This is a genomic window from Moritella sp. PE36 (assembly GCF_000170855.1).
Classification (GTDB): Bacteria; Pseudomonadota; Gammaproteobacteria; order Enterobacterales; family Moritellaceae; genus Moritella.
In genome coordinates this window covers 1-57671 of record NZ_ABCQ01000019.1, presented here as the reverse complement: position 1 = coordinate 57671, position 57671 = coordinate 1, and the positions used below count along the sequence as shown (strand labels likewise).

The 57671-nt window shown below is 42.9% G+C and carries 50 protein-coding genes and 1 tRNA gene (1 of these 51 running past the window's edge); 23 read left to right on the top strand and 28 right to left on the bottom strand.

The genetic code is table 11. From position 1 onward, the window contains the following. A protein-coding gene (gene phnE, locus PE36_RS12440; protein ID WP_006032392.1) for a phosphonate ABC transporter, permease protein PhnE crosses the window boundary here: on the top strand, positions 1–257 show its final stretch. Its footprint begins 601 nt before the window's first position; only the last 257 of its 858 coding nucleotides appear in the window; its start codon lies beyond the left edge, outside the window; the stop codon is at positions 255–257. 153 nt (positions 258–410) lie between these two features. Here the strand turns inward: phnE and PE36_RS12435 are convergent, their stop codons facing one another. The 5 genes from PE36_RS12435 to PE36_RS12415 all read right to left on the bottom strand — a co-directional run bounded on the left by PE36_RS12435 (position 411) and on the right by PE36_RS12415 (position 4541). Next, positions 411–1031: a DsbA family protein gene (locus PE36_RS12435; protein WP_006032391.1), complete on the bottom strand. Its 621-nt coding sequence runs from the start codon at positions 1029–1031 to the stop codon at positions 411–413. Between the two features lie 192 nt (positions 1032–1223). Further along, positions 1224–2162: a DMT family transporter gene (locus PE36_RS12430; protein ID WP_006032390.1), complete on the bottom strand. Its 939-nt coding sequence runs from the start codon at positions 2160–2162 to the stop codon at positions 1224–1226. 65 nt (positions 2163–2227) lie between these two features. Continuing rightward, positions 2228–2827: an NAD(P)H:quinone oxidoreductase gene (wrbA, locus tag PE36_RS12425; protein ID WP_006032389.1), complete on the bottom strand. Its 600-nt coding sequence runs from the start codon at positions 2825–2827 to the stop codon at positions 2228–2230. A 161-nt stretch (positions 2828–2988) separates the two neighbouring features. Beyond that, positions 2989–3879 carry a LysR family transcriptional regulator gene (locus PE36_RS12420; protein ID WP_198138610.1) on the bottom strand — a complete coding sequence of 297 codons (891 nt, stop codon included), beginning with the start codon at positions 3877–3879 and terminating at the stop codon, positions 2989–2991. A 95-nt stretch (positions 3880–3974) separates the two neighbouring features. Further along, a complete protein-coding gene (locus PE36_RS12415) occupies positions 3975–4541 on the bottom strand; it encodes a pyridoxamine 5'-phosphate oxidase family protein (RefSeq protein WP_006032387.1) in 567 nt (188 codons plus the stop codon). A gap of 410 nt (positions 4542–4951) precedes the next feature. Between PE36_RS12415 and PE36_RS12410 the strand changes: the two genes are divergently transcribed. Then, the gene (locus tag PE36_RS12410) at positions 4952–5530 is read left to right on the top strand and encodes an RICIN domain-containing protein (protein ID WP_006032386.1); all 579 of its coding nucleotides are present in this window, start codon (positions 4952–4954) and stop codon (positions 5528–5530) included. Positions 5531–5821: 291 nt separating this feature from the next. Here PE36_RS12410 and PE36_RS12405 read toward each other — a convergent pair whose 3' ends face one another. After that, complete coding sequence (locus PE36_RS12405; RefSeq protein WP_006032385.1) at positions 5822–6703, bottom strand: LysR substrate-binding domain-containing protein; 882 nt, start codon at positions 6701–6703, stop codon at positions 5822–5824. A gap of 138 nt (positions 6704–6841) precedes the next feature. Here PE36_RS12405 and PE36_RS12400 point away from each other — a divergent pair, with 138 nt between their 5' ends. Continuing rightward, the gene (locus tag PE36_RS12400) at positions 6842–7795 is read left to right on the top strand and encodes an aspartyl/asparaginyl beta-hydroxylase domain-containing protein (RefSeq protein ID WP_006032384.1); all 954 of its coding nucleotides are present in this window, start codon (positions 6842–6844) and stop codon (positions 7793–7795) included. A gap of 16 nt (positions 7796–7811) precedes the next feature. Continuing rightward, positions 7812–8696 (top strand): DMT family transporter, encoded by an 885-nt coding sequence (locus tag PE36_RS12395; RefSeq protein WP_043994484.1) that lies wholly within the window; start codon positions 7812–7814, stop codon positions 8694–8696. A 749-nt stretch (positions 8697–9445) separates the two neighbouring features. Here PE36_RS12395 and PE36_RS12390 read toward each other — a convergent pair. The 4 genes from PE36_RS12390 to rpsU form a co-directional block, all read right to left on the bottom strand. Then, positions 9446–9522: transfer RNA gene (locus PE36_RS12390), tRNA-Ile, on the bottom strand. 284 nt (positions 9523–9806) lie between these two features. Next, positions 9807–11636 carry an RNA polymerase sigma factor RpoD gene (gene rpoD, locus PE36_RS12385; RefSeq protein WP_006032382.1) on the bottom strand — a complete coding sequence of 610 codons (1830 nt, stop codon included), beginning with the start codon at positions 11634–11636 and terminating at the stop codon, positions 9807–9809. Positions 11637–11885: 249 nt separating this feature from the next. Next, positions 11886–13622 (bottom strand): DNA primase, encoded by a 1737-nt coding sequence (gene dnaG, locus PE36_RS12380; protein WP_006032381.1) that lies wholly within the window; start codon positions 13620–13622, stop codon positions 11886–11888. Positions 13623–13893: 271 nt separating this feature from the next. Next, the gene (gene rpsU, locus PE36_RS12375) at positions 13894–14109 is read right to left on the bottom strand and encodes a 30S ribosomal protein S21 (RefSeq protein ID WP_006032380.1); all 216 of its coding nucleotides are present in this window, start codon (positions 14107–14109) and stop codon (positions 13894–13896) included. A gap of 194 nt (positions 14110–14303) precedes the next feature. Here rpsU and tsaD point away from each other — a divergent pair, with 194 nt between their 5' ends. The 5 genes from tsaD to PE36_RS12350 all read left to right on the top strand — a co-directional run bounded on the left by tsaD (position 14304) and on the right by PE36_RS12350 (position 19321). Beyond that, positions 14304–15347: a tRNA (adenosine(37)-N6)-threonylcarbamoyltransferase complex transferase subunit TsaD gene (gene tsaD / locus PE36_RS12370; RefSeq protein ID WP_006032379.1), complete on the top strand. Its 1044-nt coding sequence runs from the start codon at positions 14304–14306 to the stop codon at positions 15345–15347. A 182-nt stretch (positions 15348–15529) separates the two neighbouring features. Beyond that, positions 15530–16021, top strand: coding sequence for an LPP20 family lipoprotein (locus PE36_RS12365; protein WP_006032378.1), 492 nt, complete (start codon positions 15530–15532; stop codon positions 16019–16021). Positions 16022–16077: 56 nt separating this feature from the next. Next, on the top strand, positions 16078–16680 hold the full coding sequence (locus PE36_RS12360; protein WP_006032377.1) for a penicillin-binding protein activator LpoB: 603 nt from the start codon (positions 16078–16080) through the stop codon (positions 16678–16680). A 9-nt stretch (positions 16681–16689) separates the two neighbouring features. After that, positions 16690–18246: a hypothetical protein gene (locus PE36_RS12355; RefSeq protein WP_006032376.1), complete on the top strand. Its 1557-nt coding sequence runs from the start codon at positions 16690–16692 to the stop codon at positions 18244–18246. 76 nt (positions 18247–18322) lie between these two features. Next, positions 18323–19321 (top strand): LPP20 family lipoprotein, encoded by a 999-nt coding sequence (locus PE36_RS12350; RefSeq protein ID WP_006032375.1) that lies wholly within the window; start codon positions 18323–18325, stop codon positions 19319–19321. A gap of 145 nt (positions 19322–19466) precedes the next feature. On the opposite strand, the gene fis is transcribed toward PE36_RS12350, so the two are convergent. The 3 genes from fis to prmA all read right to left on the bottom strand — a co-directional run bounded on the left by fis (position 19467) and on the right by prmA (position 21954). Beyond that, positions 19467–19766, bottom strand: coding sequence for a DNA-binding transcriptional regulator Fis (gene fis, locus PE36_RS12345; RefSeq protein ID WP_006032374.1), 300 nt, complete (start codon positions 19764–19766; stop codon positions 19467–19469). 15 nt (positions 19767–19781) lie between these two features. Continuing rightward, positions 19782–20747, bottom strand: coding sequence for a tRNA dihydrouridine synthase DusB (gene dusB, locus PE36_RS12340; RefSeq protein ID WP_006032373.1), 966 nt, complete (start codon positions 20745–20747; stop codon positions 19782–19784). A 325-nt stretch (positions 20748–21072) separates the two neighbouring features. After that, positions 21073–21954, bottom strand: coding sequence for a 50S ribosomal protein L11 methyltransferase (gene prmA / locus PE36_RS12335; RefSeq protein WP_006032372.1), 882 nt, complete (start codon positions 21952–21954; stop codon positions 21073–21075). Between the two features lie 381 nt (positions 21955–22335). Here prmA and PE36_RS12330 point away from each other — a divergent pair, with 381 nt between their 5' ends. From PE36_RS12330 to PE36_RS12315, 4 genes are read left to right on the top strand one after another with little or no spacing between them, the layout of a single operon-like run. Continuing rightward, positions 22336–23706 (top strand): TolC family protein, encoded by a 1371-nt coding sequence (locus PE36_RS12330; RefSeq protein ID WP_006032371.1) that lies wholly within the window; start codon positions 22336–22338, stop codon positions 23704–23706. Beyond that, entirely contained in the window at positions 23707–24705 is a 999-nt protein-coding gene (locus PE36_RS12325) for an HlyD family secretion protein (RefSeq protein WP_006032370.1), read from the top strand. A 9-nt stretch (positions 24706–24714) separates the two neighbouring features. Next, the gene (locus PE36_RS12320) at positions 24715–25896 is read left to right on the top strand and encodes an ABC transporter permease (protein ID WP_006032369.1); all 1182 of its coding nucleotides are present in this window, start codon (positions 24715–24717) and stop codon (positions 25894–25896) included. A 2-nt stretch (positions 25897–25898) separates the two neighbouring features. Beyond that, positions 25899–27065, top strand: a complete 1167-nt coding sequence (locus tag PE36_RS12315; RefSeq protein ID WP_043994482.1) for an ABC transporter permease — start codon at positions 25899–25901, stop codon at positions 27063–27065. 105 nt (positions 27066–27170) lie between these two features. Here PE36_RS12315 and PE36_RS12310 read toward each other — a convergent pair whose 3' ends face one another. Beyond that, positions 27171–27584, bottom strand: a complete 414-nt coding sequence (locus tag PE36_RS12310; RefSeq protein ID WP_006032367.1) for a hypothetical protein — start codon at positions 27582–27584, stop codon at positions 27171–27173. A gap of 203 nt (positions 27585–27787) precedes the next feature. Here PE36_RS12310 and PE36_RS12305 point away from each other — a divergent pair, with 203 nt between their 5' ends. Beyond that, positions 27788–28297: an aminoacyl-tRNA deacylase gene (locus PE36_RS12305; RefSeq protein WP_043994481.1), complete on the top strand. Its 510-nt coding sequence runs from the start codon at positions 27788–27790 to the stop codon at positions 28295–28297. A gap of 113 nt (positions 28298–28410) precedes the next feature. Here PE36_RS12305 and PE36_RS12300 read toward each other — a convergent pair whose 3' ends face one another. From PE36_RS12300 to PE36_RS12280, 5 genes are all read right to left on the bottom strand, one after another. Beyond that, positions 28411–29244, bottom strand: coding sequence for a mechanosensitive ion channel family protein (locus tag PE36_RS12300; RefSeq protein ID WP_006032365.1), 834 nt, complete (start codon positions 29242–29244; stop codon positions 28411–28413). A 183-nt stretch (positions 29245–29427) separates the two neighbouring features. Beyond that, a complete protein-coding gene (phnR, locus tag PE36_RS12295; protein WP_006032364.1) occupies positions 29428–30147 on the bottom strand; it encodes a phosphonate utilization transcriptional regulator PhnR in 720 nt (239 codons plus the stop codon). A gap of 90 nt (positions 30148–30237) precedes the next feature. Continuing rightward, a complete protein-coding gene (locus PE36_RS12290) occupies positions 30238–31956 on the bottom strand; it encodes a putative 2-aminoethylphosphonate ABC transporter permease subunit (protein WP_006032363.1) in 1719 nt (572 codons plus the stop codon). A gap of 1 nt (position 31957) precedes the next feature. Beyond that, positions 31958–33061, bottom strand: coding sequence for a putative 2-aminoethylphosphonate ABC transporter ATP-binding protein (locus PE36_RS12285; RefSeq protein WP_083798008.1), 1104 nt, complete (start codon positions 33059–33061; stop codon positions 31958–31960). A gap of 240 nt (positions 33062–33301) precedes the next feature. Continuing rightward, positions 33302–34309, bottom strand: a complete 1008-nt coding sequence (locus PE36_RS12280; protein WP_006032361.1) for a putative 2-aminoethylphosphonate ABC transporter substrate-binding protein — start codon at positions 34307–34309, stop codon at positions 33302–33304. Between the two features lie 270 nt (positions 34310–34579). Between PE36_RS12280 and phnW the strand changes: the two genes are divergently transcribed. From phnW to PE36_RS12260, 4 genes are all read left to right on the top strand, one after another. Beyond that, positions 34580–35686, top strand: a complete 1107-nt coding sequence (phnW, locus tag PE36_RS12275) for a 2-aminoethylphosphonate--pyruvate transaminase (RefSeq protein ID WP_085983547.1) — start codon at positions 34580–34582, stop codon at positions 35684–35686. Beyond that, positions 35683–37095, top strand: coding sequence for an aspartate aminotransferase family protein (locus tag PE36_RS12270; RefSeq protein WP_006032359.1), 1413 nt, complete (start codon positions 35683–35685; stop codon positions 37093–37095). Before phnW ends, PE36_RS12270 begins: the two co-directional genes overlap by 4 nt. Before the next feature lie 99 nt (positions 37096–37194). After that, positions 37195–38037 (top strand): phosphonoacetaldehyde hydrolase, encoded by an 843-nt coding sequence (gene phnX / locus PE36_RS12265; RefSeq protein WP_006032358.1) that lies wholly within the window; start codon positions 37195–37197, stop codon positions 38035–38037. Beyond that, entirely contained in the window at positions 38037–39491 is a 1455-nt protein-coding gene (locus PE36_RS12260) for an FAD-dependent oxidoreductase (protein ID WP_006032357.1), read from the top strand. Before phnX ends, PE36_RS12260 begins: the two co-directional genes overlap by 1 nt. A gap of 101 nt (positions 39492–39592) precedes the next feature. Here PE36_RS12260 and PE36_RS12255 read toward each other — a convergent pair whose 3' ends face one another. From PE36_RS12255 to acs, 5 genes are all read right to left on the bottom strand, one after another. After that, a complete protein-coding gene (locus PE36_RS12255; RefSeq protein WP_006032356.1) occupies positions 39593–41245 on the bottom strand; it encodes a glycosyl hydrolase family 18 protein in 1653 nt (550 codons plus the stop codon). Between the two features lie 466 nt (positions 41246–41711). After that, entirely contained in the window at positions 41712–43070 is a 1359-nt protein-coding gene (gene accC, locus PE36_RS12250; protein ID WP_006032355.1) for an acetyl-CoA carboxylase biotin carboxylase subunit, read from the bottom strand. Between the two features lie 14 nt (positions 43071–43084). Next, the gene (gene accB, locus PE36_RS12245; RefSeq protein ID WP_006032354.1) at positions 43085–43534 is read right to left on the bottom strand and encodes an acetyl-CoA carboxylase biotin carboxyl carrier protein; all 450 of its coding nucleotides are present in this window, start codon (positions 43532–43534) and stop codon (positions 43085–43087) included. A 13-nt stretch (positions 43535–43547) separates the two neighbouring features. Then, positions 43548–44006, bottom strand: a complete 459-nt coding sequence (gene aroQ / locus PE36_RS12240) for a type II 3-dehydroquinate dehydratase (protein WP_043994480.1) — start codon at positions 44004–44006, stop codon at positions 43548–43550. Positions 44007–44417: 411 nt separating this feature from the next. Continuing rightward, positions 44418–46364 (bottom strand): acetate--CoA ligase, encoded by a 1947-nt coding sequence (gene acs, locus PE36_RS12235; RefSeq protein ID WP_006032352.1) that lies wholly within the window; start codon positions 46362–46364, stop codon positions 44418–44420. A gap of 295 nt (positions 46365–46659) precedes the next feature. Here acs and PE36_RS12230 point away from each other — a divergent pair, with 295 nt between their 5' ends. Beyond that, positions 46660–47814: a 3-phenylpropionate MFS transporter gene (locus tag PE36_RS12230; RefSeq protein WP_006032350.1), complete on the top strand. Its 1155-nt coding sequence runs from the start codon at positions 46660–46662 to the stop codon at positions 47812–47814. Positions 47815–47883: 69 nt separating this feature from the next. On the opposite strand, the gene PE36_RS12225 is transcribed toward PE36_RS12230, so the two are convergent. Beyond that, a complete protein-coding gene (locus PE36_RS12225; RefSeq protein WP_006032349.1) occupies positions 47884–48333 on the bottom strand; it encodes a protein-disulfide reductase DsbD domain-containing protein in 450 nt (149 codons plus the stop codon). A 262-nt stretch (positions 48334–48595) separates the two neighbouring features. Between PE36_RS12225 and PE36_RS12220 the strand changes: the two genes are divergently transcribed. Together PE36_RS12220 and cobA are read left to right on the top strand one after the other, a co-directional pair. Continuing rightward, on the top strand, positions 48596–49117 hold the full coding sequence (locus PE36_RS12220) for an FxsA family protein (protein ID WP_006032348.1): 522 nt from the start codon (positions 48596–48598) through the stop codon (positions 49115–49117). A gap of 211 nt (positions 49118–49328) precedes the next feature. Next, entirely contained in the window at positions 49329–50132 is an 804-nt protein-coding gene (gene cobA, locus PE36_RS12215; RefSeq protein WP_006032347.1) for a uroporphyrinogen-III C-methyltransferase, read from the top strand. Positions 50133–50205: 73 nt separating this feature from the next. Here the strand turns inward: cobA and PE36_RS12210 are convergent, their stop codons facing one another. After that, a complete protein-coding gene (locus PE36_RS12210) occupies positions 50206–50820 on the bottom strand; it encodes a TetR/AcrR family transcriptional regulator (RefSeq protein WP_006032346.1) in 615 nt (204 codons plus the stop codon). 190 nt (positions 50821–51010) lie between these two features. Between PE36_RS12210 and PE36_RS12205 the strand changes: the two genes are divergently transcribed. Next, the gene (locus tag PE36_RS12205) at positions 51011–52213 is read left to right on the top strand and encodes an efflux RND transporter periplasmic adaptor subunit (RefSeq protein WP_006032345.1); all 1203 of its coding nucleotides are present in this window, start codon (positions 51011–51013) and stop codon (positions 52211–52213) included. Further along, a complete protein-coding gene (locus PE36_RS12200) occupies positions 52210–55305 on the top strand; it encodes an efflux RND transporter permease subunit (RefSeq protein ID WP_006032344.1) in 3096 nt (1031 codons plus the stop codon). The genes PE36_RS12205 and PE36_RS12200 overlap by 4 nt, the downstream gene beginning before the upstream one ends. A gap of 127 nt (positions 55306–55432) precedes the next feature. Here PE36_RS12200 and aspA read toward each other — a convergent pair whose 3' ends face one another. Next, positions 55433–56884, bottom strand: a complete 1452-nt coding sequence (gene aspA, locus PE36_RS12195) for an aspartate ammonia-lyase (RefSeq protein WP_006032343.1) — start codon at positions 56882–56884, stop codon at positions 55433–55435. A gap of 282 nt (positions 56885–57166) precedes the next feature. Continuing rightward, positions 57167–57671, bottom strand: a 505-nt coding sequence (locus PE36_RS12190) for an MATE family efflux transporter (protein WP_006032342.1), incomplete at its 5' end; no start/stop codon positions are given.

Here is a 57671-nt window from a genome sequence, read left to right as displayed (position 1 = left end):
GGATGAGTATTTTACTTAAAGGTTACTGGCCACAAGTGATGCCTGCGTTCTATTCCATTGTGCTATTTCGTTGGGATATTAATGTACGTGAATCTGCGGTATTAGGTCTGGTGGGTGCTGGTGGCATTGGGGTTATTCTCAATGATGCGCAGAACTTATTTGAATGGCAAAAAGTAGCTATGGTACTGGTGAGTATTTTTACTGTGGTGATCATAGCTGAAGCCGTCGTCATCCATATTCGAAATAAGCTTATTTAATCACGATTAACGACCTTGTTTATTTGACGGGGTAAGTCATTAATTAAGACGATATAAAACGGCTTTTATAAGCCGTTTTTTCACTTCAATTAATTCATCAGAAACCCACATGATAAGTCATGGCTTAAATACAAGAGTTCTGTTCAAGTACTGTTATTGACTAAATAACGTGTCTAATTGTTGATTGCTCAATGCTTGAGAAATAACTTTCTCACCGTTAATGACGATGGTGGGGATTGTTCTAATACCCAATTTTTGCGCCTGACGTATATCTTTTTCTACGGCTTGTTTCACTTTGTCACTAAATAACGTATTGCTAAACTCGATTGGATCTAACCCTATTATTTTGGCTGTTGCTATGATCACCTCGGTATCCGCAATATTCGAATTCAGCTGCAAATGTTGGCGCTGTATTTCATCGAAATAATCCCAATGTGTATTACTGTCACCCATTAGCTCGGCTGTTTTCGCACCTAATGCTGCCAGGTAACCGCTAGGATAAGAAAATGACGTAGCTCGCATACCTTCTATATTGATGCTACTGGGATCATCGGCTTGAGCTTTGCATGATTCCCAATGGTTTAAGATCTCGAATTTAGCAGATGTTAAAGATCCAAAGCGTTGCACCATTTCTTCATCGTTACGTTGCAGTACAAAGCAACGTTGCTGAATTTCTATGTTTTTATTTTTTAGTAGGTTCCTAAGGCGCGGGCTTAATATGTAACACCACCCACATACTGCGTCATGATAAAATTCGATTTTAATTTTAGGCATATTGTTTCTCATTCGTATGGTTGAATTATTTTTTAGTATAAATCCAACAACTGTGTTTGAATATTGCATAAAATCGCTAGTCATTAGTGATTATATTAACAGCACAACTTGTTGGTATAATTGACGAATGTTCAGACTCTGCATTCAGTGCTTAACACCTTGAAAATACCTGAACAAATAGACCAACACCGTTCATTTTGAGTTACTAAAAGAGCGCGGGATTTTAAATTCATTATTAATTAATATTAATGCGATGAACGTAAACATTATGCCCAGAAATACAGATGGAGGCGCAGCATTACCATAGATGAAAATATCAATTAGCAATACCATACTTGGTATTAAGTAACTGTAAGACATGACAATAGTCGCGTCGAGTATCTGTGTGCAATACTGTATTTGCCAAAAAGTAATAATAGTTGTAAAGATTGAAAGGTATAATAGAGTCAAGTAATCTTGATAGTTAAGTATGCCCCATTGTAGTTCTCCTTTCTGTTCAATTAGCGCTATCGCTATCAATGCAATACTACCAATCAGCATTATCCAAAATGTGATCACAGCAGAAGATGCCGTTAACATGCCTTTTTTCTTGGCGAAATTAACAAAAGGTCCATAAAATGCGAAAGTTATACAACCATATATAAAAGTCTGATCGCCAGAATTAAAAGAAAAGGCAGACAGTAACTCGATATCCCCTTTTAAAACGGCCCATATCGCACCAACAGCACCAAGAAGCAGCGCGGTTTTGATATGTTTGGATATTTTAACTTTAAAAATCTGATTTGATATTAACGCCGTAAATAATGGCACCGAGGTGAACAATATTCCGGTATGTAATGGTGTGGTTGTTTCTAATGCTTTAAATAGAGACCAAAAATAAAAAACTAAACAAGCTGATAATGTCGAGTAGCATATGAAATCTTTTATTTTTGGTAATTTAATTTTGAATTTAAAAGATATAGATATAAATATAAAAAACAAACAACTACTAATGATAAACCTTAAAGCCGTTATGCTTGTAGTATCAATTTTACCGACAATCAGTGACGCAGCAGGAAATGAACTTGCAATGAGTATTGACCATATCACCATTAATAGGTGAGCTTTTTTGTTACTGTCAAAAGATAACATGAGTTAGTTTTCCTCAAGGAAATTTACAACATTATTCATGTTCGTTTTTTATAAAATTAATCTTTTTATGCACTTAACTTACGAGCTAGCTTGGCGACATGCTGGCCTTGAAAGAAGGCTAATGCCATTTCTTTGTCGGACGGTTGTCTAGAACCATCAGGCCCAGCAATACATGCAGCTCCTAACGGAGATCCCCCTTTGACTTCAGATATATCACCTAAATCCGGTGCTGAATATGGCAGACCGACGACGACCATGCCGTGATGGAATAAGGTGGTATGAAAAGATTGAATGGTGGTTTCATTACCACCGCCAGTACCCGTTGAGGTAAATACACTGCCAATTTTCCCGATCAGTTTACCTTCGGACCATAGCCCGCCAGTTTGATCCAGGAAGTTTCTCATTTGAGCCGCCATATTGCCGAATCGTGTGGGTGTGCCAAAGATGATCGCATCATAGTTTGCCAAGTCTTCAGGTTTTGCATAAGGAGCCTGTTGCTCTAATTTGATCCCGGCTTGTTTTGCTACATCATCAGGCATTAATTCGGCTACACGCTTTATGTCTACCTCCACCCCCGAAATAGAGATAGCCCCTTCCGCTATCGAATTTGCCATCAGCTCTATATGACCATAACTTGAGTAATAAATAACGAGTACTTTTGTCATAACATTCCCTTATGTTTCATGTGATTAATTATAATTATGTGGAATTAATATTAATTGTTTTCTCATATATATATATTGAAAAAAACAGGTAGTAACTAGTCATAAAATGAAGAGGATATGATTGAGTGAAGGAAGGGGCAGATATGTAGGAACTGAACTAATTATGTAAAGTCGACACTTTTAAGTGCACTGAATAGTTCAAATAAGGTATTTATTTCAGCGGAGTGGGCTAAGTCAGCATTCATGCCCATCTGTAATCTGACGATGCGGCTAGCGCCTTTCGTGAGATCAACCGTCACGAGGGTACCTTGGTCTAGATGAGGTCTGGCTAAATGTTCGGGTAACCAACCAAAACCGAGGTTTTTTAAGATACTGTGTTTTGCCATAAGTGTACTGCTGACAGTCAAACGGTTATGCGAACCTAGCCAGCCACTGTCAAAATCTTGATTACCGGAGTCACGAATGATTAAGTGTCTGTACGCTTTTAAATCTTCTTGTTCGACGTTAATCTGTGTCGCTAACGGTGATTCTGATGAGCATACGCATAGCATTTCGACTTCCATTAACGATTCTAGAATTATATTTTTGGGTAAATTACTCGCGATAGCTAAAGATACCGTGCCTGTTGAAAGTAGGGCGCTAGCACCGGACAATGACGTTTCATAGATCCGCAGGGATACATTGGGAAAGACTAAATTAAAACGGTCGATAACTTCACAAATAAAAGGGTGTGGCAGTAACACGTCCACCGCAATATTTAATTCATTGATAAGATGCCCCTGATATTTGCTCGCGAGCATTTCTATTTGTAAGGCATTATTTTGCAGTCTTTGTGCTTTAGGTAATAAGCTACAACCAAGTTCCGTTAAGACCGAACGTCGACCTTCAATCGTAAATAAAGCGTTACCTAAAATAGACTCCATTTTTTTTATACTATGACAAATGGCGGATTGACTTTTATTCAGCGTTTGAGCGGCTTTGACACTACTACCTTTCTCTGCTACCGAGATAAATGCACGCCACATTTCAAGCGTTATTCGTGTAGACATCATCTTCTTTCCTTGAATATTATTGTCATTATTTCTTGTTCGTTGAGGTTAATGAATTGGTATATATTCTTTGGGTATATTGCGTCTCGCTGGCTGCTTTAAGCATTAATATCAATTCCTGTTCGTTCAACTATTTCAGTTTCAAAGCCATCAATACTTTGCTGATTTTTTTTAACCCAATATTTTTCAATACCGTCTTTGCCTTGGCGAGTAGACCATTTAGCTAAATCATCACGATCATCATTGTAATTGAAGTAAGGTACTGACATACCACAAGATGATTGGACCAACTCGATATCTAAAATAAATATTTGTCGAGCAGCAACACTTGGTGGAAATAGCGCGCTGTATTTGTCCCATTCCGGGTCTTGTTGGTGGAGTACTTGGGCATTACCGTAAGCGCGCAGGATTAAGGGTGACCCTTCAAAAGCGCAAAACATGATTGTCATTCGTGGATTAATGAGCACGTGAGAGGCAGACTCATTGCCACTACCAGTCAGGTTAAGCCAAGCAAGGGTGTTTGTATCTATGATACGAAGGGAGTCTCCACCTTTAGGTGAAAGGTTTACATTGCCGGTATCTGCAGCTGTGCCGACAAAATAAAGGTGTTGCTTGCCAATGAACTCAATATGTTGCTCTGTTAACGCCGAAAACTGCTTTCCCATGTGACTCCCCATCGCGGTTAATATTTATGATTAATAATATTTGTTGTGTACGCTTATGATTTAGCTTTATATATTTGTAACATGCTAAACCGTAACAATTACCAATCGTAAACAGATTAATGACGATATAATCATAAATGTCATATTAGCTGCGAGTTCAGCCATATAGTCTGAACTCGCAAATAAAACAACTTAAATACCAATGAGACCTCTGGTTAAAAATACACCGGTAAGCAATGACAAAATGGTTTTCATCGTTATTCTAAGTGTGTATTTATGTTGTCGGGTAAATTGCCAGAATTAAGCATAACAAGGATCCTGCCAACTATATTGGGGATGGGCAGGATGTTAGCAGTCAGTCTGTGTTTCTATACTGGGGACAAAAATATGGATATATTAATAGGGATATTATGAAAAGATCAGTAATAACAGCTTCAATCGCTGCGCTTATGACAAGTAGCGCTTATGCACAATACGATACCGCGAAGGAAACAGCCTCTGGCACCGTTGGTAATATAAAGTTAAAGTCCAATTTAGACCGTCCTAGCGATGGTTTTTGCATCGATGTAATCGGCTTTAGTCCGTACGAAAGACTGGATTTACCGCTTATCGCTCATAATTGCAAGTCTGGATTACACAAAGATCAAGCTATGTCGGTTTTAAATAACGGACAAATATATTTACCTGCATATGATAAATGCGTTACAGCTATCGCACCTCATACACGTGCTTTGCCTGGTTCGTCTCTAATGGCAAGAGACTGCGGAGAGCATTCCAACTTTTTGCAAGCAGCCCCATTACAACTATTCAACTGGCTTAACGGTCGTATTACACTAAGAAATTCCGATCTGTGCATTACCGCGGGTGAACGCTCTGATCAAACGTCATCATCGCTTCACCGATGGCGTGCGCTGACGTTACAAATATGTAATAACACCCCTTCAGAACGTATAGAGTGGAAATTTGTAGCGGGTATTACAGAAAAATAGAAATCTTTTTATCTTAATAAGAACAGCTGCAGAACTGCAATTTAAAATTTAGCTGCGGCTGTTTTCTATTGATTAATTAGCAGCGGAAATGTCAGCCATTAATGCTTTATTATTTAAGTTTATATTAATAGGTTCAGACCGTTATTCTAGATGATGTCTGATTTGGGGCGATGGCTCATTACCATACTATTGAGGTTCTTTTTCTTTATGCACAAGCGGATGTAGACGCCTTCTAAAATTTGGTGGTCCTCTCAAACTTGAGTTTAACTGTAAACAATAAATAGCCACCAATTAAACAACTTTCAACTGGTGTTTACGACTACGGGACCAACGGAAATACTCTCTAACCACGCAGGCAAACATCTGAGTAGGGGAGTTATCAGCATGATCATTATACGCCATCGAAATTTCTAAATTACCCAAAGGGGGAAATCCATCGGTTTCAGTTAATACTTTGAAATCCTGATTAGAGGTACTCGCCAATATTGCTGAAACATAATACCCCGATGATACTGCAGCCAGAATACCAGCATGGCTGGAGCTGTGGAAACCCATCGTATAATCCTTTCCTACTTGTACTAATCCATTTAAGGCTATTTCACGATCGGCACAACCTTTAGAGAATAAAGCGAGCGGCACGGGTGTCTTTTTATAAACGTCAGACGTACGCGAGCACATCCACAGTAAGGGTTCTACGTGTAACGTTTCACTGTTGATATTACTTGGACAACATTGTGTCAGCACTATATCTAACTGTCCTTTTTCATACATCGTCCAAATAGATTCGCTGTAACCACAATGTACTTCAATTTGTAACCCAGGGTAGCGCTCTGAACACGACATCAGTATGTCTTTCAAAAAACAGGTGGCGTAAGTATCTGACGTGCCTACACGTAACCAACCTTTTGGTTGATTTTCGCATAAAGCCGAAACCGCCTCGTCATTGATAGACAGCATTTTTACTGCATAGGGCAGTAACCGTTCCCCTTGAGCCGTCAACGTCACACCGTTGCGATTCCGTATAAACAAAACAGCATTTACCTGTTTTTCTAACTTCTGAATCTGCTGGCTGATTGCAGATTGAACTCGACACAAACGCTCAGAAGATTTTGAAAAGCTCTTAAGCTCTGCCACTGTCACAAATGATCTTAACTGAGATGTGTCGAAGTTCATATTTCCGCCGTTGTATCAATGTTTGTGATTTAACTGATCAATATTATTAATTTTTGTAATGCTAATTGCAATGCTAATTTAGCCGTTGAAAAAAATACTTCAATTTAAAATAAATAAAAACAAAAAAGGTATAGATTTATGGCTTCGCACATCCTTGGTAAAATCGATTTAGCACGTTTCCAATTTATCGAAAAGCAACGGGGAAATAATGATTCCCCTGCAAGTAAAACGGAAGTTGAAAACTATGGGAAAAACGACTGTAAATTAGAAGACGAAATCAACTTTCTTAATGCCATTCCAAAGCAAAGAGAAGAATACGATGAGTTCGGACAAGGATATTGGAAGAACCTATCATTGTATAATGCCTCAGGTGTTGCAGAAGATTCTCAGTATCGTGATGCACAAACTTGCGTCCCAACTGAATACATGAATAATTGCCCAACCATTCAGCGTTTAATTAATGAAGTCTTCAATTCTAAATACCTTCGCATGGTACGTGCACGAAATTTGATTGATGGTATGGTGATGCCACACCGCGATTTTGTAGAACTAGAAACAAATGTTCGCTACTACCGCGTATTTATCGCGATTGAAAAAAACTTAGAATCTTTCCACTCTGATGAAAGTGGCGTGTTCCAAATGCAACCGGGAGAAGTATGGTTTCTTGATGCAGCAATAGACCATGCTGCCATTAACTTTTCAACTAACAGCCGGATGTTCTTATGCTTTGACTTCGTTTTAGAGCATGGTATCGATGAAAGAGTCATCTTCAACCAAAATGCCGATATCGACTTTGAAGCTCAGCCAACTTATATTTCGCGTGAACCGATGAATGAAATAACTAAAGAAAGAATTATCGCGAACGTGTCCGGGTTGATGAACAAATACACATTCCGAGATCTTGTTTTCACGTTGTCTAAATTCCATTTCACGCACAAACTAACAGTGCGTGAAGCATATGACTGGTTGATTGAAGCGGCAAAACGTACCAATGATGATGATCTTGTAATTAAAAGCCAACAAATGAAACGCTACCTAATCGAGCACCGTGAAATAAACGAACGCTTCACGATTAATTCTTGGGCTGCATAACATAGAGGATAGAGCGATGCTAAATCTAGATAAACTCTCACCAATACTCTTTCTTCTCATGTGGAGCAGTGGCGCTATTTTCGTGAAAATGGGATTAGAAGATGCATCGGTCTGGTCATTCCTTACATTACGGGCCACTGGTGCATTAGTATTAATTACCATCATTGCCATATTCTGGCGAGGATCACAATTTACTTCATTGGCAAAATTACCGCTCCCTATTCTAATAAAACTATTATTGTCCGGTTTTCTATTACAGGTGTGTTATCAAGGTAGTTACTTTCTTGCCATTAATTATAAGCTTTCTCCAGGAATAGTGGCAATGGTACTGGGGTTACAACCCCTATTAACACCATTTTTTAGTAAAGAACATCTCTCATTAAAAAGTTATCTTATGCTTACATTAGGTTTTGCAGGATTAATTATTGCTGTATATGGTGCAAGAGATGTTAGCCACATTACATTTTTAGGGCTGCTGTTTGCTGTTGCGGCGGTATTGGCCATTACTACGGGCTCTGTGTATCAAAAAAAGATTCAAGTTCATCCTATTGCATCAGCATTAGTTCAAAATGCTATCGCTGCATGCATCTTTATGGTTATTTCATCGTCGGTTGGCTGGGAAGTACATTGGACAACACAGTTTATAATTTCTGCTGCATGGATGATTGGCGTGGTCTCGACAGGTGCAGTCTTGTTACTTCTGTATATGCTGACCAAAGATTCAGCCAGCAGTGTCAGTGTATTGTTCTACCTTGTACCTATTCTAACGATGGCATTTGATTATATGGCCTTCGGCACCACCATCACAGTAACAACAGTGTTGGGCTCGTGTATGGTTATAGGCTCGATTTATTTATTCAGACAACCAGCGATGACGCCAAAACTAGCGAAAATTAATTAACGAGTTCCGTTCGACATAGGATAATCTTAACTTAATTGCAGTAAGTTCCGATTGTTACCATATATATCTTTAAATACGGCAGCGATGCCGTAATCTTGCTTCTGAGATAGTTCAGAAAAATTGAATACCATCTGATTGTTAGAAACAATGAAAGATAAGTGTAAATCTCAACCAGTTCCCTCCATCCATTAACGGAATACAAAATTCTAATTCCAAGGCGTAGTAAATGGATGGAGGGACTGTAAAGTACCGGGTTCGGTTCTGTATCAAAATGGCTGGTTGCTACCGCAAGCCTCATGATCTCATTAATAATGCGGCATAGACGTTTAACGGTTTCAAAACTACCTTTGTTATTACTGGTTCAAGAATGCGAATTACAGGCATAGGTTTGATATGTTGAATCGGTGTATTGCCTAGAGAAGGAAGGATATGTTTTTGTAATGGCTGATAAGCTTTTTCGGGATCTAGCTGGCTAAGTTGAGTACTGATTAAATTGAATGAATAGAATTGAGGTATAAAAGGCCAATTATGATGAGGTTGTGCTCATGAATATCAGTGATGATATTTAGTATTAGATCACAGAGGTAAATTTAGTGCTGTGGAAGCTTGCTTAAGGTTTTTCGTGTCGATGATGGAAAGGTGGTTTAGTAATTAAGCTAGTCTAGCTGCTCAACATAGGAAATAGACAGGCGTTACTTTATTACAGGCATAAAAAAACACCTGATGTTTCCATCAAGTGTTCTAAAATTTGGTGGGCCCTCCCAGACTTGAACTGGGGACCTGCCGATTATGAGTCGGATGCTCTAACCAACTGAGCTAAGGGCCCTGATCTTTCAAACGTTCTTACGACGCTTTAAGATGGAGAAAGTATATAAGCATAGTTTCTGCGTGTCTAGGCCATATTCAATAACTTAGACAAGTAACCCGCTAACTGTTCAATTATTCATCTAAGACGCTACGTGAATGCTCACCGTTAATAAATAGGCACGTCATTATTCATTTTATTGCAGGCATAAAAAAACACCCAATGTTGCCATCAGGTGTTCTTTATAATATAGCTGTCTGTCTCGGCTATATTCATAATCGAGACAAGAGCATCTAACTATTCAATTATTCGTCTAAGAAGCTGCGTAGCTGTTCGCTGCGGCTAGGATGACGTAATTTACGTAATGCCTTCGCTTCAATTTGACGGATACGCTCACGCGTTACATCGAACTGTTTACCCACTTCTTCAAGTGTGTGGTCAGTATTCATATCGATACCAAAACGCATACGCAGTACTTTCGCTTCACGGGCTGTTAGGCCTGCTAGTACGTCGTCTGTCGCGCCTTTAAGGCTATCTTTTGTAGCAGCGTCAACTGGTAAAGAAAGCGTGGTATCTTCAATGAAATCGCCTAAGTGAGAATCTTCATCATCACCGATCGGCGTTTCCATTGAGATTGGCTCTTTAGCAATCTTCAATACTTTACGAATACGATCTTCTGGCATCATCATGCGCTCAGCCAATTCTTCTGGCGTTGCTTCACGGCCCATCTCTTGCAGCATTTGACGCGAAATACGATTCAGTTTATTGATTGTTTCAATCATATGCACTGGAATACGGATTGTACGCGCTTGGTCAGCAATAGAACGGGTGATTGCCTGACGGATCCACCATGTAGCGTAAGTCGAGAATTTGTAACCACGACGGTATTCAAACTTATCTACGGCTTTCATCAGACCGATGTTACCTTCCTGGATTAAATCAAGGAACTGTAGACCACGGTTGGTGTATTTTTTGGCAATCGAAATTACCAGACGTAAGTTCGCTTCAACCATTTCTTTTTTCGCACGGCGGGCTTTCGCTTCACCAATACTCATACGACGGTTGATGTTTTTGATCTGTGAGATAGTCAGACCAGTGGTATTTTCAACTAACTTTAATTTGTTGATACAACGGCGTACGTCAAAATCGATACGTTGTAATGCTGGCGCATAAGGTGCCGCAGATTGTTGTGCTTTTTCGAACCAAGTAAAGTCAGTTTCGTTGCCAGCAAATGCTTCGACGAAAGCGGCTTTTGGCATTTTGCATTGTTCAACACACATCTTGATCACAAGACGTTCTTGCACACGTACGTGATCCATCATGTCACGCATGCTATTAACGATGCGATCAAACTGTTTTGGGATCAGACGGAAAGTACGGAATACTTCACTTAGCATTTCAACGTGTAGGCGTGTTTTCGGGTGGTCTAAACCGTGGTCTTTAATGCCTTTGAGTAATGCTGTGTGATGTTTGCGTAGTTCGGCAAATTTTTCAGCTGCTTCTTCAGGATCCGGGCCTTTGTTGCCTTCTTCCTCTTCTTCGTCATCATCAGTACTATCAGATTCATTTTGTTTCTTGGTAACTTCAGAACCGATATGTGTTGCTGTTGGTGCTACATCGTCCGCATTGGGATCGATGAAACCAGTGATGATGTCACTTAAGCGTGATTCTTCAGCAAGGAACTTGTCATATTCAGCTAATAACGAGTTAATTGCTTCTGGGTATTCTGCAACGGCAGTTTGTACCGCATAGATACCTTCTTCAATACGTTTGGCAATTACGATCTCGCCTTCACGAGTCAATAATTCAACGGTACCCATCTCACGCATGTACATACGCACAGGGTCGGTAGTTCGGCCAATTTCAGATTCTACAGAAGCAAGCGCTGCGGCTGCGGCTTCGGCGGCATCGTCATCTGGTGCCGTTGTATTTTCTGCCATCAACAAATCATCTGCATCAGGTGCTGTTTCTAGCACTTGAATACCCATGTCATTGATCATTTGAATAATATCTTCAACCTGATCTGAGTCTACAATATCTTGTGGTAAGTGATCATTTACTTCTGCATAAGTTAGGTAACCTTGTTCTTTACCTTTAGCGACAAGTAGTTTTAATTGTGATTGAGGGGATTCCATAGAATACTTCCACTCCGGTGACGTGGTTCAAAGATACAGACGCAAAAGCACTGCGCAAACAAAGCAGTATAGTGCTAAACGGTGCTTTTTTCTACTTGTTGGTATAATTTTTGTGGTTAAAATGCGCGTAATTATAACTGTTATCACGTTATATTAGGCGAAAACTTTCAACTCAGTGTTCTGAGACGATTTAATTCGACTCTTTTGTTAGTACTGTAAATGGGGTTTAATGGATCACATTTCAAGCCATTATGATGATTTTAATTCATCTAAAATGCTTTTATACTCCAAAAGCTCGGGTTTAGTTAAACCACCTTGGGCTGATTTTAATTGTAGTTCACCGAAACGTTGTTCGATGACTTGGGTTGAAAGAACAAATAAAGTATCGAAAAATTCGGCTTCAATGGCGTCATCTGCGCCATGATCCCAAACAGCCAGCTTTATCAGTGCTTTCTGCTCTGGTGTATCGCGCCAATATTCTAATAATTGTGCGGTACTTATTTGATCGCTACTATTTGTTTGTGCTAACAATTTTAATAAGATATTAATGCCTGGCAATTTTAATTGCGGCAAATCATCGAATATTGGTAGATTAAAACCTATGTGCGGATTTTGCAATAATAATCCAATAGCACGACGTATTGGTGTTATTTGGATCGCTTTTTTGGTTGGTTTCGCCGTTGCAATGCTAGTAAACAGTTTATTTAGCTTCGCTTCATCCCAGCCTAAAAACCGTGCCAACTTCTTTAATACGATACCACGATAGAAACCGTCCGGCATTTTTTCAATCAGTGGTTTGACTTGGCTAGCCAATTTACTGCGTCCTGCGTCGGTCAGGGTGTCGATATTTTGGCTTAAGCGACTAAATAAAAAGTCCGGTAAGGTCTGGGCCTCTTTAAACAGTTGCTCAAGTGCATCTTTACCTTGGTGGCGGACTAATGAATCTGGGTCTTCGCCGTCAGGTAAAAATACAAAGTTGAGTTCTTTACCATCACGTAACTGCGGCAGGGCGTTTTCGAGTGCGCGCCATGCTGCATCACGACCGGCTTTATCACCGTCGTAACAGCAGATCACTTGACTGGTATTGCGGAACAAGGTTTGCATTTGATCGCCAGACGTTGAGGTACCCAATGACGCCACAGCATAATCAATGCCAAACTGCGCTAAGGCCACCACGTCCATATACCCTTCAACCACCACAATTTGTGGGATCTCTTTATACGCTTGGCGTACTTCGTATAATCCATAAAGTTCTTTGCCTTTATGGAAGATCGGCGTTTCGGGTGAGTTCAGGTATTTAGGCTTTTCATCACCCAGTACCCGACCACCATAACCAATGACGCGGCCACGTTTATCGCGGATCGGGAACATCACCCGTTCACGAAAACGATCGTAACGACGTGATTGACCTTCATTCTCAATTAATACGCCGGTGGTGAGCAATTGATCTTCGGTGTGTTTGTCACGGCCAAAACGTTTTAATACGTTGTCCCAACCGGGGGCGGCATAACCAATGGCGTATTTTTTAATGACTTCGGCAGACAATCCGCGCTGCTTTAAATAGTCATTCACGACGCGTTTATTTGGGTGTTCTTTTAGTTGGTACTGATAGAAGCGGGTGACACTTTCTAATAGTTCGTAATAATCTTTACGCTCAGGCGCAGTTGGCCCCTGTGTACCGCCTTCTTCTCTGGGTACTTCCATACCGTAAAAACTGGCTAGATCTTCAATGGCTTCGACAAACTCAAGGTTGTCGTATTCCATTAAGAAACCGATGGCGTTACCGTGCGCACCACAGCCAAAGCAGTGGTAGAACTGTTTATCTTGGCTGACCGTAAAAGAAGGGCTTTTTTCATTATGGAACGGGCAGCAAGCCTGGTAGTTTTTCCCTGCTTTTTTCAGCTTGACGCGTTTTTCGACGATATCCACGATATCAGCTCGACCTATCAAGCCATCGATAAAGTCGCGAGGTATTCTACCGGCCATATGTACCTAACTAATGAGTATGAAGATGATTGCTAATTGCAATGACAGTAACAATTACAGAAAATACGTGACTCATTATGGTGAATAAATCAGTTATGTACTGGCATCGTTATAAGACTAGGGTAATAAATTTTATGAGTCTTGAAAAGCAAACAAGCCGTGACTCTAGGAGTTCACGGCTTGTTAATAGGCGTTATCTTTAGCAGATTAAGTCAAAGACTTGCTCTGTGGGATAAGCCTAAAATGCATACAGTAGTTATACTAATAGAGATTAGTATAGACGTACGCGACGTGCATTTTCACGAGACAGTTTCTTAGCTAGACGCTTAGATGCTGCTGCTTTAGCACGTTTACGAACTGTAGTAGGTTTTTCGTAATGCTCACGACGACGTACTTCAGACAAGATACCTGCTTTTTCGCAAGAGCGTTTGAAACGACGTAGTGCAACGTCAAACGGTTCGTTTTCACGTACTTTAATTACTGGCATGTTTTCTTCCAACTTATTAAGTTTGATGGTTCCAAGTTATCTGGAACCTAAAATATTTTTATAGAAATTCTACAAAAATGGTGCCGAATTGTACTCTAGAACACGATTAAATGTAAAGCGTAATAATTTGGCGCTGGAGAAATAAGTATAGCGCAGGTACTATTGGGCTGTCATACATAAGGTGAATGAATAAAATGCGCGTAATAGGAATAGAAACATCATGTGATGAGACCGGCATTGCAATTTATTGTGATGAAAAAGGGCTAATGGCTCATCAACTTTATAGCCAAGTAAAACTGCATGCCGATTATGGCGGTGTAGTACCGGAATTAGCGTCACGTGACCATGTGCGTAAAATTATTCCACTGATTAAAGCGGCACTGATCGAAGCGGGCTGTACGAAAGATGATATCGACGGCATTGCTTATACCACAGGACCGGGATTGGTTGGTGCACTTATGGTGGGTGCGACCGTTGGCCGTAGCCTCGCTTATGCATGGGACATTCCGGCATTAGGTATTAACCATATGGAAGGTCATATGTTAGCGCCAATGCTGGAAGAGCATACCCCTGACTTTCCGTTCTTAGCGATGCTAGTGTCGGGTGGTCATACGCAAATTGTCCGTGTTGGCGGTATTGGTCAGTATGAATTGCTGGGCGAGTCGGTCGATGATGCAGCGGGTGAAGCATTTGATAAAACCGCTAAATTACTGGGTTTAGATTATCCAGGTGGACCTCGCTTATCGGCATTGGCTGATAAAGGGGTTGCAGGACGTTATCGGTTCCCGCGTCCAATGACTGACCGCCCCGGTTTAGATTTTAGTTTCTCCGGGCTAAAAACATTCGCGGCGAATACCATTGCCAAAGAAAAGAAATTAGCAGAAGAAGCGGGTGCCGATGGCGTTGATGAGCAAACCCGTGCTGATATTGCGTTTGCATTCCAAGACGCAGTCGTTGATACCATTTCAATTAAGTTAAGACGGGCAATCAAAGAAACCGGTATTAAACGTCTGGTTGTTGCTGGTGGTGTGAGTGCCAATAAATACTTGCGTATCAAGTTAGCCGAGATGATGGATAAGCAAAACGGCGAAGTTTTCTATCCGCGTATTGAGTTCTGTACTGACAATGGCGCGATGATCGCGTATGCCGGTTTACAACGTTTACGTCACGGTGGTGATGACAGCTTAGAGATCATTGCACGACCACGTTGGCCATTAGATCAAATGGATGCGATATAAGTCATAACTATTTGATGTTTTAGTTGTCATAGCTACTTAAATGGGTAAATGTGAACAAAATAAACCAGACTATCGGTAGCGAGTCTGGTTTTTTTATAACTGCGAATGGATGGCGCGAGTTGATTTGGTTTTATACTATTTTAAATTATAATATCTAAACACTTTTTAGGGATCAGTTAATCATGAAAATAGCAGCGTTAAAAATGACCGTGGCAGCCGGTATAATGGCTTTATTATCAGCGTGTTCCACTCAAACTAACATTGAAAGTGACCTCGATATTAGTGGCGCACCAGATTGGGTGAATGTCGGTACGCAAACTGTCGATGATGATTCTGGGCGTTTATTACACGGTGTAGGCATGTCAAATGGCATTGCTGACCAATCCTTACAAAAATCTGTCGCTGATAACCGTGCACGTGCCGAAATTGCGCGTATCCTCGCTATATCGGTTGATGCAATGCAGGCGGATTATACCGCGGCGGCAAATGGTGAGATCAGCGCCAATGTGGAACGTGAAATTAAAGCGAAAACGAAATTAGCACTCAATGGCGTAAAAATCATCGGTCGTTGGAAAAATCCAGACAATGGCGATATCTATGCCTTTGCTGAATTAGACCTGTCTGATCTGGACGCCGCAATCAAGCGTGCTACCGCATTAACGCCGCAGCAGTAATGCTATTATTTAGGCATTCATGAATTGAAGTAGTTACATTTAGAAGGAAATATTTAATGAATAAGTTGTTTAAATTAGTATTGGGTTCGATCTTAGTATCGACGTTATTAGCCGGTTGTAGTACCTCTGTTGAGCGTATTGATGCGGGTCAAACGGTCGATTTAAGTGGTGCATGGAACGACACTGATTCACAAATGGTGGCACAGGAAATGATCAGTGATGTGCTAGCACGTCCTTGGTATAACAATTTCACCGCCAAAACCGGTAAAGCACCGGCCGTTATTATCGGTACTGTACGTAACTTAAGTCATGAGCACATTAATACCAAAACCTTCGTTAACGAAATGGAACGCGAACTGATTAATAGCGGCCGTGTCGAGTTTGTGGCATCGAGCGATGAACGTAACGAGATCCGTGAAGAACGTATTGATCAAGACTTAAACTCAACTGAATCAACGCGTAATGCGGCTGGTCAAGAGCAAGGCGCTGACTTTATTTTGAAAGGTCAGATCAATACTATTATTGATACCGCGGATAGCGATCAAGTGCGTTATTACCAAGTTGATTTAAGCCTCATCAGCCTAGCGGATAACCGCAAGGTATGGGTTGGCCAGAAGAAACTGAAGAAACTCGTGTCTAACGGTAAACTACGTTATTAATAGGTCGTGATGAAAGCTGTATTAACATTTTTACGTTCGCGTCGTTACCTCGCTGTTATTGGGTTTAGTTTATTGCAAGGTTGTTCATTGCAGCAGCATCAGCTCAATGATTTGGCTCAAACATTAGATAACGGTAATGCCAGTCAAGTATTGACCGAAGTCGCGCAACGGGACTATCCAGAGCGCGATCTGGCGCAATACAAACTGACACTCGGGCTATTACGTGCTGTGAATGGTGATTTTGCTGGTGGCATTAATGAATTGCAGGCGGCGAAAACGGAAATTAATCAACTGCAAGCGTTAAGTATTAGCGAAAACATTGGTGCTATAACGGTCAATGAAACCTTACGCAGTTATACGAGTACCGCCAGCGAACGGATGTTATTACAGCAATTATTGATCTTATCTTACTTGATGGAAGATGATCTTGATGGGGCGCGGGTTGAAGTATTGCAAATGCAAGAATTAGCCAAAAGCTTACCGGATAGCGGACTGTCAGGGTTAGTAGCAAGTAGTTATTATCTGGGTGGCTTGGTGTATGAACTTGGCGATGAAACAGATAATGCCATGATCAGTTATCGCCAAGCTTACCAAGTAATGCAAACCACTAAAGTGTCGATACCCCGGGTATTGCAAGACAGCTTGTTGCTCGCATCGAGACAGTTAGGGCTAAGATCTGAACACGATAAATACGTGAACGAATTTGGTCATGACGTAACGGCGTTAGATAGCAATAAAAGTCAATTGGTTTTAGTCTATTGGGGCGGGGTGGTGTCAGCGAAGCAACAGCGTTACCTCAGTATTTATGAACCAAGTTTGGGTTATAACATTTCTTTAGCGTTACCCTATTATGCGCAAGACTATGTTAAACCGACGCCTTGGCGTTTTACCGTGTTAGGTAAAACCGCTGAAACTGAAATTTTTGATGATGTGAATGTATTGGCGCGTGCCGATCTCGATGCCGAATCAGCGGCGATTTATGCCGCTGCACTTGCACGCGTTATTATCAAGCAAACCGCATTGCACGAAGTGCAGAAAAAGGATGAGGGCGGATTAGCGACCTTGTTACTGAATATTACCACGATGATCAGCGAAATGGCGGACGTGCGCAGTTGGAATATGTTACCGGCTAGTATTCAAGTGCAACGTTTCACACTTGACGCGGGTACTTATTATTTACTGCAGCCGAGTCTGACCCAAGGTTTATCGGTGACTGATATCGCGCCGATAACGCCGGTATTAGCGGCACCAGAGTCAGTCGCACCTGCATTAGTGAATGCAACAGTAAGCATCACTGATGAGATCGCGGATAATGCGACTGAGTCTGATAACGGCTTGAGTTTACCGTTATCAAATGTGGCGATAGCGGATGCCGCATTGGCGAATGAACAATTAGCCGCTGCGGCCGATACGCTGGGCTCAGAGTCAGTCGCGATGACCAATATCGGCAATGTGCCTACGCCGGTCACTGCGGATATCGAATCCTTGTTATTAAAACCCGGGAAAACCGTTTTACTGTTTTATTCCAGTGCGGCGAAAAAAGCCTATCGCCCGTTATCACCTTAGTTATTCATGAGCGGCTGGCCCAATGATTTAATCTGGGTGAGTGCTTAAGTCACGGTTTGTTACAGGACACGACAACATGATCAAAAAATTATTTTCCACTAGTTTAATTTCTGTCGCTGCAATCTTGTTGAGCGCATGTAGCAGTACCCCAGAGCGCCCAACTTGGTTAGATGGCGCGGATGTTCACTATCCTGCCAACGTTTATTTAACCGCATCTGGTCAAGCGAAAACCAGCAGTGTTGCCGATAATCGCGCATTGGCAAATTTAGCTAAAATATTTGAAGTATCGATTGCGGATGAGAGCATTGATTTTAGCGAAGCCAGTATTAGCCAAAGTAATGCCAGTGGCAGTACCATTCGTCAGGTTGAGAACAAGCAAACCTTATCACGTTTTGTAAATACCCAAGCGCAGCAAGTACTGCAAGGCACCCGTATTGTCGAACGTTGGCAGGATCCGGTTTCTGGCCAGCAGTCGAGTCTGGCAGTGATGAAGAAAGCGCCTGCCGCGGCATTATTCATGCAATCAATACGCGCGGCTGATGAACAAACCAGCGCTGCAGTGAAGTATGCCGAGCAACAAGCGCCAAACCCACTGATTGCCCTTAGTGCATTAGAAAGTGCCCGTGAGCGTCAAATTACACGCTTAAATGATAATAATAACCTGCGTGTGGTGACGGGCAATGATATCAATGTTGAATATTCGGTAGAAACCTTAACCCAGATGATTAAAAGTCGTTTGGCGGCATTATCATTTGCGACGTCAGCAAGCGATGAGCAAGCGTTATTATCTTTGCAAAGCGGAGCCGCTGAAGTGGGTGTACAGCTTAAAGATGATAGCCAATACAAATTAGTATTAACCTTGGATAAAGGCGCTGTAGAGCAACGTCAGGCGTGGTATTGGTTACGTGGCAACGTTGTCTTAACTGTGATGGATGGACACAGTAGTATTGCCAATAAACGCTGGCCCTTTAAGATCTCGGCGCAAAGCGAGCAATTATTAGAGCAGCGACTTGCGGTTAAGCTGAGCGCGGAGCTGCCGGACTATGTCTACCAAGTATTAACCCCTGAAATGTAATTGAGTACTTAGTGCTGAATCGTTTTTTCGATAGGTACCCAAGTTACTTCAAAATGCTGCATCTTGAGGTAGCTTGAGTATAAAAAAAGCCAGTCCTGAAACATCGGGACTGGCTTTTTATTACATTACGTTAAGGCTATAACGCTTAGTTCATGCCGTAACGCTTTAGTTTCTTCCGAAGAGTACCACGGTTGATGCCCATCATCACAGCTGCACGGGTTTGGTTACCGCGAGTATACTGCATAATGATATCTAGCATTGGCGCTTCAACTTCTGCTAATACCAAGTCATAAAGATTTTCTACATCTTGGCCATTTAATTGTGCAAGATAATTTCGTAGTGCTTGTTGGACAGAATCACGTAATGGTTTCTGTACAATTTGCTCAGCTTGTTGCACGGTTGCAGAAGTTGTTAAGGCACTAGGAGCCAGATTTTGTTCAAACATATATTGCTCTTCTCGTTAGCTTAAATCATCAAAATATTTCATTAATGCAAAGTTTTGTTCCGCAGAACTGTCCAATGCATTAAAGCTTTTACGAAACTCAACACCATTAGTCTGGTGTTGTATGTACCAACCGACGTGTTTGCGTGCAAATCGAACGCCTTTAAACTCACCGTAAAACTGGTGTAGGTTTTCGACATGTTGCAAAATGACTCGGCGAACTTCATCAGCAGTTGGCACGGGTAATTTTTCACCTGTTTTAAGATAGTGATTTATTTCCCGAAAAATCCAAGGATTGCCTTGAGCTGGGCGTCCGATCATCAGACCGTCTACACCTGTGTACTCAAGTACCTGTTTTGCTTTTTCTGGGCTATCGATATCACCATTTGCGATCACAGGAATGCTAATGCTAGCTTTAATCGCTTTTATAGTGTCGTATTCTGCCGTGCCCTTGTACAGGCAAGCGCGAGTACGACCATGAACCGCGAGGGCTTGAATTCCAGCTTGCTCGGCGATTTCAGCTATCTGTATACCGTTGCGATTTTCAAGATCCCAACCGGTACGTATCTTTAGTGTTACTGGTACATCGACAGCGCTTATCACGGCATCTAAGATCAGCTTCACTTGAGCCGGATGTTGCATCAATGCAGAACCCGCCATCTTTTTATTTACTTTTTTCGCTGGGCAACCCATGTTGATATCAATGATCTGCGCACCATTTTTTACATTGTGCTGCGCGGCTGCTGCCATCAACGCTGGATCTGCGCCTGCTATCTGCACAGAGCGGATCCCGGTTTCGCCAGCATGATCCATGCGCTGTTGCGATTTTTCTGTAGACCAAACTCGAGGGTTACTCGATAACATTTCTGACACGGCCATACCCACACCCAAATCACGACAAAGTTGACGGAAAGGACGGTCGGTAACACCAGCCATAGGAGCCAAGAATAATTGGTTATCCAGAAGATAAGGACCTATTTTCATCTGTTGTGGCTCATTTGCTCTAAGGCGGCGTATGTTACGCAGTTTTCACCCGAGTTAAAAGGTTAATAATTAGACTATTGAATATTTTTTTAGTTGAAATCATTAAATAGTAAAAAAAACACCTCTAAATCAAATTATAACAACAGATCATCCAGCTAAATTGCTTATTATTCAATTTTCACTCAGGTTGACTTAAAATTTAAGATAGCTTGCATTTTAGCCTGATTAATTACTGATCGCACGTTTTTTACGTAATTACTGGTTATTTTTTCTACATGAGCCCAGTTTTACATTTGCTTATGTAGATCACCCTGTATGGCAAATATTATTTAATTTGGCCGTTTAAGCGTGCCCACTCGTCACTCAGTGTAGGTTCATCCATGATGCAGTGTTGACGATAGATTTCGTTCAATTCTGCTGCTTGGTGATCCAAAATACCGGATAATGCCAGTTTACCACCTGGTTTTAAGAAGCTGATGATAAGCCCAGATAGTTCACGTAATGGTGCCGCAAGAATATTGGCAACCACGATATCTGCTTTGATACCGTCGGGTTGATCGGCTGGTAAGTACAATTCGATTTGGTCGGCAACGCCATTACGCTCGGCGTTATCACGACTTGCTAAGATAGCTTGTGGGTCGATATCCACACCGATCACCCGCTTAGCACCTAATTTAAGTGCTGCGATTGCGAGGATGCCAGAACCACAACCAAAATCGACAACTGTTTTACCGGTTAGGTCTTGGCCATCTAACCATTCTAGACATAACGCGGTCGTCGGGTGGGTACCCGTACCAAATGCTAAACCGGGATCAAGCATCACGTTAACCGCATTTTCATCCGGTACTGGACGCCAGCTTGGGCAGATCCATAAACGTTCGCCAAATTGCATTGGGTGGAAGTTTTCCATCCATTCGCGTTCCCAGTCTTTATCTTCGAGTATTTCTAATTTGTAGCGAAAATCTGAACCTAGTACCTTGGTTTTGGCTAAGAAAGCTAAGATCGGCTGCATGTCTTTATCAGCATCAAACAGACCGGTTACATCAGTATCACCCCATAGCAGCGTTTCACCAGGCAGTGGTTCAAAGATAGGCGAATCTTGTGAGTCCATGAATGTGACAGCACTTGCTCCTGCGCCAGATAGCATGTTACCTATCTTCTCAGCTGTTTCTTCGTTAGCATTAATTTTTAATTGGATCCAAGGCATCGATTTTCTCTCCGTTATTTCGTGGGCGTAATTGTACGCATCTAAGCCATAAGACACCATCGCTATATGGTAATTAAATGCAAGTATCCGCGTTTAATTGTGTAGATCAGGGCCGAGGCACAGCATTAATCGGGGGGTATTGCTGAGAACTGACTAAAATTAGGCTAATACTGGCGTAGTACTCGACAAATTTATGCGTTAGTATTCGTTTTTGGTTAACATTGCCATCTTCTGTACGTATCTTTTAGAGTATATACTCTACTTTTGATTGTTATGGTATCAAGGTGACTTTGTTTACAGTAATTGAAAATATGCCCTTCGTTGTTTAATTATTTGATATTAATCGGCCATGCCACAACAGCGTGATTTTAGGAATTAAGTATGAAAACAGTCTTTTATGGCATTATTACTGCCATTACATTGAGTTGTAATGTGCAAGCTGCGGCTATCGGTTTTTCTGAAGCTTGGTATCAAGTGGTTCAGAAGAATGATGCGCTACTGGCAAAGAAAGAAGAAGTAAAATACTCAGAAGCATTACAAGATGCGGCAAGGTCGCTGTATTTGCCGAATGTGGATATTACCGGTTCATATACCCATTTTGATAAGCCGATAGAAGTTGATACTTCTGGAGTGGGTGCAAAATTAAATGGTACAGCTTTAGCTGGTTTAGCTGGTTTGATCCCGAATGGTATCCCGCTCACCAATCAAAATTTCGCCCATTCGTCATTGAATGTGCTGCTACCGGTTTATACTGGCGGTCGTATCACTGCGGCGCAAGACATTCGCCAGGCGCAAGTGAGTGAAGCACAAAGCAATTATAATTTAGCCACCCGCGCGACTTTTACGAAGCTGGTGCAGTATTATTTTGGTGTGGTGTTATCCGAGCAAGTTTATCAAGTGCGTCTCGATGCAGTGGATGCGTTAGCCGCTCACCTTAATCATGCGGTGAAACTAGAGCAACAAGGTCAAATTGCCAAAATTGAACGACTGATGGCACAAGTGACGTTAGACAAAGCGCAAATCGAAGCACAGAAATCATTACGTGATTATGAGATTGCTAAGTTAGCGTTAACCAAAATGCTAAAACAGCAAGACTCGGTATTACCAACCACGCCGTTATTTGTGAATAACAGTGTTACTTCGGTTACGCCGTATCTAACTAAAACCTTAACAGACCATCCCGGTATTGCCATCTTAAATGCCAAACGTGAACAAGCCAAAGGCATGGTAAAAATGGCGTCAGCCAAGCATTTACCCGAAGTGATGCTGTACGGTAATTATAATTTATATGCCGATGATTCTGCGACGGGCGACCTGTTACCGGAATGGATGGTTGGCGTTGGTGTGCGTATTCCAATTATGGAACGCTCTGGTACGTCACAAGAAGTGGTTGCGGCCAAAAGCTCGGTACGTCAGGTGAATTTACTGCAGATGCAAATGCAGCAAGATTTATCTATTCTGGTGGAAAAAACCTATGCTGAAATGAGCCAAGCGTTAGAAGAATACAACTCTTTGGCATCGAGCCAAGCGTTATCAGCAGAAACCGTGGTACTGCGTCAAAAAGCATTTAGCCAAGGTCTATCAACATCACTGGAAATGGCGGATGCCCAGTTATATGCAACCAGCATTCGTGTTCAGCGCCTGTCTGCAAGTTATAACTATGTGCAATCACTGGCACAATTACTCTCTGTTAGCGGCGATATCGATCGCTTTATGGACTATCTACAAATTAATGGTATCGAGGTTAAATAAATGAGTAACGTTAAAACAGGCATCATTGCGGTAGTCGCGCTCGCTGTTATCGGTTGGCTGGCAGTTGAATTCAATCGTGCTTACGAGCCGAAAAATATATTGTTACAAGGTCAAATTGAAGCCGAGCAATACAATATATCCTCTAAGATCCCGGGACGTATTGCCTCGGTAGACGTAAAAAAAGGCGAATTGGTTAGCCAAGGACAATTAATTTTCTCACTGGCTAGCCCTGAATTAGACGCTAAATTGGCGCAAGCAAAAGCCGGTCGTGCCGCGGCAAGTGCAATGCGTGCACAAGCCGAAATCGGAGCCCGTGAACAGCAAATCATTGCGGCTAACGACCAGTGGAAAAAAGCCCAAGCAGCGACGCAGTTAATGGAGATAACCTACCAGCGCGTGGATAGTCTTTATAACGACGGTGTATTACCAGAGCAGAAACGCGATGAAGTGTATACCAAGTGGCAAGCCGCTAAATATACGCAAAATGCGGCATACCAAGTTTATCAAATGGCGAAAGAGGGAGCGCGTAAAGAAACTAAACAAGCCGCTATCGAGCAAGAACGTATGGCGGAAGGTGTGGTGGCTGAAATTGAGTCTTATACCAAAGATACCAAACAATATGCCCTGCGTGATGGTGAAGTGGTACAGATCTTATTAAAAGAAGGCGAGCTTGCCCCGACTGGTTTTCCGGTGGTGAGTATTGTTGATATTAACGATAGCTGGGCGGTATTTAATATTCGTGAAGACTTATTACCACGGTTGAAAAAAGGCACGTTATTAACGGCGCGTATTCCAGCATTAGGTGAGGCGACATATCAATATCAAATATCCCATATTGCGGTGATGGGTGACTATGCGACTTGGCGTTCGACAGACAATGCGAAAGGATTCGATTTACGTACCTTTGAAATTGAAGCAAGACCGGTTAAGCCGATTGCCGATCTACGTGTTGGTATGAGTGTGTTGGTTGAGCTGGCGCCGTCAGCGACTGCGCAGTAAGTTGGCTTGATGATGCGTTTATTCATTATTCAGATCAAGGCGGTTTGGCAGCGGGAAAACCAGCTGATATTGGCATCAAAATGGCAATTATCACTGGTGACTTGGTTGCCACTTGCTTGCATGTTGTTGGTGTACGCTATTTTTTCACAGGGTATCCCACGTGATCTTGCGGTCGCGGTTGTTGATCAAGACCACAGTCGGTTATCACGCAGCTTGGTGCGTTATATTGATGCCAATCCTGCGCTTGCGGTGACTGCGCAATTGACCAGCCTGGCCGAAGGTAAAGCATTAATGCAACGTGGTGAAGTGTATGCGGTGGTGCATATTCCGCGTGCATTCGAAAAGCAGACCTACTTAGCGATGACACCAGAAGTCAGTACCTTTTACAATGCCCAGTATGTGTTGATTGGTAAACTGGTATCGTCGAACATGGCGAAAACCTTTGCCACGTTTACGGCGCAGATTGATGCCGTTAAAACCTTGGCGAGTGGGGGTAACCTGGCGCTGATTAAAGGGGTTGTTGCGCCAATTTCAACGCAGGTTAACCCGCTCTATAATGTGTCGACTAACTATGTGCCCTTTTTGGTGACCGCTGCGGTTCCGGCACTATGGCAAATCTTTATTTTGGTCTCTGTGTTGTTGGCGTTTGGGTTGGAATACAAAAATAATACCCAAAATAGCTGGTTTCAACGAGCGGATGGTGCCGTCGTTAGCGCTGTGATTGGTAAGTTGCTGCCGTATACTTTGCTTTCTGTGGTACATGGTTTGCTATTCTTGAGTTTCTTTTACGGTTACTTAAGTATGCCGATGCATGGCAACTGGGGGTATTTATTGTTAATTCTGGTGACGGCAGTATTAGCGGGGCAGGCCATCGCCTTGTTTATCTTTACCTTGACCATGAATTTGACTCAAGCGATTAGCATGGGCGCGGCTTATTCCGCGCCTGCATTTGCCTTTATCGGGGTGACCTTTCCTGCGGAAAGCATGCCGCAGTTGGCGCAGATATGGCGGGCATTATTACCGATCACGCATTATATGCAGTTGCAAATTGGTCAGGTGAATTACGGACAAGATTTTATGACCTTGTTACCACAATTAACGTCATTAGGGTTATTTACGTTAACCTTCGTGGTGGCGATATTTCGACTTAAGCGTCATCGTGATAGTGCATTGTTAGCAGATGGGGTATGACGATGAATAAATTCTTCGCACTGGTGGTGCTCGAAATTAAAAGTATTTTTGCCGACCGCAGTATTTTATTGACCATGTTTGGTGGCATTATCATGTACTCGATCTTGTATCCTTTGCCGTATTCTCAGCAGGTATCAAGAAATGCTGAAATTGTCGTGGTTGATCATGATCGCAGTTCGATGAGCCGTGAGTTGATCCGCATGGTGAATGCAACACCTGATACTCATATTACCGGGCAGGTTGATTCGGTGAGGGATGCCGAAGCACTCATTGAGCAGGGTGACATCAAAGGTTTCTTGATTATTCCTGAGCATTTTCGTCGTGATCTATTGATGAAGAAACCAGTGACGTTATCGTTAGGTGGCGATGCCAGTTATTTCATGACTTACTCGACCATCACATCGGGTATTCTGAAAGCGGGCGGGACGCTGTCGGCGCAAATTAAAGTGGCGAGATTAACGGTTGATAAAGAAAATATCTTGTTAGCCAAGCAACAGTGGCAACCGGCCTCGTTAAACCTCCAACCAGTGTTTAATCAGGGCAACGGTTATTTGGATTATGTGGTCCCCGCGGTATTTATTTTGATCTTGCAGCAAACGTTATTAATCGTCAGTGGTATCTTATCGGGCAGTCAAAATGAACGTTCACGGGCGAAAGAGCAAGGCTATTGGTTAACTGCATCGCCGACATCATTGTTACTGGCGCGTTGTAGTGTGTTCCTCAGTTTGTATCTGGTGTTTAGTTTGTATTACTTTGGTTTTGCATTAGACATGTACGGGGTTAATCGACTCGCGGCGGCGTGGGATATTATCAAACTATTAGTGCCGTTCTTACTGGCGGTTGCCTGCCTTGGCGTGGCGCTGGGGCAATTGTATAACCAAGCTGAAACCGCAACACAGGTGATTTTATTTAGCTCAATGCCGGTATTGTTTAGCAGTGGTTTTATTTGGCCGATAAGTGAGATACCCGCTTGGCTGGTGACGGTATCGCAATTATTCCCAAGCACTGCCGCGATCCAAGGTTTGTTGCAATTAAACCAGATGGGCGCGGATTTTGAGATGGTCAGACATTTTCAAACGCAGTTGTTAATCCAATGTTTTGCTTATGCGCTATTGGCGATTATGTTGCTGGCTTACAAACAGCGTAAATATAGCATCAGCGCGGTTTAGGCTAACTGTTACGCCATCAGTAAATACCCAAGCCAGTTGTCATCTGCAACTGGCTTGTTGTTAAACACCGAGTAAATAACCGGCCACTATACTGGCGTTAATGCGTTAATGCGTTAATGCGGCGTTCCTTCTATCCTGCTTCATTAATTTCAATGTGTAGAGTGTGGTCCAAACAGCCCCTAGTATTTGTGACGGTAGAATAGTCATCATAATGTTAGGTGTGCCGTTGGAGTAGTGCGCGTAATAGCTGACAACAAAAGTAAATATCATCGGTAATATGATTGAACTAGGGATGATGATAATTCGGTTCAATGTTTGGCTATTACAAATTTGGTCCATCATAAAGGTCATGATAAACCCGATGAATGCGCTGCACACAAATTGCACGGCGCTAGCTTGCAGTGCGATGGACGTACCTGCAGCGTAATTAGCATAAAGTGCCCAGCTGCCGTATAACAGTCCGGCGAAAAATCCCGTTAATACAGACGCTTTGGTGATCCTTTGTTTGAGTGAATTCATTGCTCATATCCTTATGATGTTGTAATCAGAGTTATCTATACCAACATGACCCAATAAACAGATATAAGAAATAATAAGTTTTCGCTTTGTTTATGTTTAATAACATCGCTCACGGTTTATAAATAATTATGTGATGAACTCGCGTTGTGGCTATTTAGCTCCCATACTTTGCTTGTAGAGAAAAGTATTTTATGGAGGCTGAAATGACTATGGCAACCAAAGTTGGCCAGTTCTTAGCTAGTCACAACATCGATTTTAGTTTGGTTAAACATCGCCACACGGCAAGTTCATTTAATTCTGCACTATCGGCACATGTGCCCAGTTCACAAGTCGCCAAAGCGGTGATTTTACGCGACATTGGTGGCGATTATTTAATGGCGGTGGTGCCGTCAAATAAGCATGTATTGATTGGTGAAATTAATCGGCAAACGGGTAAGCAATATTATCTATTAGCAGAGCATGAATTATCAACCTTGTTTCAGGATTGTGAACCTGGGGCGATACCATCATTAGGGCAGATCTATGGTATGGATATGCTGGTGGACGACTTATTGTTCGAACAGGAACAATTGTATATTGAATCGGGTGATCACATGAATCTAATCAATTTAGATAAACGCCAGTTTGGCAAAGCGGTGGGTAGTTTACCGCACAGTCATATTAGCGGTTATAGTTTTAAAGAAGGACCCTTATTTGAACGTCGTGACCTGTGAATACTTTAGGAAAGTAGCAAAGGTTGACGGTAACAAAGATGAACAGGAATAAAAATGGGAGCCACATTAGGCTCCTATTTGTTGTTTATCACTACATGATTTTACAGTAAACATTAGCTTGCTGGTGGTGTTGGATTACCTTGTACATGCAAGTCTAATTGTGGATAAGGGATGGCAATACCAGCAGCGTCAAGCGCAAGTTTAAGCTCTTCTTGCATGCTGAAATAAGCACCCCAGTAATCGCTGGTTTTAACCCAAGGGCGTACCGCGAAGTTTACTGATGAATCGGCTAATTCTAGGATGCCGACAGTGTATTCTGGATCTTGTAAGGTGAACTCGTTGTTTTTGATAACGCCAATTAAGATGGCTTTCGTTTGCTTAATGTCTGCGTCATACGATACGCCAACCACAAGATCTAAACGACGTTGACCTAACGCTGAATAGTTAGTAATTGTGCCATCCATGATTGCGGCATTTGGTGCAATCACCACTTTGTTATCTGGCGTAATTAAGCGTGTAGAGAAAATAGTAATTTCATCTACGGTACCTGCTACACCTGCAGCTTCGATGTAATCACCGATACGACAAGGGCGGAAAATAACGATTAATACACCCGCGGCAAAGTTTGATAATGAACCTTGTAGTGCTAAACCAATGGCTAAACCTGCGGCACCGACAACAGCAACCAGTGATGCAGTTTGTACCCCGAACTGACTGAGCGTCGCGATAATCGTGAAGGCAAATATGACACCGAAGACCATGTTACCGACAAACGAAGCGACCGTTTTATCAATATTACGTTTTATCATTAGGCTTGATATGACGCGTTTCATTAGATTGGCAAAGTATTTACCAACGATAAAGATAACGAGTGCAAGCAGTATTTTAGTACCGTAAATAGCCGCAAGCTCAGGTGCTTGTTCGAGTAGTTGTTGAAGATATTCCATGGATAAAGTTCCTATCATTTAGAGTGTCAAATATACGTATACCTGCATAGGGTATTCTAGACCATATACATCAGTCTTTTTTGATATGTTACATTATTTCTGATCCATGACAAAGTACAGTCTATTTCAAGCGTTAAAGTGCTGATTTAGGTGATTATGTACACGATGAAAAAGTCTGGCAGTTTATTCTGGTGTGTATTTCTGGCGAGTTGCTTGTGCTTCAATCATCACCGCATCATGGCGCCAATATTCCAGATCACAATCCAATAACTGACCATGTTGATCATAGTTAACCCGCTCTATATACATAGCCGCGCAGCCAGAGGTAGCGCGTAAAGCGGTTGCAGTATCGGCAACTAATGACGAAGAGCGGATACGATAATGGGTCTGTTGATACAGGATGTCGTAATGTTGTTGATAGATATCGGTTAATGATGCAGACAGATCATGACTGAGTAAATTAGGGAGTCGGTCAGGCAATACATAATTAGTCACGAGTACGACCGGGCGTTCATCTAAATAACGCACGCGATGAATACGGATCACTTCAGTCTGTGGTGCTATTTGTAATAGCTGGGCGATATGTTTATCGGCGGGCACCATACTGGCACTGATTAATTCTGTTTTTGGTATACGTTGCTGACTTAGCGCGAGGTTATGAAAGTTAGTGGTATTGGTCGGGTCGTAACGTAATGGTGCTGGGGAAATAAACCAACCGCGACGATTTTCACGATACACTTTGCCTTCAGACTCCAGTAAAGACAAGGCTTCACGCAGCGTCACGCGAGTGGTATTGAAACTTTCTGCCAGTTTACGTTCTGACGTTAATTTCTGCCCTGAGGTAAGTAGTGAACCAGCTTCGATCTGCAGTAAAATTTCATCTTTAATTTTTAGGTATTGCACAAAAGCCTCTGATGCTAGGGGATTAACCTGCTACTGGGTGGTTCCTGTTCTACAGTAGCAGAGTTATGCTTAATTTGGTCTATTCCGCGGTTATTTTTGACGCCAAGCTTGGGTTCTTTTGTTGATAAATGAGGCGATAATTAAATGGATTATTTTAGCCAACGCTGCGGTTACTAAGATCATCACGGCCATCGCTGCCGCTGAACCTGTTTGGCCGGCATCATCCATATTTAATACCGACACCGAAGCGGGAATGGTATCGGTCGCATACAAGAATACCACGGCTGATGTGGTGGTTAATGCGTTGATAAACAGATAAGCCGCGATATCCATGATCGCAGGGGCACAAATCGGCAGGGTGATAACAAAGAATGACTTGTATTGGGGCATTTTGATTGACGCGGAAATGGCTTCAATCTCTGCGGGTAATTGTTTTAACGCCGTTAATGCGGTCATGTGACCGACGGTGTAGTAATGCACCACGGTATTAATCACCAGTAAGATCATGGTGGCATACAGACCATTAAGTGGATTATTTATATCATTGAAAAAGAAGATATAACCCAAGCCTAATACGATACCCGGTACTGCCATTGGAATAATAGTGATCATTTGCAGTAGCTGACGAATAGGACCAAAACCACGGCCTTTTTCGATAACATAAGCACCAATAAAGATGATCACAGTACCGAACAGGGCTACCCAGATCGCCAATGTCAGTGAGTTAAAGTAAGGCGTCCAACCATAGGTACTCACTTCACTAAAGTTATAATTGTTAAAACTTAAGGTTAAGTTCCATGGCCAAAATGTCACGAATGACGCGTATATGGCCATGCCAATGATAGCGATGATCGCCAAGGCAATCGTACTACAGAACAACAAGCAGATACCATCACGTAATTTATCTGGTTTGGGTATGTAAGCCACAGAGCGGGAATCAAATAAATTTTGCTGTTTGCGTTGCACGTGACGATCAACTACAAAAGCCAGTACCGCCGGCAATAACAGTAATACACTGGTTACTGCGCCCATGGCGAAGTTTTGCTGACCAACCACTTGTTTGAAAATATCCGTTGCTAATACGTTATAGCTGCCGCCAATCACTTTCGGCACACCAAAGTCACACACCACTAAGGTAAACACTAAAATTAAAGTACTGATCACGCCATATTTTGCTGCCGGTAGCGTCACCATGAAAAATGTTTTTACCGGATGGTTCTTTAATACGGTCGCCGCTTCATATAAACGGGCATCGGACGTACGCAGCGCTGTGGTTAAGATCATTAATGCATGGGGAAAGGTCCAGAATGTCAGCCCGATAGTAATACCAACAATGCCATAAATCGATGCGCCCCCGAGTAACTCTTTGGCAATGCCTTGATTACCGAATAAATAAATCAAACTCAGTGCTGGCAGTAATGATGGCGCTAAGATCGGTGCCGAACCAATGATCTGAAAAAAGGTTTTAAATGGCATGCAACTGCGGGTTAATGCATAAGCGTAACTAAATGCCATCACCCCAACAATCGCGGTGGTGATCAATCCCACTGTCACGGTATTAGCAATCGAGGCGAGCATGGCACTGGAGGCAAAATAGGCGGTGAAATTGGTTAATCCAATGAAGTGACCATCTACATCCTGGACACTTTTGGCAAACATCGTGAGCATAGGCGCAACAATAAAAAAGCCCATTAACAGGGTTAAGATAATTAAAATACTGGCCAGTAGCGCGCTATCTCGGCTAAACGAAAGGGTTAATCGTTGCAGATAACTCGGTTTAGTCAGCTTTTTATTGATGGTTGACTCCATGTTATGCCTCTACCGCTTGTGTGCTTGCTGTTGATGATTGCTTTAATTTACGTGGGAAGACATGGGTGAACGCATCGCTATAACGGATCCGACGGAACTCACCATTGTTGAGCCCCAGCGATCTGACTTCGCGAATTGGCACATCGACCTTGATCATAGGCGCATTCATACTGCCTGTTAGCTGGCAGTCTGCTCGCACATAGGTACCTTGGAATTCCATGGCTTTGATTTGCACCGGTAAATCTTGCGGGTTATTACTAAATTGGATGTCTTCAGGGCGCACAGCTAAATCAAACATGTCACCACGGTTTAATGTGTCTTTGGGTTTTGGTAGCAGGGTTTCAGCAATACGGATCTGCTGATCGCTGATCACGGAACTGGCAATGAAGTTCATGTTACCGACAAATTCAGCCACAAAGCGGGATGCCGGTTTATCGTAAATTTCTTGTGGGGTGCCGACTTGTTCAATAACACCATGATTCATCACCACTATACGGTCGGCCATTGCTAAGGCTTCTTCTTGGTCATGGGTCACCATGATAGTGGTAATGCCGAGTTTACGTTGCAGGGAGCGGATCTCGTCACGTAAATGAGCACGTACTTGTGCATCCAATGCCGAAAGTGGTTCATCTAACAGTAATAATCCCGGTGATAACGCTAATGCGCGAGCCAGTGCCACACGTTGCTGTTGGCCGCCGGATAGCTGGTTCGGGTATTTCGGCGCCGAGTCAGATAAGCCAATAATACCTAGCCAGTGATTAACAATATCCACCGCTTCGGCGACTGATTTACCTTGGTTGTGTAAGCCGACACTGATATTTTCGGCAACCGTTAAGTTGGGGAACAGCGCGTAAGATTGAAATACAATGCCAAAATCCCGCTTTTCTGGCGGTAAGAAGGTGGTGTCTTTACCGTCTTGTAAAATAGACCCTGATGTCGCTAAATCCAGTCCGGCAATCGCACGAAGCAGGGTGGTTTTACCGCAACCAGATGGTCCTAAAAAGCAGATGAACTCGCCTTGATGGATCTGCAAAGAAATATCATTTAATGCGGTGAAATCACCAAACTTTTTAACAAGATTATTGATGTTGAGGTACGTGTTCATCTGACTGCTCATAAGTTATTTGGACTATACCAGTATGGTAGGCAGGGTAAGTGACAGTTTGATGACAAGGGGTTATTTTTACGCAGAATTTACACTTATTATTGGTATCTAGGGGGTTAAGAAGTCGGCCGGTTAGCGCTTGTTTTAATTGACAATCATTTGTTAAAAACGACTAAGCCAGGCGTGTTAACTAACCCCTGGCTTAGTCAAGGTTGACCACTTAAATTAGGTCATTAATGACTATCTTGCTTCAGATTTTGAATCAAATTTTTCTGACCAGGTACGCAGTACATCTTTACGCTCATTGGCCATTTTACTAAAGTCCATGTCGACCATCGCGTCTTGTACATTGGGATAGTTAGCCACGGCTTTACTGACGTCTTTGTGGCCGACTAATGCATAAGATTCATTATATAATTCGTTGGCTTGTTTTGAGATTGACCAATCCACCACCCGCTTAGCTGCCGCTGATGGTTTCACCAGACCCACTGCTTCTGATTCCCAGCCAATGCCGCCGGCAGGTAAGATCACGTCAAGTGGCGCGCCTTGGGTTTTTAATTTCGCGCCACGTAATGCCATCGATATGCCGATCGCCACTTCCCCCATGCCTGCTTGTACACAAGGCTTCGAGCCTGAATGGGTGTAATGGGCAATATTGTTATTCAGCTTGGTCATGTAACTCCAACCTTTATCTTCACCCATGGTTTGTAACCATGCTGATACCTGCATATAACCTGTGCCCGATGATGCTGGGTTGGGCATGGCGATATGACCTTTGTAAACCGGTTTAAGCAGATCATCCCAAGATGTCGGCTTTGGTAGGTTGTGCTGTTTGGCAACGTATTCGTTAAAGCAGATGGCATTAAACCAAGCGTCATTACCGTACCACGCTTTGTTGTCTTCTGGATCAATCATGCTCGTCCGCAGGTTTTCAACGCCTTGTGGTGAGTAAGGTTTTAGGATCCCAGCTTTCTTAAGCAGTGCCATTGATGAGCCTGCGAGTCCCCAAATCACTTCTGCACGCGGGTTATTTTTTTCGGCAAGTAATTTTGCTGTCATGATACCGGTTGAATCGCGCACCCATTTGATTTCGATATCTGGATTGGCTTGTTCAAAGGCGACTTTGTATTTTGCTAATACATCCGTTTCAAAGGCGGTGTACACCACCACTTCTTCTGCGGCAAATACTGGTGCAGTGAATAAGGCGCCTAAGGCAGCGATAGTACCTATCATCCAACGTTGTTTCATTCGTGTCACTCCAAAAATTATTAACGGTTGATTCTGGTCTGTACCAGATTTGTTGAGAACGATAATAGAGTGCTTTTATGACAAAAATATGACCGATTGATGTCAGTTAGGTTAATTAAGATATTTTATCTATTTTTATGGCTCGGCGTTTTTATTGCGGTTGGCGATGAATATGAAGCTTTTATGAATTCTGCTGTTGGGCTATTTACCAAGTGAGCGATCCACTGCTAGAGTTCTAATCAAACTGGTATAGTCCAAATGGAAGCAGAGATGAAAAACGAATATTTATTACTAACACCGGGTCCACTTTCTACCACCGCAAGTGTACGAGAAGCCATGCTAAAAGATTGGTGTACTTGGGATGATGAATATAACAAAGACATTGTTGAAGTTATCCGCGCTAAGTTAGTGCAACTAGCGACCCCGCAAACGGGTTATACCAGTGTATTGATGCAAGGCAGTGGCACGGCATCGGTAGAAGCTACAATTGGTAGTGTTATTCCTGCTGATGGCAAGCTACTGGTGATTGATAACGGTGCTTACGGTGCCCGTATTGCTCAAATTGCAGATTACTTAAATATTGCCTGCGAGGTGATAGCACCGGGTGAAACAGCACAACCAAGTTTGGCCGAAGTTGAAGCCAAATTAGCGGGCGATGACAGCATTACCCATGTCGCCATCGTGCATTGCGAAACAACCACCGGCATGTTGAATCCGATTGATGCGGTGATTAAATTAGCCAAACAATACGGTAAGATCGTGATCTTAGATGCGATGTCGAGCTTTGGTGGCATTCCAATGGATGTGGCTGAATTAGGCGTTGATTTCCTGATCAGTTCTGCCAACAAATGTATTCAAGGTGTACCCGGTTTTGGCTTTGTGATCGCACGCCAAACTGAACTGGAAAAATGCAAAGGGCTAGCTCGTTCGTTGTCATTAGATCTGTATGACCAATGGCATTGTATGGAAACCAATGGTGGCAAATGGCGCTTTACCTCACCAACCCACACAGTGCGCGCATTTTACCAAGCGTTATTAGAGCTTGAAGAAGAAGGCGGTATTGCTGCTCGTCATCAACGTTACCAAAAAAACCAAACAACCTTAGTCGCTGGGATGGCGAAGCTGGGTTTTGATACTTTGCTTGATGCGTCATTACATTCGCCAATTATTACCTCGTTTTATTCACCGGTGCACCGTGATTATCAATTCAAAGAATTTTATAACCGCCTTAAAGAACAAGGTTTTGTTATCTACCCAGGTAAGGTATCCAACGCTGACTGTTTCCGTATTGGTAACATAGGTGATGTCCATCCAAGTGATATCCAGCGTTTATTAGTGGCGATGGAAACCGCCAAATATTGGGAATTAAGTGCATGAGTGAAGCGACTGCTAACTTAGCTGCTGAGGCTGTATTGGCAGACCGTCAGCATCGTAGTGAAGGTGATGTGAATACCACTCCTGCACGTCAACAATGGCATGCCAGTATTGACGATAACGACACTAAAGCCATGCTTGCACAAGACGCTAAGGTGTTTTTACATCAAGCGATGTCGACGCCGTGTTTGGATGCGTTAGTCGCTGCCGAGGGTATTTATTTAGAAGATGCTGCGGGTCAGCGCTACATGGATTTCCATGGTAATAATGTTCATCAGCTCGGTTATGGTCACCCGCATGTATTAACTAAAATTAGCCAACAATTAGCGACGTTATCGTTTTCACCACGTCGCTTTACCAATCAAACCGCGATTGATTGTGCCACCAAACTGACTGAAATATGTGGTGGTGAACTCAATCGCGTACTGTTTGCCCCTGGTGGCACCTCTGTAATCGGCATGGCACTGAAATTAGCGCGTCACATTACCGGCAACTTTAAAGTGGTGTCACTGTGGGACTCATTCCATGGTGCCTCACTCGATGCTATTTCTGTGGGTGGCGAGGCTTGTTTCCGTGCAGGCATGGGCCCGTTGATGGCCGGTGTCGAACGTATTCCGCCTGCAGTGTCTTATCGTGGCTGTTTTCCTTCTCCGGACGGTAGCGATGTGCATTATGCTGATTATCTGGAATATGTGGTCGAAAAAGAAGGTGGTATTGGGGTCTTTATTGCTGAAGCTATCCGTAATACCGATGTGCAAGTACCGAGTAAAGCCTATTGGCAGCGGATCAGAGCGATCTGTGATAAGCACAATATCTTACTGATCATTGATGATATTCCTAATGGCATGGGACGTACCGGTCATTGGTTTAGCCACCATGCATTTGCTATTGAACCGGATATCTTATGCATTGGTAAAGGTCTTGGTGGTGGCGTGGTACCGATTGCCGCGATGATCACCAAAGATAAATACAATACTGCGGCGCAAGTATCGCTCGGTCATTATACCCATGAGAAAAGTCCGATTGGTTGCGCTGCCGCCTTGGCGACCATGGAAGTGATTGAACAACAAAACCTACTGAGCAAAGTGCAAGATGATGAAGTCTTTGTTGCCAGTCAATTAGCGGCTTTAAAAGCGCAATATTCTTTGATTGGTGATGTGCGTGGCATGGGGCTGTTATGGGGGGTTGAGTTAGTGACTTGCCGTGATTCGCAAGAGCGCGCTTTTGATGAAGCGGAAGCCGTGTTGTATCACTGCTTGAATGCAGGGCTGAGTTTTAAAGTATCGCAGGGTAATGTTATTCAATTAAGCCCACCGCTTATCATTACGAGAGAAGAGTTAAAGCGAGCGCTTACTATTTTTTCGGGTGCAATTGATAAAGTAAGTCGAGACTTTGGCTATGTTTGTCATTAGAAAGTGTTAATTAACCGTAGTTAACAAATCATTCAAAAATATTAGTTATAAAACAGTTTACCCAATTATCAACAAACTCTTACTTTGGAAAATATTATTATGTCTAACATCGTACAAGATCAGTCAGTAAAACTTAATCATGTTCAGTCTGTTATTTTTGATTGGGCGGGTACTATCGTTGATTTCGGTTCATTTGCCCCGACCACTATTTTTATTGCCGCATTTAAAGCGCAGTATAATTTTACTATTAGTTTAGCGGAAGCACGTGTGCCTATGGGCCTAGGTAAATGGGATCACATTAAAGCGGTATCGGCATTACCAGATGTTGCCGCGCGTTGGCAAGCACAGTTCGGGTCGACGATCAGTACCGCTGATATTGATGCGATTTACCAAACATTTATGCCGCTGCAGATCGCTAAAGTTGGCGAGCATGCTGATCCAATCCCACATGCACTCGATGTGGTTAATGGCTTAAAACAGCAAGGGATTAAAATTGGTTCATGCTCTGGTTATCCCCGTGTGGTCATGGATAAGCTCATTCCTATCGCGGCAGCAAAAGGCTATGTGCCAGATTGTGTTGTTGCTACCGATGACCTAGCGGCAGGCGGTCGCCCAGCACCTTACATGGTGCTTAAAAACGTGATTGATATGGCGGTGACCGATGTTGGCGCCTGCATTAAAGTGGATGATTCGGTACCGGGCATTGAAGAAGGCCACAATGCTGGCATGTGGACGGTGGGCTTATTGTTATCGGGTAACGAAGCGGGTCTCACACTCGAAGAATACCTTGCCGCAGACGCAGCGACATTACACCAGGCGCGTGAGAAAGCCCGTGATCGTTTCACGCCATTTAACGCCCATTACCTGATTGATACCATTGCTGACCTACCACAAGTGGTTGCCGATATTGATGCACGTTTAGCCGCTGGTGAACGTCCGTAATGACTAAACAGCCTGAGTTTCAACCTTTTTGGTTTCAACAAGCGATGGATCTTGAAGAGGACTACCGTAATGGTGTGCAACCACAAGCGCTCACTGCCGATACCGTCGCCGATGTGTGTATTGTGGGTGGTGGTTACACGGGATTGTGGACCGCGATCCAACTCAAACAGCAACAGCCAACACTGGATGTCATGATCATCGAGAAAAGCCTCTGTGGTAGTGGCGCATCGGGGCGTAATGGTGGTTGCATGTTAACGTGGTCGACTAAGTACTTGTCGATGCAACGTTTGTATGGCGAAGCGCAGGCGGTTGAATTAGTCAAAGCATCAGAGCAAGCGGTAGATGAAATTGAAGCCTTTTGTTTGCAGTACAACATTGATGCGGAACTGCGTCGTGACGGCACCTTATTTACCGCCACGAATACCGCGCAAACCGGTGGGTTAGAGGCGACATTAGCGGCGTTAGATAAACATCAATTAAACAGTTGGCAGGCGTGGGAAGCGAAGAAAGTACAACAGCATGCCGGCTCTGAATTACATCAAGCAGGACATTTCTCTCCGGTAGCCGCCAGTGTGCAACCCGGGAAATTAGCCCGTGGTTTAAAACGCGTGGCAGAGCAACTTGGGGTGCGTATTTATGAAAATACCCCGATGTTAGTCATTAATGATAATGCGGTTAAACCAACAAACAGTAATAAAAATGCTCAACATAAAGTGGTGATTAATACCCCGCAAGGGACTGTTTATGCGGCGAAAGCGGTGATGGCATTGAATGCTTGGATGTTAGAACAATTTCCACAGTTTAAAAATAAAATTGTGGTGGTCTCGTCAGATATGGCGATCACCAAACCGATACCCGAAAAGTTAAAAAAAATGGGGATAACGGACGGTAAAACCGTGCTCGATTCACGTACCTTTGTGCATTATTACCGGACCACACCTGATGGTCGGTTAATGTTAGGCAAGGGCGGTAATCACTTCTCTTATGGTAATGCAGTAAGGCCCTTATTCGATCAGCCTACACGGTATGGCAAACTACTACGAGAGTCGTTTGATAAGTTATTCCCGACGCTGGTGGATGAAGAGTTTGCCGTGACTTGGACTGGGCCATCCGATCGTTCGGCGACTGGCTTGCCATTCTTTGGCAAAATTGCAGACTCAGGTAATATTTATTATGGCTTTGGTTATTCCGGCAGTGGCGTTGGCCAAACCTGGATTGGCGGCAAAATATTAGCATCTATGCTACTCGGTAATAACGATAAATGGAGTCATAACGGCTTAACAACAGGGCCGAAAGGTGGCTTTCCACCTGAACCCGTGCGTTGGTTAGGCACCATGATGGTACGTAATGCTATTCGCCGTAAAGAGCGCTGCGAAGATAATGACACCAGGCCTTTCTGGTTCGATAAACAGTTGGCTAAGTTTGCAAACTCGGCCGGTAAAGCGGATAAATAATTCGATAATTTGAACACAATAAAAATCCAGTATTAACGTGAAGCGAATACTGGATTTTTGGTTTTAACTGATCTATTTAATCAATATTATCTTGTCAGTTATTAACGCCATACCCCCCATTCACCCGTTGTGCCTGGTTCTTCACCTGTCGTCCACCATTGCGCTGTCCATGTTGAACCGTTATGGGTGACTTTATCTCCACCCACATAGATGCTATCCGCTTGCCAATCACTGTCGTTAATTATGTCGCTTACCACAGTGACAATACGCTTATCGGTCATGGTTTGCTGATTATCTTGGCCGTAGGTTAAAGTGTAAGTTAACTCATATTCACCTATAGCATCGATATTTACCCCACCTGCGACAGTGATGTTACTAGTAAGATCGCCTTGGGTTGGATGGCTGGCTGTTACGCCCAGCATTGGATCAAACTGACTCCCAATCACAATGGTGGTATCCGTGATACCGTTAAAGCTTGGTAATACTTCGTATACCGTTACCTTACGCACTTGATTTGCGGTTTTGTCATCACTGCTGACGCTGTACGTTAATAGATATTCACCGACTTGGTTAGTATCGACATGACCGGTTACTGCCACACTATCAGTGATGTCGTTACCCTGATAATCTTTAGCGGTAATACCTGTTAAAGGATCAAAATGACCATTAAGCTCGATACGAGTATCGACAATACCAGCTAAGGTTGGCGTCATATCGATGATCGGCGGTAATTGATTATGAATAAAATTGCCGTAATCTTTAATAAACTGCTGATTGTAACTGTTGTTGGCCGCATCAGTGCCCATATCCCAGTTTACTGACCAGGTCATGACGCCACGTAGTGGTTGTCCTTGGGCTTTTAAACGATCAAACGCGCGATACAAATCTTGAGGATCTTTGACATAACCGGTGGCGGCTGCATCATTACTCGAAGGCAGTCCAAACACCAGTTTATCATGTGGTATCTTGTGGAAATTACGCGTGCCGTTAATGAGAGAATCTGCAATGTAGTAAATAAACTCTTCTTTTAACTCGTCGTTGTTTTGTGCTATCCAACCAACCCCTTCAATCCAAAGACCGTCGCCACCCTGGTTATAGAATTGCGGATTAATAAAATCATAATAACCATCGAGCTCGGTCAAGTAGGGGGTATAAGCGCCATTTGCAGTTAAGTATGGGAATTCTGGCGCCATGGTGATCATAAAGTTGTCACCGGTTTTACGGTAATGATCTTTCACCATTTTTAATGCTGTAGGAATGACATATTGGTTATCTTCAGCCGTGATAGCAGCTTGTTCTAAATCGATATCGAGACCATCAAAGCCGTAACGATCTGTTAGACGTATAATTTCTGCTGCGAGTGCATCCTCATCACCTCGAGTTAACGCGATATGTGCATCTGCACCACCAAGGGCCAGTAGTACACTGCGTCCCTGACTATTAAGGGTATTGATCTGCTCGATAAATTCAGCTTCACTCATACCTATTGTTGGATCTAGTTTAAAGGTTGGGATTCGACCTTCTGCGGTATCATAAACTTTCATAAATGAAATGTTGACGACATTATACTGCGGGTTGACTTCGTTGAGGTCAATACAAGGGGCATTACCCCCCTTATAACCACCACCATCACACCAGTTGTGCCAGTAACCAACGACCACATTGTCGTCCTGTGAGGTGATCGTCCCTGCAATACCCGCTGTTGAAAATAAGCCGGTAAAGATTGCCGCCGAAAGTATAGATCTTAGCTTCATAATTATTCCCCAAATTAACGCTGTTGACGCAATGAAATATCCTATCTTATTGTTAATACGCTATTAAACTACAATAAAATGTATAGTTATTTAGGGGGGCTTGTACACAGCACTCTTTTTTATGAGAGAAAAAATAATGCCTATAGCGATGGTTAATAAAAATAATATGCAGGATCAGGATAAATGGTCTAAATAGAATGTATCACTCATAGTTTAATTTGTAACGTATTGTTTTATATGTAATTTACATCTATTTTATTTCGTTGAATGATTTTATCTTGTTGCTACAGGAGGGTTTCAATAGATTTAGGGAATTTCGGACGGGTAATGCGGTTAAATCTATTAGTGATTATAGAGGTAATACCAGCTAATTTTAGGCGCATAATAAAAAACCCAAGACGAGTAAATCGCTTGGGTTTTTTTGATCTGCAATGAGCTTAACTCTTATTTAGAACTGATTTAGTTCCTATTTCGCGTCTAGCGCTTTTTGAGCTAATTTCTTCTCTAAATAATGGATATTAGTACCACCATTCTGGAAGTTTTCATCACTTAAAATCTCGAGATGCAGTGGAATGTTGGTCTTAATACCATCAATCACCATTTCACTTAAGGCATTACGCATTCTGGCGATTGCCACGTCACGGTTTTCACCGTAAGTGATTAATTTACCAATCATGGAATCATAATGCGGTGGTACTTTATAACCCGCATAGATATGTGATTCCCAACGTACGCCAAAACCGCCTGCAGCATGGAAACGTTTGATCAGACCTGGACTCGGTGCAAATGTCACCGGATCTTCGGCATTGATACGACATTCAAGTGAATGACCGGTCAGACGCACTTCATCCTGAGATACCGACAGTGGCATGCCCGCGGCGATACGTAATTGCGCTTTGATCAGATCAATACCAGTGACCATTTCGGTAACAGTATGTTCAACCTGAATTCGGGTATTCATTTCGATGAAATAGAACTCACCGTTTTCATACAAGAATTCAAAGGTACCAGCGCCACGGTAGTTGATATCAACACAGGCACGACTACAGCGTTCACCGATATGACGACGAATGTCAGCGGTGATACCTGGTGCTGGCGCTTCTTCAACTACTTTTTGATGACGACGTTGTAGTGAACAATCACGTTCACCAAGGTAGATTGCATTACCTTGGCCATCAGCCAGTATTTGGACCTCAACATGGCGAGGATTCTCTAAGAATTTCTCCATGTATACCATGTCGTTACCAAAGAATGTTCCGGCTTCGTTACGGGTTAATGCGATCGAGTCAAGTAATTTAGATTCTTCATGCACTACACGCATACCACGACCGCCACCGCCACCGGCAGCTTTAATAATGATCGGGTAACCAATACGTTTAGCAATATTTTTATTACGTTGCGCGTCTGTATCGAGCGGGCCATCAGAACCTGGTACGCAAGGTACACCGGCTTTTTTCATTGCCGCAATAGCAGATACTTTATCGCCCATGAGACGGATTGTTTCAGCTTTAGGACCAATAAAAATAAAACCTGACTGCTCTACCTGTTCAGCAAAATCCGCGTTTTCAGCTAAAAAGCCATAACCCGGGTGAATAGCAACGGCGCCGGTGATCTCAGCTGCGCTTAAGATCGCAGGTACATTTAAGTAACTGTCTGCGGCAGCAGGCTTACCGATACAAACTGTTTCATCAGCCAGTAATACATGCTTTAGTTCACGATCGGCTGTTGAGTGTATGGCTACAGTTTTAATACCCATTTCTTTACAAGCGCGAAGAATACGTAGTGCGATTTCGCCGCGATTGGCGATAACAACTTTATCCAACATTGGAAACCTCGTAGTTATTCAATGATGAAAAGTGGTTCATCAAACTCAATAGCTTGACCGTCTGTCGCTAGGATAGCTTTAACTACGCCAGCTTTATCTGATTCGATTTGATTCATCATCTTCATCGCTTCTAAGATACACAGCGTATCGCCAACATTGACAGTTTGGCCAATCGTTACAAAAGGTGCTGCGCCGGGCGATGCTGCATCATAGAAAGTGCCAACCATAGGAGCGCGAACCTGATGGCCTGCTACTTCTGCTGGAGCCGCTTCAACTGCTGCCGCTGGTGCGATAGGTGCAGCTGCTACTGGTGCCGCAATCGGTGCTGGTGCATATTGTACTTGTGGTGCTACGCTGCTAAAGCGATTGATGCGTACCGACTCTTCGCCTTCAGAAATTTCTAATTCAGCAATGCCAGACTCTTCAACAAGTTCAATCAGTTTTTTAATTTTACGGATATCCATCATAATCTCTTTATTATTTGTTGTTAGTTTGCTTTAGCTGTTTGGCAGCAGAAAGCAACGCAAATTCATAACCATCAGCACCTAATCCACAAATAACGCCTTTGGCGACATCGGACAGATAAGAATGATGACGAAATTGTTCTCGTGCGTGTACATTAGAGAGGTGTACTTCGATAAATGGGATTGAAACCCCTAATAATGCATCTCTAATTGCGACACTGGTATGCGTATATGCTGCTGGGTTGATAATGATAAAATCAGTATTACCCATTGCCGCATGAATATGATCTATAAGCTCGTGCTCTGCGTTAGATTGTTCGTGGCGCAGATCAATATCGTGCTCAGTTGCAACATCGGTTAAATGTTCTACAATGTCACTAAGTGTTTGATAGCCGTAAGTCTCAGGTTCTCTTTTACCTAAAAGATTTAGATTCGGTCCGTTGAGTAACAATATTCTGGGTTTGTTCGGCATATTGCTTCCATTGTCTGGTAAAATCACACTAACTTCGCCAATAATGCTGATATCGTTAGTATTTCTGAACACTCCAACTATAAATATATATAAAGTATAATTGTTGCTAATTTTCTACACATTATATGATTTTCGAAGAATATAACAGCATTTAACTGGTCTTATCTGATATTTTATTAAAGTTTACACTCTAATTTAAACCTAGCGCACATGATAAATAAGGCTGTTATCGCGTAGCGTGTTGGTGGGTTTATAGAGGCTGTTGTTGATAGAATTGTCAATTAATTGAAATGGTCATTATCGCTGATACAAGAATAAAAAATCGGTGTGACCAAGGCTAGGGTGACACCGATGAAAGGTAATAAAGTAATAACGCGATAGCAGGTTATCGACCTACTATCGTGTGATTGTTTAGGCTCCTTGCTTTTCAGCAATTAAAGTATCAACCACGCTTGGGTCTGCTAGCGTTGATGTATCCCCTAACGAATCTGTGTCATTGGTTGCTACTTTACGCAGGATACGACGCATGATCTTACCTGAGCGGGTTTTTGGTAGTGCCTCCGTCCAATGTAACGTATCCGGCGTGGCAATCGCACCAATTTCATTGCGAACCCATTGTTTGACTTCGGCCACTAATGCGTCATCGGCTTTTTCGCCGGCATTCAATGTCACGTACGCATAAATACCCTGACCTTTAATGTCGTGCGGTACACCGACGACAGCGGCTTCGGCAATTTTGCTGTGTGACACTAATGCACTTTCAATTTCTGCGGTACCCATACGGTGACCCGATACATTAAGCACATCATCGACACGACCGGTGATCCAGTAATAACCATCGGCATCACGTTTAGCACCATCGCCGGTGCAGTACATATTCGGGAATGTGGAGAAATAAGCTTCTTCAAAGCGGCTTTCATCGCCATAAATACCACGCATTTGTCCAGGCCAAGAATCTAAAATAACCAAGTTACCTTCATTCTCGCCTTCTAACAAGTTACCTTCATTATCGACCAAGGCAGGGCTAATACCAAAGAATGGACGGGTTGCAGAGCCTGGTTTCAGTGCCGTTGCGCCTGGCAGAGGCGTAATTAAAATACCCCCCGTTTCGGTTTGCCACCAAGTATCGACAATCGGTGTTGATGAGTTGCCAATCTTGTTGTAATACCATTGCCATGCTTCAGGGTTGATTGGTTCGCCTACCGAGCCCATTAAGCGCAGTGAAGTACGTTTGGTGCCTGTGATAGCATCATCGCCTTTGGCCATTAATGCGCGGATGGCAGTTGGTGCCGTATAAAGGGTGGTGACCTGGTGTTTATCAACCACTTGACTCATACGAGCAGTATCAGGATAGTTTGGCACACCTTCAAATAATACCGTTGTTGCGGCGTTCGCCAGTGGTCCGTAGACTAAATAGCTGTGGCCGGTGATCCAACCTACATCGGCAGTACACCAGAATACGTCGCTGTCTTGATGATCAAAGACATATTTAAAGGTCATCGTGGCATACACGAGATAACCGCCTGTGGTGTGTAATACGCCTTTGGGCTTACCGGTTGAGCCGGAAGTATAAAGAATGAATAATGGATCTTCGGCATTCATCGCTTCTGGTTCGCATTCACTTGGCTGGTCTTTGACGACATCATGCCACCACAGGTCACGGCCTTCATGCCATGCAATGTCGGCTTTAGTGCGGGCAAATACAATGACATTGTTAACACTGGTCACTTGGGGTTTAGCGAGTGCTTTATCAACACAATCTTTGAGGCGAATAATACGGCCAGCACGCACACCTTCATCGGCAGTAATGACTAATTTCGCACCGCAGTTGTTAATTCGATCGGCCAGTGCTTCTGCTGAGAAACCAGCGAATACAATTGTATGCACGGCACCAATACGAGTACAAGCCAGCATCGCGATAGCGGCTTCTGGCACCATTGGCATATACAGACAAACGACGTCGCCTTTTTTAATGCCTTGGGCTTTTAATGCATTTGAAAATTGGCAAACTTTTTCGTAAACGTCTTGATAAGTGAGTTTTTCAGAATCGTTGGGATCATCACCTTCCCAAATAATGGCCGTTTTGTTGGCATTATCTTTTAAGTGACGATCAAGACAGTTGGCTGATACATTAAGTTTACCGTCTTGGAACCATTTAATGTCGACACTGCCAGGTTGGAAACTGGTGCTTTTAACTTGGCTATAAGGCTTGATCCAGTCAACTATTTGCCCTTGTTCACGCCAAAAGGCTTCCGGGTCGGTAATTGAATGCTTGTACATGGCTTGATAAGCACTGTCATTTAATAAACTGTTTTGCGCAAATTCTGCAGGTACCGGATATAGTTTAGTGTCGCTCATTGTTCTTCCTTAATAGTATTTAATTCCTTGTCCACATCTGGATGTAAGCATGTTTTATTGTGGTTTTGTTTACATCTGCTGTGAATAAAAATGCCATGACCGCTAATATCTAGCAATACGACTTTAGTATTAATGATAGTTTTTTGTGATGACTTTGCTTTAATCATTAATTTATATAGAAGAAATAGTGCCTAGGTCATCATAATATTTTATGGAAAAATAGCGCATCTCTATTACTAAGGGCGTAGAATATCGATAATTATTGGACTGATATGTCATTATTTAGGGATTCAACATGCGCTTTGCACTGCCATCATCAATATGGATGGGATTTTATTACGCTTTTTTCTTCGGTGTATTTGGTATTCTGCTGCCATTCTGGGCATTATGGTTAAAAGGCGAAGGTATCTCCACGGAAATGATCGGTAGTATGCTGGCATTTGCACTCGTTGCCCGTTCTGCTGGGGCGTTATTATTGACCCGCAACTTGGTTTCCACTACCTCCCTATTGACCCGCGTTCAGCGGTTAACGCTCACTGCGATGGTCGCGTTCTCTGGTTTTTATCTGATTGAAAATGTCTATGCGATCTTTTTATTAGTTATTTTAACTAACTTTATATTTTCACCGTTGATGGCCTTGGGTGAGACGATAGGTGCGAAGTTAGTGCGCTACAATAATATGGATTATGGCAGAGTGCGGTTGTGGGGCTCGATTGGTTTCATGTTGTCGAGTGCGTTAACTGGCTTTTTGGTCGAAGAGTTTAATCATAAAATAATTTTATTGTCGATTATTGTTGGACTTGGGATCTTATTTCTACTCACTATTACACCCGCGAAGAATATGCCTGAAGGTGGAACGGCAACCAGCAAACCGAGTTCGGGTATTTTGACTATATTAAAGCGTCCAGCATTTTGGCCATTTTTAGCCATCACCTCATTATTACAAGGTGCTCATGCGGCTTATTATGGTTTTGGTGCTGTGTACTGGCAAGATATTGGTATTAGTGAAACTTATATCGGTTATTTCTGGAGTGTGGGGGTTGCCGGTGAGATCTTCTTTTTAGCGTTTGGTAAACGCTTCTTTGGCAATGTCAGTATTGCCATGATGTTTGTCATTGCTGCTGCTGGTAGTGTGTTACGTTGGACCACATTAGGCTACGCCGTTGATGTTACGCCTATTATGTTGTCACAGTTATTACACGGGGTGACGTTTGGTGTCGCACACCTGGCATCAATGCGTTATATGTCGGAACGTGTCAGTGAAGAAGATGCGGTAGCGACACAAGCTATTTATGCCGCGTTGCCGTTTAGTTTAGCCATCGCCATTCTGACGTTTGTATCTGGGCTATTTTATCCGATCGTCAAAGCTGACATCTTTATTTATATGGCGCTAGCTGTGTTGCCGGTATTCTTAATTGCCCGCAGCAAGCATATTTCTTTTATTAAATAGAATAGATAACGACGACGCCAGCAATAAAACCGCAAGTGCTGCCTTGTGGTTTTTATTGCTGGTGATATTTTATTGGCTAATGAATGTTTTTGTCATGGGTGGATAACACAAGCCTGCCACTGCACAGCCTTGATAATGGATGGTGATCTCACTCGCCGGTGCTACATCGGCAACGGGTACTGACAGCATCAATTCGTACTGAAATATTTCGACATCGCCAAAATATTCATCATGATAGTCTTTACCTGCAGGCAAGCCGTCGATAGTGTAGTCATTACCATTAATGGTGACACGCAGTTTATTCTTATATAAATAATAACCCTCGGTAATTTGCCAGAATACATTGAGGTTTTCGCCTTGCTGCAGTTGCGAAAATACAAAGGCGTCTTCGACAGGCAAGAATGCTGGCGCGCTTTGTGGTTTATTTGCAAATAGACTAAAATTATTATTGGCTAATACGGGTATGGTACTTTGCAGAACGAGACTGCTGGCTAATAATAGCATCGATTTTAGGTTCATTTTTTCCAACTTTATGCTGTTTTAGTTGTCTAAATTATGGTGTCTGTCACTGAGTATTATGGACTATCTACTCGCTGACAACTTGAAAATGGGGCTAATGCCCTTATGTTACTTTACATCATAACTGTTTTGTGCGAATTTTTTAGGTCTATGTTTAAGTACTATGTTTACATATTATTGCTAGATACTATTTTTAGATAAGTGAGTGACAAGGGTGTTCCTTGTTAGGCTGTCTACTATAACTAAATTTTGAGAGGTTAATGTGTTAGGTCGTTTATTTTTTCTGTTTACTGCGATGACATTAATTGAAGTGTATGTACTAATGTCGATAGGTTCGTTATTAGGTGCTGAGCTGACTATTGGTATTATTATTTTAACTGCGTTTGCCGGTTCATACTTGGTTCGTAACCAAGGTCTACAAACGGTGCAAAAGTTACAAGCGCGTTTAGCAGCTGGTGAAGCGCCGGGACAAGAAATTGTTGAAGCTATTATGCTGTTGGTATGTGGTGTGTTACTGGTTACGCCGGGTTTTGTGACTGATGCGTTAGGTTTGTTAGTATTAACCCCACAAATTCGTGGCCGTTTAGCGAAAGCGATTATCGCCCAGTACAAAGATCGTATTATTCCACAATCGATGTTTACCGGTGGTGCTCAAGGTTTCCAGTATTCGTCACAATCGTCACCATTTCAACAGCAGCCAGGTGCAGATAACAAGGCTAAAAATGAAGGTGTTATCGAAGGCGATTTTGTTGAAGTAAACCGAGATGACAATAAGCTTAATTAATAATCGATACACAAATAAATACCCAGAGGTGCGGTCGAAAGATCGCGCCTTTTTTGATCTTGCTTCGCTTGGTATAACTTATACTACTCCGCTATTGGTAAGCCTCGCACAGCTTGGGTATATTAGGAAGATAAAGACATACAGTGATGATTCAGTTACTGTGAATCGTAGTTAGTCACGAGAAAGCTGACGCAGTAGCTAAGGATATAGAATGACAGAACAAGGGTTACCAATAACAGAGGGTGAACAGCGTACTGTTCGCAATGCAGGGAAGGTTATTTTGGTCGGTTCTGGCCCGGGTGATCCGGATTTATTAACGGTAAAAGCGTTACGTTTACTGCAACACGCTGAAGTAGTTGTGCATGACCGTTTAGTATCAGCAGAGATCATAGCCTTGATCAACCCACAAGCTGAATGTTTCTTTGTTGGCAAGCAAGCGGGGTATCACTGTGTCCCACAAAGCGGTATAAACCAACTGCTGGTGGAGCTGTCATTGCAAGGCAAGCAAGTGATCCGCCTTAAAGGTGGTGATCCGTTTATCTTTGGCCGTGGTGGTGAAGAACTCGAAGCCTTATTACCGTTTAACATACCGTTTGAAGTGGTACCGGGTATTACCGCAGCATCAGGCTGTGCGGCATACGCTGGGATCCCGCTGACACACCGCGATTATACCCAAGGTGTGCAGTTTATTACCGGACATTTAAAAAATGATGCGCATCAGCTAGATTGGCCGTTACTTGGTAAAGCCACGCATACATTGGTGTTTTACATGGGCTTGACCCAGAGTAGTGGCATTGCGAGTAATCTGATCGAACACGGAATGGATGCCGCAATGCCGGTGGCGATTATAGAAAAAGGTACCAGCAAACAGCAACGCACATTGCAAGGATCGTTAAAAGATCTGGGTGCTCTGGCTGCGCAAGCTGAAAGTCCGTCACTGATTATTATTGGTAAAGTGACGCAGTTAGCCAGCAAACTGGATTGGTTTAGCACCACGCTTGATACTGCCGAATAGCGGCATTGAAAAGGTAATAAACAGGGTTGTGCTCATCTATATCTATCTGCGATATCAGCATAACCCTGATTGCTTAACTTAAACTTTGATATCCTCGTACAAATAGACGCACAGAGCTTTGTAAGTAGTGGTTAATTTCCTGCTCTGATAACGACTCTTCAATATTAAATTCTAACCGTGTCCACTGCTCACCTTTAATTATTGCCAGGAATTGTATGGCCGCTTGGCGACAGTCTTCAATATCAAGCTCGCCACGGCGATGATATTCAGTTAAACAATTAGCTAATTTGTCGATCACAAACAGCGGTCCCGCTTCAAAAAACAACCGTGATAAATGCGGATGGGCAAGGCTCTCTGCAGCACAAGTTCGGTGTACCGCCATGGAATCAGCTGAAGTGATCATGGTAAAAAATCCTTGTGCGAATAAGGTTAACGTCGGTTCAACCGGTCCTAGATTCTCGGGTAATAATTCTCCTACGCCCAATAATTCGCATTTGTAGCTGATAGCAGTAATAAATAATTCATCTTTGTTGCCAAAATGACTATACACAGTTTGTTTGGATACCCCGGCTAATTTAGCGATGAGATCCATGCTGGTGGCCGCATAGCCATGCTGGGTAAATTGTACTGTTGCCGCATCAAGTATCTGATTTCGCTTTACTTCACTTTTTGTTCTAGGTTTATTCATCTATTCATACCGCTAATAATTTGAATGTACATTCCATTATAAAATGTTATAGATACGTTAATATTTATAAAATGGACTGTACGGTCTAGTTTGATTTTGCTATCTTTGTAACTGGACTTGCCAGTCTAGTTTAGAAAAGGCTGAAACAAAAGTGTTGCGTTGCATAGAGCGTAAAAAAAGGATATTGATTATGTTTAGAAAGAGTTACCTGTCTTTGCTGAATACAAAAACAGCACAATGGATAAGTATATTGCTAATTCCGCTCACACTACAAGCGTGTAGTGAGGTTGTTGCTGACGAAACGCAGCCTGTGTCACAGTATTTACAAGCCAGTAGTGAGTATTTGACTCAGCAAGACAGTTACCAAGTCGAAAATAAATTTGTCGGTAAGGTAATTGCTAAGCAAGATGCAAATTTAGGTTTTGAATTTGCGGGCATCATTAAAACCCTACATGTGATTGAAGGGCAGCAAGTGGTGAAAGGTCAATTGCTGGCAGAGCTCAATACGCAACTGCTATTAATCGAGCGTAACCAGCTCGAAGCACAACTGCAGCAAGCGGAAGCTGAATTTGATTTGATCGAAGCCAATCTCTCGCGATTAAACTCGCTGAGTAAGCGTGGTTTTACCTCAGAGCAGAATATTGATGAGCTGTCGTCGCAAAAACGCGTCATTGCCGCCAATATTCGCAGTACCTTATCAGGGCTAGAAGCAAGTCAGTATCGTATTGATAAATCGAAACTATTAGCACCTTTTAATGGCATTGTCAGTAGTCGTCAGATTGCCCAAGGTGAAGTGATTGCGGCAGGAACCACGGCATTTAGATTGTTACAAACCGGTGCTTCGGAAGTGACGATTGGTGTACCTGCGAGTTTTATCTCCCAACTGCAAGGCAAGGAGCATAAACTCGAGATCGCCGGTATGAACTACGCTGCAAGTCTATTAAGTGTCGGTAATGAAGTTGATACGGTAACGCGAACAATTAGTCTGCGTTTTGCATTAGCCGATAACAGCGCTGTTTATAATGGCCAATTGGCTTACCTTGCTTTGTCTCAAGCCTATCAGCAACCGGGTTATTGGGTCCCATTAAGCGCCATTACTGATGGTGTGCGTGGTATGTGGAATATTTATACCTTAGAGCAGGATGTCATGCAGCAAGATCGTGATGATCATGCAGCGGCGACACCGGCACTATTTCAGTTAAAAAGCACCACAGTAACGGTATTACATGCCACTGAAACGGCCGCGTATGTGCAAGGTGATCTGAAAGATAATCAAGCGTATGTCAATGTCGGGATCCACCGTTTTGTACCGGGACAACGGGTAACGGTTCGCCATCAGCAAGCTTTTGCTCAGCAACCGTCGGCTGAAAATACCTCGGAGCATAAGATATGATCAAGGCGTTTACTGAAAATAATCGCCTGATGGCACTGCTGATTATTTTACTCATCGTGGCAGGGCTGGGGTCGTTATCAACGCTACCGCGCACCGAAGATCCTCGGATCACCAATCGGATCGCCAGTGTGCTGACCTTGTTACCGGGTGCCAGTGCTGAGCGTGTCGAAGCTTTAGTGACAGAGAAGATAGAGCAAAAATTACGAAAACTGGCGGATATTAATCGTATTACGTCGACCTCTCGACCTGGTATATCCATTGTACAGTTGAAATTACACGATACCATTACTGATCCTGTGCCGATTTGGTCGCGGGTGCGAGATCTGCTTAATGACGTAACCAGTGAGTTACCGGCTGCGACTGTCGCGCCACGATTAGAAGATGATCGTGGTTATGCCTACACGCAATTGATCGCCGTTAAATGGCAGGGCGACAGTGCGGTTGATTTAACAACATTAGGTCGTTACGGTAAAGAATTACAAAATCAGTTAAAGGTGGTCTCAGGTACGGACATTGTCAGTTTGTTTGGCCGCGGTAAAGAACAAATATTGGTGGAAATAGATAAACATTTAGCGGCGAATTTGTCGTTATCGACACAAGCTATTTCCAACATTATTTTAGCTGCTGATGCCAAAGTATCTGCGGGTAATATCATTAATGATTATAACCAAATGCAGATTGAAGTCGCGGGATCGTTTGATTCTGTTGCTCGGATCCGTAAGATCCCCTTACTCAATGACAGTAAAGGTGGTGTGGTTCGGTTAGGTGATATTGCTCAGGTCAGTAAACAATTACAATGGCCTGCACAAGAGATCGCGATTGTTGATGATCAATATGCGGTGGTGGTATCAACACGTATGTTGCCTAATTTACGTATTGATAAATGGAGTGCGCAAGTTGATGACGTCGTTGCCGCTTTTAATCTGCAATTACCGTCCTCATTAACCACTGAAGTATTGTTTGATCAATCCCAATACACCGAAGACAGACTGCAAGGTCTGGTGGAAAACATCCTGATTGGTTTTTCGATAATAGCCCTGGTGCTGCTCGTGACGTTAGGCTGGCGCGCGGCATTAATCGTCACTTTATCCTTACCGTTAACAGTACTGTTTACTTTGACTGTGATGAATTATTACGGCTTGCCGATCCATCAAATGTCGGTAACGGGTTTGGTTGTGGCACTGGGTATTATGGTGGATAACGCGATTGTGATGGCAGATACCATTCAGAAGCGTCGCCAACAGGGCTTCAGTGCCAGTGCTGCCGTGCAAGGTGCGGTTAAGCATTTATGGTTACCGTTATTAGGCTCAACCTTAACCACGATATTGGCGTTTATGCCGATTGTGATGATGCCGGGACCATCGGGTGAATTTGTCAGTGGTATTGCGTTAAGCGTTATCTTTGCTTTAATCGGCTCGTATCTCGTCTCACATACTATCGTTGCCGGTTTATCGGGGCGTTTTCTGGTTGGTCGTTCGTCAGACGGATCGGCACGGACGACGACTTGGTATAATAATGGCATTGAGTTAGTTAGCTTAGCGGCCGCTTTCCGTCAATCATTGGTATGGGTATTAGCCAGACCTAAACTCAGCATAGGGTTAGTGTTTATCTTACCTTTGAGTGGCTTTATCTTGGCTAAACATCTGGATGAACAGTTCTTTCCGGCGTCGGATCGTGACATGTTTCATATCGAATTATTTATGCCAGTGCAAACCAGTATTATTGCCACTGAAGTCATGACCAAAACCATCAGTGACTTGTTAGCCCAGCAACAAGGGATCAGTAAAGTACGCTGGTTTATTGGTAATAATGCCCCGTCTTTCTATTATAATTTAATGCCCAATAAAGACGGTGCCCAGTATTATGCCCAAGCGATGGTGACCGGTGACAGTTTCCAGCGGGTGAATGAATTAGTACCGTCATTACAAATATTGCTTGATGATGCGATCCCAGCAGCGCAGATATTGGTGCGGAAGTTAGAACAGGGTCCTCCGTTTAGAGCGCCTATCGAATTACGTCTGTTTGGTCCTAATTTAGATACCTTAAAAACCTTGGGTGATGAAGCCAGACGGATCTTAATCGGTACCAAGAACGTGATCCATACTCGCGCGACTATCCAACCTGGGTTACCGAAAATATGGCTAAAAATTAATGAAGATGTCAGTCAATTAGCCGGGTTAACCCTGACCGATGTGGCGACACAGTTACAATCAACATTACACGGTACCGTCAACGGCTCGATTATCGAGGCCACTGAATCTATACCAGTACGGGTACAGATTGCCAATGAGCAACGTCGTAGCTTATCTGACTTAGCTAATATCAGTCTGAGCTCGCCACTATCGCAAAGCAGTATTCCGCTGGTGGCATTAACGACATTAGCCTTAACCCCGAGTCGTGGTGCGATCCCACATTGGAATGGGGTACGGGTTAATACTGTTGAAGGTTATTTAGTCGCTGGGGTATTACCCTCAACGGTACTTAATGAGTTTTCGGCGCGGTTAGCCAGTGAAAACTTTGTATTGCCACCGGGTTACCGGATGGAGTTTGGTGGCGAGTCTGCTAAACGTAATGATGCGGTCGGCAATCTGTTAGCCAGTGTTGGTGTGATTATGATGTTGCTGATTATTATCGTGGTACTGTCATTTAACTCATTCCGTTTAGGTGGGGTGATTGTTTTATCCGCTATTCAATCGGTGGGGTTAGGCTTACTCAGTATTTACGTGTTTAATTACCCGTTTGGTTTTACGGTGATCATTGGTCTGCTTGGCTTAATGGGCTTAGCAATTAATGCCGCGATTGTTATTTTGGCGGAATTAAAGTCAGATCCAAAAGCCGTCGCCGGTGATAGCGAGGCCATTATTAAGGCCATCACCAGCTGTACTCGCCATATTACTTCTACGACGATCACGACCGTGGGTGGTTTCTTACCGCTTATCTTAGCGGGTGGTGGTTTCTGGCCTCCATTTGCGATAGCGATCGCCGGTGGTACGGTATTAACCACCATGTTATCGTTTTACTTTGTACCCGCAATCTTCGTATTGATGAGTCGTAAAAGAGCCTTTGAAGTGACGGCCGTAGCAGTGTTGTGATAAACAGCAGTAGTACGTTGTTTAAGGCATAAAAAATCCCCGTTACTGTTACTGTCGTCGGCAGTAATAGTAACGGGGATTTTATAGTTAAACGGTTTATTTAGGTCGTTAACTTAACTCACTTTAATTAAACCGCTTTTGCAAAACGTTGCGCTGTGTATTTTGGATTCATCAAGTTTTCGATAGAGAATATGTCATCTAATTCTGCTTCAGACAGTAAGCCTCGCGCCAATACCACTTCACGTACGCTCTTGCCTGTTTCAGCACAGATACGACCGATAGTATCGCCTTCATGATGACCAATGAATGGGTTTAAGTAAGTGATGATACCAATTGAATTTAATACGAAGTCTAGGCATACCTTGCGATTAGCCGTAATACCTTTCACACATTTATCTTGTAGCGTGAAGCAGGCATTTTCTAATAACGACAATGATTCAAACAGACATTGACCAATCACCGGTTCCATGACGTTTAATTGTAATTGCCCTGCTTCAGCAGCCATGGTGATGGTTAAATCGTTACCACATACTTTAAATGCCACTTGGTTAACCACTTCAGGGATAACTGGGTTTACTTTGGCTGGCATGATTGATGAACCGGCTTGCATTTCTGGTAGGTTGATTTCATTTAAACCTGTGCGTGGGCCAGAAGACAGTAGGCGTAAATCGTTACAGATCTTCGATAGTTTTACCGCTAAACGTTTTAATCCGCTTGATAACATTACATAAGCGCCACAGTCAGAGGTTGCTTCCACTAAATCTTCTGCAGGTACAAAGGCATGACCAGTGATCTCAGCTAATTTTGCAATCGCTAATTCTGAATAACCGACTGGGGTATTTAAACCTGTGCCAATGGCAGTCGCGCCTAAGTTGATTTCAAGCAGTAATTCTTGGCAACGTTTGATGCTTTTAATTTCTTCTCTTAAGGTAATACCAAACGCACGGAACTCTTGCCCTAATGTCATCGGCACTGCGTCTTGTAACTGGGTACGACCCATTTTTAATACGTCATTAAACTCTTCCGCTTTGGTTAAGAAGGTTTGGCTTAATGAAGTTAGCGCAATTAATACAGCGTTAGAACGTTCAAATAAAGCCACGCGGAATCCAGTCGGGTAGGCATCATTGGTGCTTTGACTTTTATTGACGTGATCATTGGGATTGATGTGGCTGTAAGCGCCTTTGGCATGACCCATTTGCTCGAGTGCGATATTGGCTAATACTTCATTGGTATTCATGTTTACCGATGTACCCGCACCACCTTGAAACGCATCAACCGGAAATTGTGCGTAAAACTTATCAGTCGCCAGTAAAATGTCACAGGCATTCACGATCGCGTCGCTAATGTGTGGTGGGATAGTGCCTAAAATACCATTGGCGAGTGCTGCCGCTTTCTTGGTTTTTACCATGCCGCGTACAAATTCAGGACAGTCACCGATTTTCTCTCGACTGATATGGAAATTTTCCATTGCTCTTAATGTGTGAATACCATAATAAGCGTGTGCTGGTATTTTTTTAACACCTAATAAGTCAGTTTCTAGACGGGTTTCTTGAGTAAAATCGGTTGCTAATACAGTCATTAGTACACTCTGCTATGTGATCAAAACGTAGGAAGGAGAACGAAATTTATGTGCGGATAATACGTTGTATAGTGTTAATAAAATGGGCTTAGATCACCTTTTCAAACAAAAGTTGAACAGTGCTAAATATATTTTTATTTGGCCTAAGAAACAGCAAGTTTGATGGAGTATTAGTGCATATTCGAGTGGTGAATTTGTGCTTTACTCGTTGATCCATCAACACGGGATAATTGGTGTAAATGTATGCTGTTTAGCTGGATTTTAATTGCCTCATTCACGGGTTCACTTTAGCTGTAATTCATTCTCTAATTGATCGCCTAATTCATTACGCAGCTCGTTCTGTAATTGCTGGGCGTAATAGAGGGCCAATAAACCGACTAAAACATTAGCACTGGCAATACCAAAGAAGATACCTTTTTCACCATAATAATAACCGCCAATACTCGATAGACTAATGATGAGCAGAGAGCGCAGCACGCTAAGGCTTAATGCTGACATTGGTCGATTAAAGCCATTTAAGCTAGACGCGACCGCCATCATAATGCCCTGCATAGCAAAAGAGGCAGGGATAATATAAAGGTATAAGGATAAGTGACCGATCACCACGGCATCATCACTGAACAAAGTGGCGATATAAGGCGCCGCGATGGCAATAACCAGATAAATAGCCAGCTGTGATATTAATGAATAACGGATCGCCAGTTTGATGGCTGTTAAACAACGCTGGGGATTATTGGCGGATGAATTTTGGGCATAAAGGGCTAGCATCGAGCTAACTGCGATCATG

Excerpts from the sequence above, each read along its gene's own strand:
- PE36_RS12435 (WP_006032391.1), bottom strand. The coding sequence starts at position 1,031 with ATGCCTAAAATTAAAATCGAATTTTATCATGACGCAGTATGTGGGTGG.
- PE36_RS12430 (WP_006032390.1), bottom strand. The coding sequence starts at position 2,162 with ATGTTATCTTTTGACAGTAACAAAAAAGCTCACCTATTAATGGTGATA.
- wrbA (WP_006032389.1), bottom strand. The coding sequence starts at position 2,827 with ATGACAAAAGTACTCGTTATTTATTACTCAAGTTATGGTCATATAGAG.
- PE36_RS12420 (WP_198138610.1), bottom strand. The coding sequence starts at position 3,879 with ATGATGTCTACACGAATAACGCTTGAAATGTGGCGTGCATTTATCTCG.
- PE36_RS12415 (WP_006032387.1), bottom strand. The coding sequence starts at position 4,541 with ATGGGAAAGCAGTTTTCGGCGTTAACAGAGCAACATATTGAGTTCATT.
- PE36_RS12410 (WP_006032386.1), top strand. The coding sequence starts at position 4,952 with ATGAAAAGATCAGTAATAACAGCTTCAATCGCTGCGCTTATGACAAGT.
- PE36_RS12405 (WP_006032385.1), bottom strand. The coding sequence starts at position 6,703 with ATGAACTTCGACACATCTCAGTTAAGATCATTTGTGACAGTGGCAGAG.
- PE36_RS12400 (WP_006032384.1), top strand. The coding sequence starts at position 6,842 with ATGGCTTCGCACATCCTTGGTAAAATCGATTTAGCACGTTTCCAATTT.
- PE36_RS12395 (WP_043994484.1), top strand. The coding sequence starts at position 7,812 with ATGCTAAATCTAGATAAACTCTCACCAATACTCTTTCTTCTCATGTGG.
- rpoD (WP_006032382.1), bottom strand. The coding sequence starts at position 11,636 with ATGGAATCCCCTCAATCACAATTAAAACTACTTGTCGCTAAAGGTAAA.
- dnaG (WP_006032381.1), bottom strand. The coding sequence starts at position 13,622 with ATGGCCGGTAGAATACCTCGCGACTTTATCGATGGCTTGATAGGTCGA.
- rpsU (WP_006032380.1), bottom strand. The coding sequence starts at position 14,109 with ATGCCAGTAATTAAAGTACGTGAAAACGAACCGTTTGACGTTGCACTA.
- tsaD (WP_006032379.1), top strand. The coding sequence starts at position 14,304 with ATGCGCGTAATAGGAATAGAAACATCATGTGATGAGACCGGCATTGCA.
- PE36_RS12365 (WP_006032378.1), top strand. The coding sequence starts at position 15,530 with ATGAAAATAGCAGCGTTAAAAATGACCGTGGCAGCCGGTATAATGGCT.
- PE36_RS12360 (WP_006032377.1), top strand. The coding sequence starts at position 16,078 with ATGAATAAGTTGTTTAAATTAGTATTGGGTTCGATCTTAGTATCGACG.
- PE36_RS12355 (WP_006032376.1), top strand. The coding sequence starts at position 16,690 with ATGAAAGCTGTATTAACATTTTTACGTTCGCGTCGTTACCTCGCTGTT.
- PE36_RS12350 (WP_006032375.1), top strand. The coding sequence starts at position 18,323 with ATGATCAAAAAATTATTTTCCACTAGTTTAATTTCTGTCGCTGCAATC.
- fis (WP_006032374.1), bottom strand. The coding sequence starts at position 19,766 with ATGTTTGAACAAAATCTGGCTCCTAGTGCCTTAACAACTTCTGCAACC.
- dusB (WP_006032373.1), bottom strand. The coding sequence starts at position 20,747 with ATGAAAATAGGTCCTTATCTTCTGGATAACCAATTATTCTTGGCTCCT.
- prmA (WP_006032372.1), bottom strand. The coding sequence starts at position 21,954 with ATGCCTTGGATCCAATTAAAAATTAATGCTAACGAAGAAACAGCTGAG.
- PE36_RS12330 (WP_006032371.1), top strand. The coding sequence starts at position 22,336 with ATGAAAACAGTCTTTTATGGCATTATTACTGCCATTACATTGAGTTGT.
- PE36_RS12325 (WP_006032370.1), top strand. The coding sequence starts at position 23,707 with ATGAGTAACGTTAAAACAGGCATCATTGCGGTAGTCGCGCTCGCTGTT.
- PE36_RS12320 (WP_006032369.1), top strand. The coding sequence starts at position 24,715 with ATGATGCGTTTATTCATTATTCAGATCAAGGCGGTTTGGCAGCGGGAA.
- PE36_RS12315 (WP_043994482.1), top strand. The coding sequence starts at position 25,899 with ATGAATAAATTCTTCGCACTGGTGGTGCTCGAAATTAAAAGTATTTTT.
- PE36_RS12310 (WP_006032367.1), bottom strand. The coding sequence starts at position 27,584 with ATGAATTCACTCAAACAAAGGATCACCAAAGCGTCTGTATTAACGGGA.
- PE36_RS12305 (WP_043994481.1), top strand. The coding sequence starts at position 27,788 with ATGACTATGGCAACCAAAGTTGGCCAGTTCTTAGCTAGTCACAACATC.
- PE36_RS12300 (WP_006032365.1), bottom strand. The coding sequence starts at position 29,244 with ATGGAATATCTTCAACAACTACTCGAACAAGCACCTGAGCTTGCGGCT.
- PE36_RS12290 (WP_006032363.1), bottom strand. The coding sequence starts at position 31,956 with ATGGAGTCAACCATCAATAAAAAGCTGACTAAACCGAGTTATCTGCAA.
- PE36_RS12285 (WP_083798008.1), bottom strand. The coding sequence starts at position 33,061 with ATGAACACGTACCTCAACATCAATAATCTTGTTAAAAAGTTTGGTGAT.
- PE36_RS12280 (WP_006032361.1), bottom strand. The coding sequence starts at position 34,309 with ATGAAACAACGTTGGATGATAGGTACTATCGCTGCCTTAGGCGCCTTA.
- phnW (WP_085983547.1), top strand. The coding sequence starts at position 34,580 with ATGAAAAACGAATATTTATTACTAACACCGGGTCCACTTTCTACCACC.
- PE36_RS12270 (WP_006032359.1), top strand. The coding sequence starts at position 35,683 with ATGAGTGAAGCGACTGCTAACTTAGCTGCTGAGGCTGTATTGGCAGAC.
- phnX (WP_006032358.1), top strand. The coding sequence starts at position 37,195 with ATGTCTAACATCGTACAAGATCAGTCAGTAAAACTTAATCATGTTCAG.
- PE36_RS12260 (WP_006032357.1), top strand. The coding sequence starts at position 38,037 with ATGACTAAACAGCCTGAGTTTCAACCTTTTTGGTTTCAACAAGCGATG.
- PE36_RS12255 (WP_006032356.1), bottom strand. The coding sequence starts at position 41,245 with ATGAAGCTAAGATCTATACTTTCGGCGGCAATCTTTACCGGCTTATTT.
- accC (WP_006032355.1), bottom strand. The coding sequence starts at position 43,070 with ATGTTGGATAAAGTTGTTATCGCCAATCGCGGCGAAATCGCACTACGT.
- accB (WP_006032354.1), bottom strand. The coding sequence starts at position 43,534 with ATGGATATCCGTAAAATTAAAAAACTGATTGAACTTGTTGAAGAGTCT.
- aroQ (WP_043994480.1), bottom strand. The coding sequence starts at position 44,006 with ATGCCGAACAAACCCAGAATATTGTTACTCAACGGACCGAATCTAAAT.
- acs (WP_006032352.1), bottom strand. The coding sequence starts at position 46,364 with ATGAGCGACACTAAACTATATCCGGTACCTGCAGAATTTGCGCAAAAC.
- PE36_RS12230 (WP_006032350.1), top strand. The coding sequence starts at position 46,660 with ATGCGCTTTGCACTGCCATCATCAATATGGATGGGATTTTATTACGCT.
- PE36_RS12225 (WP_006032349.1), bottom strand. The coding sequence starts at position 48,333 with ATGAACCTAAAATCGATGCTATTATTAGCCAGCAGTCTCGTTCTGCAA.
- cobA (WP_006032347.1), top strand. The coding sequence starts at position 49,329 with ATGACAGAACAAGGGTTACCAATAACAGAGGGTGAACAGCGTACTGTT.
- PE36_RS12210 (WP_006032346.1), bottom strand. The coding sequence starts at position 50,820 with ATGAATAAACCTAGAACAAAAAGTGAAGTAAAGCGAAATCAGATACTT.
- PE36_RS12205 (WP_006032345.1), top strand. The coding sequence starts at position 51,011 with ATGTTTAGAAAGAGTTACCTGTCTTTGCTGAATACAAAAACAGCACAA.
- PE36_RS12200 (WP_006032344.1), top strand. The coding sequence starts at position 52,210 with ATGATCAAGGCGTTTACTGAAAATAATCGCCTGATGGCACTGCTGATT.
- aspA (WP_006032343.1), bottom strand. The coding sequence starts at position 56,884 with ATGACTGTATTAGCAACCGATTTTACTCAAGAAACCCGTCTAGAAACT.